Consider the following 56888-nt stretch of genomic DNA (forward strand, 5'->3'; position numbering starts at 1 on the left):
TCGTTAGGGCCGCTTTCGACGTGGCCTGAACACATGCCGGAGGTTAGCATGGCAAGAAATCCCAAGATCACTTTCATCGGCGCCGGCTCCACGGTGTTCATGAAGAACATTGTCGGCGACGTGCTGCAGCGCCCGTCGCTTTCTGGCGCGACCATCGCACTGATGGACGTCAATCCGCAGCGGCTGGAAGAAAGCGCCATCGTCGTCAACAAGCTGATCGCGACGCTCGGCGTCAAGGCGAAGACCGAGACCCATTCGGACCAGCGCAAGGCGCTGGCCGACGCCGATTTCGTCGTCGTCGCCTTCCAGATCGGCGGCTACGAGCCCTGCACGGTCACCGACTTCGAAGTGCCGAAGAAATACGGCCTGCGCCAGACGATCGCCGACACGCTCGGCGTCGGCGGCATCATGCGGGGCCTGAGGACCGTGCCGCATCTGTGGAAGGTCTGCGAGGACATGCTCGCCGTCTGCCCGCAGGCGATCATGCTGCAATATGTCAACCCGATGGCGATCAACACCTGGGCGATATCAGAGAAATATCCTGAGATCCGGCAGGTCGGCCTCTGCCATTCGGTGCAGGGCACGGCAATGGAGCTGGCCCACGACCTCGACCTCCCCTACGAGGAGATCCGGTATCGCTCGGCCGGCATCAACCATATGGCCTTCTATCTCAGCTTCGAGCATCGCCAGCCGGACGGCTCCTACCGCGACCTCTATCCCGATCTCGTGCGCGCCTATCGCGAAGGCCGCGCGCCCAAGCCCGGCTGGAACCCGCGCTGCCCCAACAAGGTGCGCTACGAGATGCTGACGCGGCTCGGCTATTTCGTCACCGAAAGCTCGGAGCATTTCGCCGAATACACGCCCTATTTCATCAAGGACGGCCGCCCGGACCTGATCGAGAAGTACGGCATCCCGCTGGACGAATATCCCAAGCGCTGCATCGAACAGATCGAGCGCTGGAAGGGGCAGGCTGAGGCCTATCGTTCGGCCGATCGCATCGAAGTCGAGCAGTCGAAGGAATATGCCTCCTCTATCATGAATTCGGTCTGGACCGGCGAGCCGTCGGTGATCTACGGCAATGTCCGCAACGACGGCTGCATCACCTCGCTGCCCCGGGATTGCGCCGCCGAGGTGCCGTGCCTGGTCGATGCCTCCGGCATCCAGCCGACCTATATCGGTGACCTGCCGCCGCAATTGACCGCGCTGATCCGCACCAACATCAACGTGCAGGAACTGACGGTGCGGGCGCTGATGAGCGAGAACCGCGAGCACATCTACCATGCGGCGATGATGGACCCGCACACCGCCGCCGAGCTCGATCTCGACCAGATCTGGTCACTGGTGGATGATCTTCTCGCTGCTCATGGTGACTGGTTGCCGGACTGGGCGCGCTTGAAGCGCAAGAACGAGGCCGCCGCCTGATCGGCGCCCAGCCTTAATTCGGAGCGTCGGCGTCCGTCTCTTCCTCGTCGTCGCGGGCCGAGATGACATAGGCGCCCTTCAGCCAGCGGTTGAGGTCGATGTCCTTGCAGCGCGTCGAGCAGAACGGAAAGGTGTCGCGCGCCGAAGGCTTGCCGCATTCGGGGCAGGGGCGCTTTGGGCGCAAGGGCGTGACTTTGGAATCCGAATTCACAGCCGGGTTCCCGCCAGCCAGCCGCCATGCACCTTGAAGCCTTCGCCGCTCAACAGCGCGACGGTCTCATAGAGCGGCAGCCCGACGATGTTGGTGTAGGAGCCGACCAACTTGACGACGAAAGCGCCGGCGAGACCCTGGACGGCGTAGCCGCCGGCCTTGCCGCGCCATTCACCCGAGGCGACATAGGCGTCGATCTCTTCGCGCGGCAGCCGCTTGAAGCGCACCCGCGTCTCGACCAGCCGCTGGCGCAGCTTGCCGCCCGGGGTGATCAGGCAGATGCCGGAATAGACCCGGTGCGAACGGCCCGACAACAGCCCGAGGCAGTTGGCGGCGTCGTCGAGGGTTTCTGCCTTGGGCAGGATGCGCCGCCCGACGGCGACCACAGTGTCCGCGGCCAGTACGAAGCCCGGCGCATAGTCGGCTTCGGTCTTCAGTGACGCGAACGCCTTCTCGGCCTTTTCCTTCGACAGGCGCTTGGCCAGCGAGCGCGGATGCTCTGCACGCAGCGGCGTTTCGTCGACATCGGCCGGCAGTACGCGGTCCGGCTCGATGCCTGCCTGCTGCAACAACTCGATCCGGCGCGGCGAACCCGAGGCAAGCACCAGCTTCTGCAAAATGCTCATCGCGGACCAGTCGGGCTTTGCTTACTTGAAACGATAGGTGATGCGGCCCTTGGTCAGGTCGTATGGCGTCATCTCGACCAGAACCTTGTCGCCGGTCAGCACGCGGATGCGGTTCTTGCGCATGCGGCCGGCCGTATGGGCGATGATTTCGTGTTCGTTTTCGAGCTTTACCCGGAACATCGCGTTGGGCAACAATTCCGTCACGACACCCGGAAACTCGAGGACTTCTTCCTTCGGCATTCGATACCTTTGCTTGGATGGCAGTTCCGGCGCTTAGAGCATGATGCCGAAAAGTGTAAAGCGGTTTTCGGACGACATCATGCTCTACTTCTTGGTTTAGAGGCGGATTCAGATTTCAGGTCGAACAGACCTGAAATCATCCGACTCTAGCCGGAATTTCGGCGGAACCTATATGATAATCGTCCGCTTGTGAACACGCTTAATCCGTCGCGTTTTTTGCCTCTGGAAGCAAGAAACGTCGGCCTATGCGCAACTTCAGGCGCTCGCGCACGTCGCGATAACTAGCCATGATCTGTTCGCGCGTGCCGCCGGCATCGGTCGGGTCCGGCGTCGGCCAGTATTCGACCTCGACGGCGAGCGAGCGGGTGAGTTCGAGTGCCGCGTGGTGCGCCTCCGGCGCTAGCGTGACGATGAGGTCGAAATAGTCGTCCTCGAGATCGTCCATCGTCCTTGGGTGACGTTCGCCCAGCGTGAGGCCCTCTTCGGCCAGCACCGCATCGACGAACGGATCGCGTTCGCCGGCGCGAACGCCGGCCGAAGCGACAAAGATGGTGGCAGGCAGCATCCGCCGCGCCAGTTGCTCTGCCATTGGCGAGCGCACGGCATTCATGCCGCAGAGGAACAGGATCGAACGGGGCAGGGCGCCGGGTGCCAGGGCTAGCCCCGCCAGTGCAGCACGCAGACCAGCGTGAACAGCCGGCGCGCCGTATCGAAATCGATGTCGATCTTGCCGGAGAGCCGGTCCATCAGCGTTTGCGAACCCTCATTGTGCAGGCCGCGGCGGCCCATGTCGATCGCCTCGATGTGGCTCGGCGTCGAGGAGCGGATGGCGTCGTAATAGCTTTCGCAGATCATGTAGTAGTCCTTGACGATGCGCCTCAGCGGCGTCAGCGACAGGATATGGGTGACGACGGCGGCGCCATCCTCGCGCGCCACGGCAAACACCAGGCGCTGCTCGGCCAGCGACAGTTTCAGCCGATAGGGCCCAGGGCCGCTGTCATTGACCGGTTGAAAACTGTTTTCCTCGATCAGGTCGAAGATCGCCACCGCGCGCTCATGCTCGACGTCGGGTGTCGAACGGCCGATCGATTCATCGAGTTCGACATCGATCAGCCTGGCGCGGGTTTGATCGGAGTCCGACATAACGGCCTACATGTTCAGCCGTATGGCGACGGAGCGACCGTGCGCATCAAGGCCTTCCGCCTTGGCGAGCGCAATCGCCGCCGGCGCCAAGATACGCAGCTGCTCCGGTCCAAGCTTGAGGATCGACGTGCGCTTGACGAAATCGAGCACCGACAGGCCGGACGAGAAGCGCGCCGAGCGTGCCGTCGGCAGCACATGGTTGGAGCCGCCGACATAGTCGCCGATGGCTTCCGGCGTGTGGCGGCCGAGAAACACGGCACCCGCATTGCGCATCCGCGACAGGAAACCCTCGGCATCGTCGATGGCGAGTTCGACATGTTCGGCAGCGATGCGGTCGACCAGCGGCAGCGAGGATTCAATGGTTGGAACCAGGATCACGGCACCAAAATCGCGCCAGCTCGCCGCAGCCGTCTCGGCGCGCGGCAGGCTCAGCAGCTGGCGTTCGACCGCCTGTTCGACAGCGATGCCGAAGGCCGGATCGTCGGTGACCAGGATCGACTGCGCCGATGTGTCGTGCTCGGCCTGGGCCAGCAGATCGGCGGCGATCCAGTCCGGATCGTTGCTGCCGTCGGCCACGACGAGCACTTCCGACGGCCCGGCGATCATGTCGATGCCAACGGTGCCGAACACCTGGCGCTTGGCCGCCGCGACATAAGCATTGCCCGGGCCGACGATCTTGGCGACTGGCCTGATCGTCTCGGTTCCGTAGGCAAGAGCTGCGATCGCCTGCGCGCCGCCGACGCGGTAGATTTCCGACACGCCTGATATATCGGCGGCCACCAGCACCAGTGGATTGATGATGCCGCCCGGCGCCGGCACGACCATGACGATGCGCTCGACGCCGGCCACCCTGGCCGGGACAGCGTTCATCAGCACCGAGCTTGGATAGCTCGCCGTGCCGCCCGGCACATAGAGCCCGACCGCCTCGACCGCCGTCCAGCGCCAGCCGAGTTCGACGCCAGCGGCATCCGTATAGCGGTCGTCCTTCGGCCGCTGCCGCTCGTGATGGGAGCGGATGCGGTCGCGCGCGAATTCCAGCGCCTCGATCGTCTTTGGGTCGGCGGCCTTGTAAGCCTGCGCGATGTCGTCCTTCGAGACGGCGATGCCTAGCCCAGCCAGATCGGCGCGATCGAACTTCTGCGAATAGTCGATCAGCGCCGCGTCTCCTTCGGCGCGCACGCGCGCGATAATATCGCGGACCGCGGCATCGACATCGGCCGACACTTCCCGCTTGGTCAGCAGGAAGGCGGCGAAACGCTGCTCGAAATCGGCGTCGGACTGACGAAGCGTGATGGCCATCGGACGCTCAGGCCTTGTGGATCGGGCGCGAGGTGGCTTCCCACGCCCCGCCGATATCGGCAAGGCGGGCCTCGATGCATTCGACATCGAGCATGATCGTGCCGCCGCCCGCAAAGATCAGCTCGACGATACCGGCGGGCTTGCTGATCTCGATGAAGCTGATCGCCAGCAGTGATAGGACCTCATTCGGCTTGTCGCGGTCAATGCCACTGGTCTTGGCGCCGAGCACCCGGTCGAAATGCAGCACGGCCTGCCGCCGCTCATTGTGCTGGCGAAACAGGCCGGATTTCGCCTCCCAGACGAAACGGTTCATAGTCAGCAGGAAACGCTTGGCCGCAGGCAGGAATTCGAGGTCGCTGACTTTCAGTACGGCGTCCTGGACATGGGCCGAAACAATGCTCAGGTCCTGGTCGTCGAGTGCGATAAGCTTAAGGGCGGTCATACGGATTTCGCACCTGAAGGTTGATTGTTCAGCCTTCTGTTAGGCGGTCTTGGCGATCCGTGCAACCGCGCCAACAGCTGCAGGTCTGTGCTGCCCCTCATCGCCTTACCGGGCACTTCTCCCCGTATAGTGACGGGGAGAAGGACGCTGCCGTAAAGGATTTCGCCAATCTCCTGCCGTTGCTGGAGAGGAGCCGAGGTCGCGAGCTACGCCGAAATCCGCTCGATCACCGCGCCGCAGTTGGACAGCTTTTCTTCCAGCCGCTCGAAGCCGCGGTCGAGATGGTAGACCCGGTTGACCGTGGTTTCGCCTTCCGCCGCCAGGCCGGCAATGACCAGCGACACGGAGGCACGAAGATCGGTCGCCATGACCGGCGCGCCCTTCAGCTTCGGCACGCCGTCGACGATCGCCGTCTGGCCCGAAAGCGTGATGTGGGCGCCGAGCCGCGCCAGCTCCTGCACATGCATGAAGCGGTTTTCGAAAATCGTCTCGGTGATGCGCGACTTGCCCTTGGCCATCGTCATCAGGCCCATGAACTGCGCCTGTAAATCGGTCGGGAAGGCCGGGAAGGGTGCGGTCGTCACGTCGACCGGCGAAATACCGGCGCCGTTGCGCTTTACGCGAATGCCGGAATTGGTTGGCGTGATTTCGGCGCCGGTCTGGGCGATCACGTCCAGTGCTGTCTGCAGCAGCTCCGGCCGCGCGCCTTCGAGCACGACATCGCCGCCGGTCATGGCAACGGCCATGGCATAGGTGCCGGTCTCGATGCGGTCGGGAATGACGCGCACGCGCGCACCCGACAGCGATTCGACGCCGTCGATGGTGATGGTTGGCGTGCCGGCGCCATAAATCTTCGCGCCCATGGCATTGAGGCATTCGGCGAGATTGACGATTTCCGGCTCGCAGGCGGCATTTTCCAGCACCGTTTCGCCCTTGGCCAGCGCCGCCGCCATCATCAGCACATGGGTGGCGCCGACCGAGACTTTCGGGAAGATGTAGCGGTTGCCGACAAGGCGGCCATTCCTGGTCTTGGCAATGACATAACCGGTGTCGACGTCGATATCGGCGCCCAGCGCCTGCAGGCCTTCGAGGAACAGATCAACCGGGCGCGTGCCGATGGCGCAACCACCCGGCAGCGATACCTTGGCCTCGCCCATGCGAGCCAGCAGCGGGCCGATCACCCAGAACGACGCGCGCATCTTCGACACCAGCTCGTAAGGCGCGGTCGTGTCGACGATGTTGCGGGCGGAGAAGTTGATGGTGCGCGAATAGCCCTCATTCTGCTTCTCGCGGCGGCCATTGACCGAATAATCGACGCCGTGATTGCCCAGAATGCGGATCAGCTGCTCGACATCGGCCAGATGCGGGACGTTTTCCAGCGTCAGCGTGTCGTCGGTCAAAAGCGAGGCGATCATCAGGGGCAGCGCCGCGTTTTTCGCGCCCGAGATCGGAATACTTCCGGAGAGCTTGTTGCCCCCGACAATTCTGATGCGATCCATGGAAGAACGTCCCTCTCGGCCAAAAAAGGCCGGTTCAATCGTTTGAGTAGCGGCCCGTCTAGACCATTGGCCGGCTTGGTTCAAGAAATAGGATTTCCTGCTATCCGAACCAAGAGTGGCCGATTTGAGTTAATCTTTCCGCATTTCCTTCGAAGCAGCGAGCCCGTCCGGTCGCTGGTCGGCTTCTCCGGTGCGGCGCGAGCGCGACTGCGCCTTGCGCTTCTGCAGATTGGCGCGCAATTGCTCGGCCAGCCGATCCTTGCGGTTGGTACCGCCCTTTTTCGCTGGACCATCCTTTTTCAGTGGAATTACCTTGTCGTTCATCGTCCCGCCCTGGCTGGCGACCAGCCAGCTCGCCATTCAGGGATAGCCAACATTGTGGCGCCGCCATGTCATTAAAAGCTATCCGGCAAAGCCTTTCACAGAAGCGTTGCACTTGGCCTTGCGCTTGCCGGTTCGATATGGCAGAAGCCCCGCCATCAGCGGCTGCGGTAGCTCAGTGGTAGAGCACTCCCTTGGTAAGGGAGAGGTCGAGAGTTCAATCCTCTCTCGCAGCACCAGTTTCCAACCATCATCCTTGTTAGCCCCCTTCGTCCTCTGCATCTCTGCCGGCAGACCTGATCAGCAGTGCATTGCTCCAGAAAAGAGTTGCCAGGGCAACCTCCAGCCGAAGCGCATTCTCGGCACCCGACACGATTCATTAACCAAGATGCTGTTCATCGACATGACGTGTTTTCGGCATGGATGCGCGCCTGCGCCGGTCAAGGCCATGCTCTGTCGGTTAGAGGCCGAAAGCCTCTTCATCTGGGCGGCGACCTCAAATCGCCCGAAACTAGAAGAACGTGCAAGGCATGAACGTGATGGAAAACGAGCAAAACGCGCCCGGCGCTTCCCATCGTTGGACATTGCTGCCGGCCATTGTGGCGGCGTTCCTTTGCCTGTGCGTCAGCAGCGCGTTCGCGGAGACGCGCGCTTTGAGGATTCAACATCTTCATACGGGCGAGAAGGCTGAAATCGTCTTCAAGCGCAATGGGCGTTACGATCCGGCGGGATTGAAGAAGATCAATCTCATGCTGCGCGACTGGCGTCGCAACGAACCGACGAAGATGGATCCGCGCCTGCTCGATCTTGTGTGGCAGGCCTATCGCGCCAGCGGCTCGACGGCCTATATCCATGTGGTCAGCGCCTATCGTTCGCCGGCGACGAACGCAATGCTGCGCAGCCGCTCGAAGGGCGTGGCTCGGGAGAGCCAGCACATGGTTGGCCGCGCGATGGATTTCTTCCTGCCGGATGTGCCGCTGAAGAAGCTGCGCGACATCGGCCTCAAGATGCAGGGCGGCGGCGTGGGCTATTACCCGACCTCCGGTTCGCCTTTCATACATATGGATGTCGGCAATGTGCGGCATTGGCCGGGCATCAGCCGCCAGGAACTCGCCAGGGTATTTCCCAACGGCAACACACTGCATGTGCCGAGCGACGGCAAACCGCTGCCCGGCTACGAGCAGGCGTTTGCCGCCTACAAATCGCGCAAGGGCGCCGGCACGCCCAACATCGAACTGGCAAGCGTCGACGGCGGCCAACGCAGGCCGCGCGGCCTGCTGGCGGCGCTTCTGGGTGGCGGAGACGAGTCGGATGATGTCGCGGAGGCGGTGCCGGCACCGCGCAAGCCGGCCAGATCGGTTGAACCCAGGCCTGCCGGCATCGCTATCGTGCCGCCGCAGGATGCCCAGCGGGCGGGCATCCAGATGGCTGCCGGCGATCCAGGCGAGGAACCGCCAGTTGGACAGAAGGGGAAGACGCCTGAAGCGATCGTCATGGCCATGGCGCCGGGCTCGGTGCCGCTGCCCGCCTTCGCACCGCGCACCGAGCTTGCGGCACCCGTTCCGACCCCGGAAACCGCACCGTTGACAATCGCCGATGCGTCCACTGCGCGGGCCGAACTGGCCGCTGCCAAGCCGGCAGCCGCCAATGCCGAAATTCCCGCGGGCAAGGCGGATGCCGCTGCCGCGGGCGTCGCGCCGGACATGGTGGCGCTCAACATCCCGTTGCCGACATGGCGACCGGAAAGCCAGACGAGCGCGGCGCGCCAGCCGGAAGCAGTCAAATCTCGCGACGCAATCGGTGCCTTGCTGGCCCTGAACCACGCCGATGACGGCCTTGACAGGCTGGCCGGCCAGCGGGTTGCAGTTGCCCCATCGAAGCTCGAAGATCGCGTCAGGACCAGCCCGAAGGCCGACCGCGTCCAGCCACGTCTCGATCCCGAAGCCACCGCCGTCATTATGCCAGCCGCGGTGTCCGGCCGGCCGATTGGGACAGGTCGCGGCATCACCGGTGGAGCCAGGCCTGCGCCCGTCATTGCCGCCAATCTCATCCGCACGGCGCCGGAGCACATCTATCTCGACGGATTCCAGCCGCGAGGACAGACGTCCGATCACCGCCGCTTCACCGGCTCCGCGGTCAAGTTCCTGCCCATCGCCAGCTTCAAATAGGCTGGCCGCGGCCGGGATTTGACATATCCGATAAAGAGCGGCCGCAGGCGTGTCGTGGACGGCGAATGCACCCGTTCGACCTGACATGAAATGTGGTGCACGATACGGATCGCAGGGTCGCAGAGGGATTGCGCAACCCATCCTGAAATCGTCCCAGATAGCCCTGTAAGATAATTTCCAAATTTGACAATCATACATGAAATTGTAAGATAATCATCTTCCGTCAGCGATAGGCGATGACCATGTCCATCCGTGAAGAACTGGCCAACATGACCGTGGCGTTCACCTCCGCGGAAGAGAAGATCGTCCAGGTCCTGCTCGCCGATTACCCCATGTCGGGGCTGGGTACCGCGACCAGGCTTGCGCGGCGGGCCGGCGTCAGCGACCCGAGTGTGACGCGCCTGATGACCAAGCTTGGCTATGTCGGCTTTGCCGACTTCCAGGCACGCCTGCTCACCGAAGTCGAATCTAGGCTGCATTCGCCGCTTTTGATGATGGAGGCCAAGCGTCCGGGCGGCTCCAGCGAAGGCACCGCACTCGCCTATTTCCATTCGGTTTCCGACAGCCTGGAGCGCACCCGCACCGCGGTGCCGGTGCAGGCCTATACACGCGCCGTCAACATGCTGCTCGAAAGCAAGGGCCAGGTGGTGCTGCTGGGCGGACGGTTCAGCCGGCATATCGCGTCCATGCTTGCCGGCTACCTCCTGCAGTTCCGCTCCGGCGTGCGCGACATCGGTTCGTTGAGCCCTGCCGATTTCGACCTGTTGATCGACCTTGGCAAACGCGACCTGCTCGTCGTCTTCGACTACCGGCGCTATCAGTCGGATGTGGTGAGATTTGCGCAGCAGGCAAAGGAACGCGGCGTCTCCGTCCTGCTGTTCACCGATGTGTGGCTGTCGCCGATAGCTGATATCGCCGATCTGACCATGGTTGCGGCGATCGACGCCAATTCGCCTTTCGACACGCTGGCCACGGCTGTCGCCCAGATGGAAACCGTCTTTGCCCATGCGCTGGAGGGCCATGGCGCCGGGGTCCGCAAGCGCATCGAGGACATCGAGAGGATCCGCAGCGCCAATGCCGTCACCCTCGATGCCGCACTGTCGCCATCGGCCGACGACGTCAAACCAAAAACCACCAGGAAATAGCGTCGATGCGCCCGGCGCCGTCGCGATGCAAGGAACCAAGAAATGCCTGACAACCAGACCATCATCGACGCCGTGCAGGCTGAGATCGAGACCGATCGCGACTGGTTGATCGGGCTGACCCGCGACATGGTCCGTATCCCTTCGGTCAACCCCAAATTCGAGCCCAATCCGGCGATCAACCGCGAGGCGGATGTCCAGGCGCTACTCGAGCCGATCCTCAAGCAGGACGGGTTCAAGACCGAGCAATGGGATGCCTTGCCCGGCCGGCCTAATCTGGTCGGCGAATGGGCGGGAGACGAGGACCGCAGCCTGATCCTGTGCGGCCATATCGACGTCGTGCCGGTCGGTGCGATGAAGGATTGGTCGGTCGATCCGTTCGGGGGCGAGATCACCAATGGCCGTCTCTATGGCCGCGGCGCCGTCGACATGAAGGGCGGCGTCGCCGCTTGCATCGCTGCAGCACATGCGATCCGCAAGGCGGGCATCACACTGCAGGGCCGGCTGGCCATCCACTCCGTCGTCGACGAGGAAGCCGGCGGCTTCGGCGCCATGGATGCCGTGAAGAAGGGCAAGCTCGCCAAGGCGGTGCTGGTCGCCGAACCGACCTGGGGCGATGTCCTGCCGGTCGAAGGCGGGCTCGAATGGGCGCGGGTGACGATCCGTGGCCGCAACGCCCATTCGGCACTGCGCTACAACGAGATCTATCCGCAGCGCCACGACAAGGACCGGCTGGAGCCAGGCGTCAACGCCATCGAGATCGCCGCCCGCTTCATCGCCGCCGTGCGCCAGTATGAGCTGGACTGCACGCGGGCGAAATCGCATCCGCTGCTGCCGCTCGGCATGAACACCATCAACATCGGCGTCATGCATGGCGGCACCGGCCTTGGCGAACACGGCCTGCCGACGGTGATGACGAACCCGGCCATCATTCCCGATGTCGCCGTGCTCGACCTCGACATGAAATTCCTGCCGGACGAGAACTCGGCCGACTATCGCCGCGACTTCGAGACTTTCGTCCATCATTTCGCGCAGACGGATGCCTGGCTGCGCGACAATCCGCCTGTCATCCAGTGGGAACTCGGCGGCCTGTATTTCCCGCCGATGAACACGCCGGTCGATCATCCTCTGGTGACGTCGCTGATGAAGCGCAAGGCCATGGTCGGCAAGGCGCCACAGGCGCGGGGCTTCGTCGCCGTGTGCGATGCGGCGCACTATGCCGGCGCTGGTGTCGACGGCGTCATCTTCGGTCCGTCGGGCGACGGTTTTCATGGTTCCGACGAGTATGTCGAAGTCGAATCGGTGGTCGAGACCGCCAAGGTGATTGCAGCTTCGGTCATCGACTGGTGCGGTATCCGCTGACGCGGGACCGCCGTTTCGAAACGGTCAGGCCGGGCGCTTCAGGCGTCCGGCGAGGGCGCCCCATGAAGCCTTGATCATGCCGACCAGCCCGCTCGGGTAGGCCAGCATCACGCCAATGATCAGCACCGCCGTGATCATCGGCCGCCACGCGCCGAAATCGGCCATCCATTCGGCGAAGATCGTCAGCACGAAAGAGGCGATGATGGCGCCGTAGATGGTGCTGGTGCCGCCAAGCAGCACCATCGACAGGATGATGGTCGCGAGACTCATGCCGAACACATCGATCGAGGCGTTGCGCTGGTAGGCGGCATAGAAGGCGCCGGCGATGCCGGTGAAGAAGGCGCTTGCGGCAAGCGTCAGCATGCGCTGGCGCACGATCGAGACGCCCCGGCTGATGGCGTATTCCTCATTGTCACGCAAGGCGACGATGCTGGCCCCGGCGCGTGAGCGCACGAACACGCGCAGGAACAGCGTGCTCGCCACCAGCAGCGCCAGCGCGATGTAGAAATAGGCTGATTTGCCGTCACGGACCATGTTGTGGTCGAACACGTAGAGTCCGGGAATGCGGACCAGCCCTTGCGTACCGCCGGTGATGGCGGACTGGCTGATGATCACCTGCATCACCAGTTGCGCAAAGCCGAAGGTGACCAGGATGATGTAGATGCCCTTCAGCCGCAGGATCGGGATGGTCACCAGGATCGCCGCCAGCGTGGCGATGACACCGCTGGCAAACAGCGCGACCCACGGGTCGAATGCGGCCAGCTTGGTCAGCAGGCTGTAGGCATAGACGCCGATGCCGAACAGCGCCAGATGGCCGAAATTGAAGACACCGCCATAGCCGAGGCTGAGGTCCCAGTTCGAGGCGACGATCGCATAGATGAAGGCCATGATCAGGATGTGGCGGGCATAGGTGTCGCCGAAGATGAGCGGCAGCAGCGCCAGCAGCGCGAAGCCGAGCACGAACCCGATGGCCTCGTGCTTCCACGGCGTGCGGCCGGGAGCGATAGGGGTTGCCGCCTCCGCGTGGCTAAGGGTCATCGGGGATGTCGTGTCGGTCATGCTAGGCCTCGGGAGCGGCTGGCGAAAATGCCCTCGGGGCGCACCATCAGGGTCAGGATAAGCACGCCGAACAGCAGGGCCGGCGTCCAGTAGAGGCCGAAATAGTAGCTGCAGGCGGCTTCGAAGAAGCCGATCAGATAGGCGGCGAAGATCGGTCCTGAAATGCTCGATATGCCGCCGAAGACGACGACGATCAGCGCCTTGAGCAGCGGGTCGCTGCCCATCACCGGTGACATGAAGCGATAGCCGCCCATGAAGATGCCGGCGAGACCGGCCAGCGAAGCAGCGATGGCGAAGGCCAGCCCGTAGAGGGCCGTGACGTTCAGCCCGACAAGGTGGCTTGCGTCTTCGTTCTGCGCCACGGCGCGCAACGCTAGCCCAAGCCGTGTACGGTTGAGGAACATCCAAAGCGCTGCCAGGATCAGCGGCGTGATGACGATGATGGCGATCTGGTGCAGCGACACGCCGACGCCGCCGATGGTGGTGTTGCCGGCGATCAGGGCAGGGATCTGCTTCGAGCGCGGCCCCCAGATGGTCAAGGCTCCGTTCTCGATCAGCGAACCGGCCGCCAGCGTGGTGATGACGACGACCAGCACGATGTTGGGCCGGCCGATCAGCGGCCGCACGACGCTCGCCTGCAGGATCCAGCCGACGCCGGCCATGACGACGACGGCAATCGGAAAGGCGACCGCCGCCGGCAGGCCGAGTTCGACCAGCTGCCAGGCGATGTAGGCGCCCAGCATCATGAACACGCCATGGCTGAAATTGAACACGCCGATCGTCGTCCAGACGAGCGCGAGCCCGACTGCCATCATGGCGTAGAGGGAGCCCTGGAATAGGCCGCCGAACAGGATTTCCGCCAATGCGCTCATTCCCAAGTTCCTAATGGCCAAAATACATCGACATGATCTCGCCGTGGTCGAGGCTTTCGCCCGGCTTGATCTCGGTCGCCACCGCGCCATGATTGACGAGGTAGAGTTGCTGCGTCAGCTCCAGCAGGAATTCGATGTCCTGCTCGACGACGATGAGCGGCACGCCGCCGCGCGAAATGTCCATGACGGAGGCGCAGAGTTCGTCCTTGATCTTGGGCGCCAGCCCAAGCGTCGGTTCGTCGAGGATCAGCAGGCGCGGATGGCTCATCAATGCCGTGCCGATCGACACCATCTGGCGCTCGCCGCCCGACAGCGTGCGCACGCGCTGGCGCCAGCGTTCCGCCAGTTTGGGGAACAGCTTGATCACCTTCTCGCGGTTCTCCGCCTCATGCGGCCGCGCGCGCGGCGAATAAGCGCCGAGTGCCATGCAGTCGGCGATGGAGAGATCGGGAAACAGCCGGTTGCCTTGCGGCACATGGATCAGGCCGGCGCCGACGATGGCGCGCGCGCTGTGGCCGACAATATCCTGTCCGTCGAACAGGATACGGCCGCTCTTCGGCTGCAACAGCCCGGAGATGGCGCGCAGCAGCGTCGTCTTGCCATGGCCGTTGGGGCCGAACAGGCCGACATTGCCGAAGCGGCCGGCCTCCAGCGAGATATCTTGCAGCACGGTGACGCGGCCATAGCCGGCGGTGACGCCTTCGACGCTGAGAATGGGGTTCACGCCGCCGACCTCCTGGTGCCGAGATAGGCCTCGATGACGCGCGGGTCGGCAATCACGCCGGCCGGGTCGCCGGCGGCCAGAACGCGGCCATTGTTGAGCACCAACAAGTGCTGCGAAAGGCTCATCAGGAAGGTCAGCACGTGTTCGATCAAAAGGATGGTGATGCCGCGTTCGGCGGTGCGACGGATCAGGCCGATCGATGTCTCGATCTCGGGCTTGGTCAGGCTCGACGCCGGTTCGTCAAGCAAGAGCATGCGCGGCTGCATGGCGATCGCGGTGGCAAGCATCAGGCACTTGCGCTCGAAGACGGACAATTCGCCGGCAAGCCGCCCGAAGGAAGCGGACCCCAGGCCGACGAACTCCAGCGCCTCGGCGGCCGCATTGCGGGCCGTGGCCGCCGTTTTTTCCTGCTTGCCGTAGCTGGCGCCGATCAGCGCGTTCTCGAACACGGTCAACCCGTCGAAGCTGGTCTCGCGCTGAAACGTACGGGCAAGGCCGAGGCGCGCGATGACGTGTCCCGATTTGCCGTTTATGGCATTGCCGTCAAACCGGACGCTGCCCCGGTCAGGGCCAAACGGGATGCCGGTGATGATGTTGAACAGCGTGCTCTTGCCGCTGCCGTTCGGGCCGGCGATGCCGAAGATCTCGCCGGCCTCGACCTTGAACGACACGCCATCGACGGCCTTCAGCGAACCGAAGGCCTTCGACACGTCGTCCAGTTCAAGCAGGGCCATTCCTCACTTCATCCAGGGCTGGAGCTTGAAGGCGCCGGTGGCGTATTTCTCCGGCGAGATCAGCGTGCGCTGGCCGTCCCAGATCTGGAAGAAGGTGATCGGGATGTAGTCGTCGCCCTGTATGGCAAGGTGGGTGGCGGGATCGAATTTCAGCCGCCCTTCGGCGACCTGTTTGTCGGTCTCCGACAACGCCTTCATGATCGCCGCATGGTCGGATGCGCCGCCGACCTTCTTGACCGCGTCGAAATAGACATTGGTCATTTCGTAGAGGCCGACGCCATAGGTGCCGCTCTCGACGCCGTATTTTACCTTGAACTTGGCCGCCACCTCATCGGCGCGCGGGTTCTTCGGGGTGGTAAGCGCACCGCCGAGCAGATTGTAGATGACACCATCCGACTTCTTGCCGGTCAGTTCGACGAATTCCGGAACGCTCGGTGCATATTGCAGGAAGACGAGGCTCTTGGTCGGCTGCTCGAGGAACTGGTTGAGGAAGGACGCCGAATTGCCCGGCAGATAGTCGGTGTTGATGACGACGTCGGGAACGTTCTCGCGCACCTTGGCCAGGATCGAACGCCAGTCGGTCACTTCGCCGAAGGGCACGATCTCGTCGACGGTGATGGTCCAGCCCTTCTCCTTGAAGGTCTTCTTCATGCCTTCGGAGATGGTCTTCGAATAGGCATTGTCGGAGGAGATGATGGCGACCTTCTTGGTTGGCAAGGTGATCTTGCCGTCGGCCGCGAGCTTCTCGACGAACAGGGTGACGTCGGTGTTGTAGGCGTCGAAGGAAGGCGTCAGCGACCAGCAGCACATGTATTTGTCGGGGCTCGGTGCGATGATGTCCCTGGTCTGCTGCGAGGTGGCCGCCAGCATGTAAGGCATGTCAGCCTCGGCCATGTTGTCGATCTCGAAATTGGTCAGGCTGGCATAGCCCGTCAGCATGAAATGCACGCCCGGATCGCCAAGCAGGCGCTCGACCGCACTGGTGACGTTGCCGGCGGACTGATCCTTGACGTCGCCGACCACCAGTTCGAACGTATCCCCGGCAACGCCGCCGGCTGCGTTCGCCTCGTCGATGGCCATCTGCACGCCACGCTGGAACTCCTGGCCGTCCGCCGCGGCCGGCCCGGTTAGCGGCGCAAGCAGGCCGATCTTGACGACCTCGGCGAAAGCGGGCGCGCCTGATGCGGCAAACATGCCGATCAGCGTCGTGCTCATCAGGATATGGCGGATTCGACTTGCGGCGGATTTCGGCTTCATCGTGCTGTTCCCTGTTTTCCTCCCGTTCATCGGGAGTTGGATAATTGACAATCTACGCATAATTGTTCTTATTTGAAAAGGATTTTTCAGCGTAACCTGACCGAGAAATGTTTACCGGCGGGACATGGGAGACAGTGGTGCTTTGTTGCGCAGCTGCTTCAAAACAGGGCAATTCCAGACGGAGCCGACAATGACGATCTCGCAGAAGACCCTTGAAACCAGCCACGGCAAGATCGCGGTGCGCCAGACCGGCGGCCAGGGAACCACTGTCATGCTGATCCACGGCAATTCGTCTTCCAGCGCCGTTTTCCGCAACCAGTTGGAGAGCCCGCTAGGCGAGCGCTACCACATCATCGCTCCCGATCTGCCCGGCCACGGAGCGTCCGGCGATGCGATCGATCCGGAGCGTTCCTACAGCATGGAAGGCTATGCCGATGCCATGACCGAAGTGCTCGGGCTGCTCGGTGTCGACAAGGCCATAGTCTTCGGCTGGTCGCTCGGCGGCCATATCGGGCTTGAAATGATCGACCGCTTTCCCGGCCTGCTCGGGCTGATGATCACCGGCACGCCGCCGGTATCACCTGACGAGGTCGGCAACGGCTTCAAGCCGAGCCCGCATATGCACCTTGCCGGACAGGAAACCTTCAGTGCCGCCGATGTCGAGGCCTATGCGCGCAGCACCTGCGGCGAGCCGTTCGAACCGGTTCTCATTGACACGGTGGCGCGCACCGACGGACGCGCGCGGCGCCTGATGTTCGAAAAATTCGCGGCCGGCACCGGCAGGAACCAGCGCGAGATCGTCGCCGGCAAGACGCCGCCGATCGCCGTTCTGAACGGTGTCGACGAGCCATTCGTCGACACCGATTTCGTCGCGACGGTGAAGTTCTCCAACCTGTGGGAAGGCAGGGCCCATTTGCTCGACAAATCCGGCCATGCGCCATTCTGGGATTCGCCGGATCGCTTCAATCCGATCTTCGCCCGCTTCCTGGCAAGCGTCGACAGAGCGTAGGTCCGTCAGAAAACCGGCGCCCCGGACCCCGCCTTCGTGGCGGGTGGGTGACAATCATGAGCGTCTGTCGTATATTGACATAAAGATATCCTTATGTGACATGAAAAGCTTGTCGCCAAAGGGATAAAAAATGTCGCAGAATTCTGCATCGCTGGACGCATTGTTCGGCCCCGTCGCGGCAAAATCCGACGGGTCGGAAGTGCTTGCTGCGCTCACGGCGGCGGCGCGCGAACGCATCCTCATCCTTGACGGTGCCATGGGCACGCAGATCCAGGGCCTCGGCTTTGACGAGGACCAGTTTCGCGGCGAGGCCTTCGCCGGCTGCGCCTGCCACCAGCAAGGCAACAACGATCTTCTGATCCTGACCCAGCCTGGGGCGATCGAGGAAATCCACTATCAGTACGCCTTATCAGGCGCCGACATCTTGGAGACCAACACTTTCTCCTCGACCTCGATCGCCCAGGCCGATTACGGCATGGAGGATGCCGTCTACGCGCTAAATCGCGATGGCGCGCGACTGGTGCGGCGCGCCGCTATTCGTGCCGAGCAGCAGGACGGCAAGCGCCGTTTCGTCGCCGGCGCGCTCGGGCCGACCAACCGCACCGCCTCGATGTCGCCGGATGTGAACAATCCCGGCTATCGTGCCGTGACCTTCGACGATCTGCGCCTCGCCTATGGCGAGCAGTTGCGGGGGTTGATCGATGGTGGAGCCGACATCATCCTGATCGAGACCATCTTCGACACGCTGAACGCCAAGGCGGCGATCTTCGCGGCAGAAGAGATCTTCATCGAGAAGGGCGTGCGCCTGCCGGTGATGATCTCCGGCACCATCACGGATCTCTCCGGCCGCACGCTGTCGGGCCAGACGCCGACGGCCTTCTGGCATTCGGTGCGCCATGCCAGCCCCTTCACCATCGGCCTCAACTGCGCGCTCGGCGCCAACGCCATGCGTGACCATCTGGCCGAAATATCAGGCGTCGCCAACACCTTCACCTGCGCCTATCCGAATGCCGGCCTGCCCAATGAATTCGGCCGGTATGACGAGAGCCCGGAATTCATGGCCGCGCAGATCGAGGATTTCGCCCGTGAGGGACTGGTCAATGTCGTCGGCGGCTGCTGCGGCTCGACGCCGGATCACATCCGCGCCATCGCCGAAGCGGTGAAGAAATATCCGCCGCGCGCCATTCCGGAGATCGAGCCCAGGATGCGCCTGTCCGGACTGGAGCCGTTCACGCTCACCGACGAGATTCCCTTCGTCAATGTCGGCGAGCGCACCAATGTCACCGGCTCGGCCAAGTTCAGAAAACTGATCACGGCGGGCGACTATGTCGCCGCGCTCGACGTGGCGCGCGATCAGGTCGCCAATGGCGCCCAGATCATCGACATCAACATGGATGAGGGGCTGATCGATTCGAAGAAGGCGATGGTCGATTATCTCAACCTGATCGCCGCCGAGCCGGACATCGCCCGCGTTCCCGTCATGGTCGACAGTTCGAAATGGGAGATCATCGAGGCTGGCCTGAAATGCGTGCAGGGCAAGCCGCTGGTCAACTCCATCTCGATGAAGGAAGGCGAGGCTGCGTTCCTGCATCATGCAAGGCTCGTGCGCGCCTATGGCGCGGCGGTGGTCGTCATGGCCTTCGACGAAGACGGCCAGGCCGACACCAAAGCGCGCAAGGTCGAGATCTGCACCCGCGCCTACAAGCTCTTGACCGAGCAGGCCGGCTTCCCGCCCGAGGATATCGTCTTCGATCCGAACGTGTTCGCCATCGCCACCGGCATCGAGGAGCACGACAATTACGGCGTCAACTTCATCGAGGCGACGGGCGAGATCACCGGCACGCTGCCGCATGTCCACATTTCCGGCGGCGTGTCGAACCTGTCCTTCTCGTTCCGCGGCAATGAGCCGGTGCGCGAGGCCATGCATGCCGTGTTCCTCTACCATGCCATCCAGCACGGCATGGACATGGGCATTGTCAATGCCGGTCAACTCGCCGTCTACGACACGATCGAGCCGGCGCTGCGCGAGGCCTGCGAGGATGTCGTGCTCAACCGTGTGCCCAAGGCCGGCGGCACCGCCACCGAACGCATGCTGGAGATCGCCGAACGCTTCAAGGGCACGGTGGGCCAGGAAGCCAAGGAGCGCGATCTTGCCTGGCGCGAATGGACAGTCGAACAGCGGATCAGCCATGCGCTGGTCAATGGCATCACCGAATTCATCGACGCCGACACCGAGGAAGCCAGGCTGGCGGCCGAGCGCCCGCTGCATGTCATCGAAGGCCCGCTGATGGCTGGCATGAACGTCGTCGGCGATCTGTTCGGCGCGGGCAAGATGTTCCTGCCGCAAGTGGTGAAGTCGGCGCGGGTGATGAAGCAGGCGGTGGCCGGATTGCTGCCGCATATGGAGGCCGAGAAGCTAGCCAACGCCGCCAATGGCATCGACAATGGCGAACGCCAGACAGCGGGCAAGATCCTGATGGCGACGGTGAAGGGCGATGTCCACGACATCGGCAAGAACATCGTTGGCGTCGTGCTGGCCTGCAACAATTACGAGATCATCGATCTCGGCGTCATGGTGCCGGCGGCAAAAATCCTGCAGACGGCGCGCGAGAGACAAGTCGACATTATCGGCCTGTCCGGCTTGATCACGCCTTCGCTCGACGAGATGGCGCACATGGCCGCCGAGATGGAGCGCGAAGGCTTCGACATTCCGCTGCTGATCGGCGGCGCGACGACCAGCCGCGTGCACACGGCGGTGAAGATCCATCCGCGCTACACCAGGGGCCAGACCGTCTATGTCAACGACGCCAGCCGGGCAGTCGGCGTGGTGTCAGCCTTGCTGTCAAATGACAGCAAGGCTGACTATGTCGACGCCGTGCGGGCCGAATACAAGAAGGTCGCCGATGCGCATGCCCGCTCCGAAGCCGACAAGCAGCGGCTGCCGCTGACCAAGGCGAGGGCCAACGCGCATCGGATAGACTGGTCTGAATATGAGCCGCCTAAGCCGTCTTTTACCGGCGTGAAGGTGTTCGAGAACTGGGACCTCACCGAACTCGCGCGCTACATCGATTGGACACCGTTCTTCCAGACCTGGGAGCTGAAGGGCCGCTATCCCAAGATACTCGAAGACGAGGCGCAAGGCGCCGCCGCGCGCCAGCTGTTCGAAGATGCGCAGGCGATGCTGAAGAAGATCATTGCCGAAAAATGGTTCGCGCCGCGCGGTGTCATCGGCTTCTGGCCGGCCAATGCCGTTGGCGACGACATCAGGCTGTTCACGGACGAGGCACGCTCGCAGGAACTGGCGACGTTCTTCACCTTACGCCAGCAATTGACCAAGCGCGACGGCAAGGCCAATGTCGCGCTGTCGGATTTCGTCGCGCCAGCGGATAGCGGCAAGCCCGACTACATCGGCGGCTTCATCGTCACCGCCGGCATCGAGGAGGTGGCGATATCAGAGCGCTTCGAGCGCGCCAATGACGACTATTCCTCGATCATGGTCAAGGCGCTGGCCGACCGCTTCGCCGAAGCCTTTGCCGAGCGCATGCATGAGAAGGTGCGCAAGGAGTTCTGGGGCTACGTGCCAGACGAAGCGCTGGCGCCCGACGAGCTGATCGGCGAACCCTATCGCGGCATCCGCCCGGCGCCCGGCTATCCGGCGCAGCCCGACCATACTGAAAAGGCCACACTGTTCCGGCTGCTCGACGGCGAAGCCAATGCCGACGTGAGCCTGACCGAAAGCTACGCGATGTGGCCGGGCTCGTCCGTATCGGGGATCTATCTCTCGCATCCCGAAAGCTATTACTTCGGCGTCGCCAAGGTCGAACGCGACCAGGTCGAGGACTATGCTGTTCGTAAGGACATGCCGTTGGCCGAGGTCGAGCGCTGGCTCGGCCCCATCCTCAACTACCTGCCGGCGCACTATGCCGAGGCGGCTGAATAGCTGATGCCGGCGCGCGTCTGATGGAGAAGCGACAGGCGAATGCCAATCGCTTCTCCATTGTCATCCTGGCCCGCTTCGATTCCAGTGGGCTATTGCATGGCGGACGGGTTCATCCACAGCAGCTCCCAGACGTTGCCATCCGGATCTTCGATGTGGCGGTTGAACATGAAACCGAGATCCTGCACCGGGTTGGGATCGGCGCGACCGCCTGCCGCCACGCCCTTCTCGATTACGGCATTGACCTCGTCCTTGCTGTCGGTGGTGAGCGCGATCAGCATCTGGCTGTCACTCTTGGGGTCGCCGATCGGGCGCGCTGTGAACTGGCCGTAGTGTTGGTGCGTCAGCAACATGACCCCAATCGAGTCGGAGAACATGATCGAGCTGGCCTGGTCGCTCGAGAACTGCGGGTTCAGCGTGCCGCCGATCGCGAGATAGAACTTGGTCGCCGCCTGCAGATCGCGCACCGGCAGATTGAGGAAGATCATCTTGGTCATCGGTTCAAGCCTTGCTTTCGTTGACGGGTACTAGCCAGTCTAGTACTGTCGGCGTAGCTACCATGCGGGAACGGTACCGTCTAGTACTGGTTGAGAGGCGCTATGGAAAATAATGGTGAGACCAGGTCGGCTCGCAAGGATCGTGAAATCATCGAAGCGGCCACAGCCGCGTTTATCGCCAACGGTTATGATGGAACCAGCATGGAGGAGATCGCCACCAAGGCAGGAGCTTCCAAGCAGACCGTCTACAAGCATTTCAGGGACAAGGAGACACTTTTCTGCGAAGTCGTCGAGTCCACCGCCAGCCTGACTAATGACGTTGTCGAGTCCGTGACGATGCTGCTTTCCGAGGCGCAATTCATGGAGGGCGGTCTGCAGCAGCTTGCCCGGCGCATGACAACGACGCTGATGGACGACAACTTGTTGAAGCTGCGGCGTCTGATTATCGCCAACGCGGATCGAATGCCGCAGCTTGGCCGCAGCTGGTATGAAAAAGGTTTTGAGCGCATGCTTGCCTCGGTGGCATCATGCTTTCAAAAACTTACCAGTCGAGGCCTGTTGCAGACTAGCGATCCCCGTTTGGCGGCCAGTCATCTCTTCGGAATGCTTCTCTGGATCCCTATGAACGAAGCCATGTTCACCGGAAGCAACCCGCGCTCGAAGGCTGACCTTGAGCGGCACGCCGATGCTTCGGTCGAAGCGTTTCTTGCCGCCTATGGGGCGCGGTTGAAATAGTCGCGCTCCTCCGTCTACATCGGCTGGTATCTTGAGTAGATCTGCCGCGCCAGAAACAGCTTCAACTGCCAGCAGGCCGGTTTTGCACAGGCTGCTCGCTTACGATCCAAGGCTGCGATAAACCCAAGGCAGCCGTCTTTGCAGTTGGAGCGCCGAATGACCGTACTCACACGCCGCAGGCTTTTGAAAGCGGCTGCGGTTGCCGGCGCGGGCGGGATCGGGCTCTCGGCCCTGGGTCGGCTTGGCGGTTGGGCCGCTGCCACGCCTGAGCCGGTGGTTTTGCAGACGGCAAAGATCCAGACGAAGCTGATGGATGTCGGCCAGACCAGGGATGTGCTGACCTATGGCAACGCCGGAATGCCGCCGGTGCTCAGGATGAAAAAGGGCGAGCCCTTTGCCGCGCGTCTTGTCAACGCCATCGACGATCCGACGACGATCCACTGGCACGGCATTCGCGTTCCAAACAAGATGGACGGCGTGCCGTTCCTGGTCCAGCCCTACGTCTATACCGGCGACCATTTCGATTACGCCTTCACGCCACCCGACGCCGGCACCTTCTGGTACCACCCGCATTGCAACACGCTGGAGCAGATGGGCCACGGCCTGACGGGCGTGATCGTGGTCGAGAACCCCAGCGATCCGGAATTCGATGCCGAAATCGTCCTCAACCTGCGCGACTGGCGCCTCGGCGATGATGGCCAGTTCATCGATCAGTTCCGACCGCGCGATGCCGCAAAAACCGGCACTTACGGCACGGTGCGCACCGCCAACTGGCTCGATCAGCCGCAATATGATGCGCCGGCCGGAGGGCTGGTGCGGCTCAGGGTCGCCATCACCGACGTCACCCGGATCTATGCCTTTCGCGTCGATGGCGCCGAGGCGTCAGTCATCGCGCTGGATGGCAATCCGGTACCGCAGCGTTTTTCCCCCGATGCCTTGCTGCTTGGACCCGGTCAGCGCATGGAGCTGGCCATCCGCATGCCCGACGACGAGGGCGCTATCGTCAGCTTGCGGGACGTCAGGGGCACCAAGCCAAAAATCCTGGCGACCCTGCGCGCGACAGGAAACTCCCTCAAACGGGACATTCGTGATGTTGCTCTCTTGGAGGTCAATCCGGTGGCGGAGGTGGATCTCGCCAGCGCCCAACATATTTCCCTGGCGCTCAGCGCCACGGCGGAAAACGTCCCGAGCGATGGCATCTGCGGTTCACTTGGCTACAGTTTCTGGGCCATCAACAAGGTGCCTTGGCCCGGCGATACGCCGGATCCGACCGCCCCGCTGGCCGAATTGAAGCTCGGCAGGAGCTATGTCATCGACATGGAGAACCTGACGCCGCAATCCCATCCGATGCATCTGCACGGCATGAGCTTCAAGGTGCTGTCATCCTCGACGCGCCAGGTTCAGCCTGTCATTTCCGACACCTATCTCATCCAGCCCAACGAGAAGGTTCAGCTCGGTTTCGTCGCCGACAATCCCGGCGACTGGCTGCTGCATTGCCACATCATCGAGCATCAGAAATCGGGAATGACGAGCTACGTCAGGGTGGTCTGAAGCCTCGTCCTGTTACCGAGGCCGAGCCAGCCTCCGCGACGCTTCGAGACCATCACTTGCGCAATTGCGCCTCGATCTCGTCGAGGATCTTGTCCTTGCCGATGCCGGTGAGGAAGGCGAGGCCTTTGATGACCGGCTTGGTCACCGAAGCGGAGATCGGAGTGGTGGCGACGATGAAGTCGACATTGTCGGCCAGTCCCGGCACTTCGGTGGCCTTTGCCTGCTGGGCATTGAAGGTGAGGCCGCGTTTCTTCATTTCCTCGGTGACGGCGACGTTGACCGCGGTCGAGGTGGCGATGCCCGTGCCGCAGGCAAAGAGAATGGTTTTCTGTCTGGACATCTCTGCTTCTCCTTGTTTCAGCCGAGTACGGCTCGCACGTCGTCGAGGGTTCTGGCCGACCTCAAGCCGTCCAAGGTTTGCGGATTCTGGATGATGGCCATGACGGCCTGCAGCGCCTCAATCTGCTTGTCCTTGTCATTGATGGCAAGCAGGAAGACAAAGCCGACCGGCAGCATCTCGTCGGGGTCTTCCATGTTGGCGAAGGTTACCGGTTGCTTCAATGTGCCCATCGCGATGCCCGGTTTCAGCACATGCTCCGGATCGGTGTGCGGCACCGCGACATTGTCGGGGCGCTCCAGCGGCAGTCCTGTCGGGATGGTCAATTCGCGGCGCACGACCGCGTCGGCATAGGAGCTTTTGACATAACCAAGCATCTCGAGCCGGCCCGCCAGGATGCGGATGATCTCCTCATTGGTCGATGCATCGGATCCGAGCACGATCGCTTCGGGATCCAGAAGCTGCATGAGGCCGTCAGGCATTTCTTTGCTCCGTCGATGAAATCGTGCGCCCGTGAAGGGCGCACGATCGGTTCAAACGCAAGGCGCTATCAGGTTCAGACCGTCTCTTCGGCCGGCTCGTCCTCGGCGCCCGCGGCCCGTTCCCAGCCGAGCGGATTGCGGCGGTAGAGGACAAACAATGCCGCGATGACCACCGCGATCACGATGATGCCGACAAGCCCCATTCCCTGGATCGCCTCGATGATCACGTAAGGCACCCACAGGAAACCGTCGACCACCGAGGTGATCTGCAGCGCGTCCGCCGGCAGCTTGAAACCCGAAGCGACGGCAGCACTGGTGAACAGCGGCGCCAGCGCGTTGGCGACGTAGAAGCCGATGGCCAGCGTCACCGTGCCGATCACCACCATGCGGAACACATTGCCTTTGACCAGAGGCGCGGTCATGGCGACGATGAAGGGAATGACCGCCAGGTCGGCGAACAGGATGACGCGGTTGCCTGGCAGGATGATGGACAGGATGATCGCGATCGGCACCAGGATCAGCGACGACGAGATCGCGGCCGGATGGCCGATCAGGATCGCCGAATCGAGGCCAACAAGCAGCTCGCGGTCGCCGGTGCGCTTGCGTACGAACGCCTGGGCTGCGTCGGAAACCGGGAGCAGGCCCTCCATCAGTATCTTGACCATGCGCGGCAGCAGCAGCATGACCGCCGCCAACGTCATGCCGGTGCCCAGAATTTTTGCCAGCACCACGCTGAGATCACCCGCATTGTAGAAGGCGATCGCGCCGAGCACGAGGCCGATGATCAGGCCCATCACGACAGGTTCTCCGAACACGCCGAACCTGCGCTCGATCGTATCGGTGTTGATGTTGATGCGGTTGATGCCGGGAATGCGGTCCATGATCCAGTTGAGCACAATGGCGATCGGCAGGATCTGCGCGGAGGCGAGGTGCGGCACGGAAATGCCGGGCACGCCGTAGAATTGCTGCACCGCGCGTGCCGACCAGTCGGCGAAGAGCAGCGACAGCGCGGCGACAAGTGCTGCGACCGCGATGCCATAGGCCAGATTGTCTGTCGCGGCGACGACCAGTGAGCCGACAAAGGCGAAATGCCAGAAATTCCAGACGTCGACATTGAGCGTGCGCGTCATGCGTGTCAGCAGCAGCACGATGTTGACGAGGATGCCGACCGGAATGACCCACAGGCCGACCGATGAGCCGAAGGCGATCGCCGCGGCCGAAGGCCAGCCGACATCGATGATGTCGCGATGGATGCCGGTGTTGGTGACGATGGCCTTGGCAACGTCTCCGATCGACGTGAACATGAGGCCAAGCACGAGATTGATGCCGATGAAGGCGACGCCGATGGTGACGGCGGCGCGAAAAGCCTTGCTGACCTTGGCGCCCAGAACCACGGCAATGATAAAAATGACGATCGGTAGCAGGATCGTCGGGCCGAGCGTGTCGATGGCCCCTTTGAGGCCCGCGAGAACAGTATCCATTATTCCTCCCCTGGAGCCCCCGAGCCTTCGCTCGACGCCTCGCAATGATGCTCCATCCAGCCTTTGACGCCACCCTGGCGCAAAGACACTCCCCAGTCCGCCGCGAGGCGCATGCTCTCCGATCTGTCGATGAACATTTGCCTTTGTTGGCGAACGAATGTTTTATTGTGGCTGTTCACGACAATGTCAATTGGCAACCCTTTGTGCCAATCGCCCGGGACGAATGTCCCTTGTTCGGGCGATTTCGCTGGAAAATGCCGGTCGCCAACGGTTTCGTTGGCAAATGGAGCCGGTTCCCTGCTATCCGACCATAAATCACGAAGCTGTGGACATTCCTGCATGACCAATGTCGCCCTGACCGGCCTTGCCCGCGATCTCGCCAGGCGTGCCGCCGAGGGCCGCCCTGTGCGCATCGGCGTCATTGGCTCGGGCGAGATGGGCACCGATCTGGTCACGCAAGGCATGCTGATGCCGGGCATTTCGGTCTGCGCCGTCTCGACACGCCGCCCGCACACCGCGCGCGATGCCATCCGCATCGCCTATGGCGATGAAGCCATGGCGGTCGAAGCCGACACCACGTCGAAAGTCACCGGCGCCATAGAGAGTGGCAAGATCGCCATCACCTCCAACGAGATGCTGGTCACCAATCCGTTGATCGACGTCGTCATCGACGCCACTGGCAAGCCGGGTGTTGCCGCCGATTTCTGCCTGTCGGCGATGGAGCACGGCAAGCATCTGGTGATGATGAACGTCGAGGCCGACGTCACCATCGGCTGCTACCTCAAACAGCAGGCTGACCGGCTTGGCGTCGTTTATTCGGTGGGTGCTGGCGACGAGCCGTCGAGCTGCATGGAGCTGATCGAGTTCGCGTCGGCGCTCGGGCTAACCATCGTCTCAGCCGGCAAGGGCAAGAACAACCCGCTCAACCACGACGCCGTGCCCGATGACTATCGCGAGGAAGCGATCCGCCGCAACATGAACCCGCGCATGCTGGTCGAGTTCGTGGATGGCTCCAAGACCATGGTCGAGATGTGCGCCATCGCCAACGCCACCGGGCTCGTGCCCGATGTGCCCGGCATGCACGGCCCCAAGGCCGACCGCGACGATCTCGCCAAGGTGCTCATTCCGCGTGAGGATGGCGGTCTGTTGCTGAAGAAAGGCGTCGTCGACTACACGGTCGGCAAAGGCGTCGCGCCCGGCGTCTTCGTCATCGTCGAGGCGACGCATCCGCGCATCATCGAGCGCATGGACGATCTGCATATCGGCCACGGTCCTTACTACAGCCTGTTCCGGCCCTATCATCTGACGTCGCTGGAAGTGCCGCTGACGGCAGCCCGCATCGTGCTGTTCGGCAAGCCCGACATGGTACCGCTGCCAAGGCCGGTGGCCGAAGTCTGTGCCGTCGCCAAGCGCGACCTTGCCGCTGGCGAGACCTTCGATGCGATCGGCGAGACCTGCTACCGTTCCTGGACCATGACCGTCGGCGAAGCCCGTGCCCGGCGCGCCGTGCCGGTCGGCCTGCTCGAGGGCGGCAAGGTGCTGAAACCGGTCAGGAAAGGCGAATTGCTGACCGCCGACAATGCGTCACCCGATCAGACGACGAGGCTGTTCGCCTTGCGCCGACTCCAGGATGAGATGCTTTACGGGGCAAGCTGAGGATTTACTTCCCCAGCTCGACAGACCGCAACCGCGCCGCCTCCACCGCCTGCGTCAGCAGATTGGTCAGCCGGTCCTCGCCCATCAGCACATCCAGCGCCGCGGCCGTCGTCCCCTTGGGGCTGGTCACCTGCTGGCGCAGGACACCCGGTTCCTCGCCGCTTTCGGCGGCGAGCGAGGCAGCGCCATAAACGGTCTGCATGGCGAGCAGCTTGGCGGTTGCCGTCGGCAGCCCAGCCCTCTCGGCTGCCACGGTCAGCGCCTCGATGAAATGAAAGATATAGGCTGGCCCCGACCCCGACACGGCGGTCACCGCATCCATCAGGCCCTCGTCATCGATGGTGGTCACCTCGCCGCTCGCCGACAGCAGGTCGGCGACGAAACGCTTGGTGTCTTCGGAAACCAGCCTATTGGAGAACACCACCATCATGCCTTTGCCGATTGCTGCCGGCGTGTTGGGCATGCAGCGCACGATCGGTGTGCGGCTGCCCAGGATTTCCTCGAAGGTGGCGGCAGGCGTGCCGGCGGCGATGCTGACGAAGGTGGTGCGGCCATCTGCGAAGCGCTTGTAGGCGGCGGTGACGTCGCGGATCACCTGCGGCTTCACCGCGATGACGACGAGATCGGGCACGGCATCGGCTGGAATATCGCCGGCATCGGCTGATGTGCCGCAGCCCAGCGTTGCCGCGCGATTGCGCAGATCGGCATTGGGCTCGACCACGAAAACCGCCGCCGGCGCAAGCTTGCCGGATTTCAGCCAGCCCGAGAGCATGGCGTAACCCATATTGCCGCAGCCGGCGAGAACAAGCCTGATCGTCATCGAAGGCCCTCCGAAGGAAGGCCTTCACATAGACGCTGGCGCTTCCCTGGGGAAGCCCCCGTCAGGAGGAACGGGAAGATCGTGCACCGCGATCTCGGATCGCACACTGCGATCGGGATCGCGCACCGCGATCGGCCGCAGCGACACTTGCCTGAGGCCAAGCACGCCGAGCACGAAGAACAGCCAGACCGGGTCGCCGCGATGGAAGAAGAAGCTTTCGAGGAAGGCGTTCAGCGCCGTGAACAGCACCACCATCATGAAGAAGTCGCCGAGAAAGATGTTTTCCCTGCGCAGCGGAATGCGCATGTAGTCGCGCAACGGCGCGATGAGGAAGGTGTAGACCGCCACGCAAAGTGCCGGAATGCCCATCAGCACGGCGATGTCGAGATAGCCGTCATGGCCGTGCACGATGGTTCTGATGTCCCAGGGCCGGTCGAAGGGCTGGTCCTGATTGAGCAGCAGCGGCGTTCCCCAGAAGCTCTCATAGCCGTAGCCGGTCCATGGCTTCTTCGCCAGCATGCTGCCGGCAAACTCCCACAGCGTCGTGCGGCCGGTGTAGGTCATGTCGGGAAAATAGATTGCCGCCAGATGTTTCACCGGCGGCAGGAAGACGATGCCCAGCGTGCCGACCGCCGTGGCGATGATCGCCAGCGCAAACAGGATCGGCGTGCCGAGCCGCATGCCTATCAGGCTCGGGAACATCACGATCAGGATCGAGAACGGCACCAGGCCAGCTGTTGTCTTGGAGCCGGTGTGCAGCATGAAGATCATCGCCGCGAGGAAGATCCCGGCGCCCCAGTAGCGCTGCCCGCGCCGGTAGAGATAGAGGCCTGCGAAACTGAGGCAGGCCATGATCGGGCCGGCGATGTTTTTGTGGGTGAACACGCCGCGCCACAGGCCGGCATGTTCGGGCTCCTGTGAGTCGGCGGTGTGCATCGCCTCGTGCGGAAAGACGATGAGGCCGAGATAGGAAAGGCCCATGACCGCGACGGCGGTGAAGATGATGACTTTTGAGAAGGCCTCGGCGTCGCGCGGCAGCACCAGGATCGTCGCCATCGTCAGGATGCCGATCAGCGTGAAGGAGGCGGCACGCATGGCCGAGGGCGGGTCGGTTGCCAGCACCACCGACAGGAAAAAGAAGCCCAGCATCAGCATCCAGGACGGGCTGAGCAGCGAGCGCACTACGCGCGGATCGGCAAAGGCCATCAGCGAGAAGATCGACATGGCGCCGAGCGAACTGAAGCCAAGCTGGTTGACGATGTCGCCGCCTTGACCGGTGAGCTCGGCGCCGGCCGGCTGGAACGGCCGGAAGGACACCATGATGACGGTGAACAGCAGCGCGGCAATGGCAGTGGCCACGCCTTCGCGCGTGAACGCGGCGCTGAGCGGCGCGCGCTCAGTTTTTCTCAGGCTGGCGGTATTGCTCATTGGCATATCCGAATTCGGCCAGCACGCGGCCGAGCGCCACATGAACGGGGTAGATGGCGATCGCCGGCGATCCGGTTCGCGCCAGCCGCATCAGGCCGCGAAACGGCGAGGCGGCAAGCAGCACCAGGCTCTTCAGCAACACCTTCACGCCGGCCAGTGGCGTGCCGGCGCGTTTCTTCTTTTCGACCAGTGTCGAGATGACGCCGTTGCGCAGGCTGCGAGCACGGATCCAGTCGGCTTCGACACGCCGGGCCGGAACGGTTTCTTGCACTTGCGCTTCAGCGCACCAGCCAAGCACGAAACCGCGCTGCGCCGCCCGGCTCAGGAAATCGGAATCGCCGCCGCCCATGAAGTTGAATTTCAGATCGAGAAAGGGCGGACCCATGGCGATCAGCACATTGCGCCCGACCAGAAGATTGCCGGACGAATAGAGTGCCGGCACGCGCCCGGTCTCTCGATAGGGAGGCGCGAACACCGGATGCTCGGCCCATCGCGCATGTGCGGGATCGGCAAACACAGGCACCTGCGGGCCGCCGACAATATCGGCGCCGAGCGTCTCGGCTGCCGTGCACATCCGTTCCAGCCACCGCGGATCGGCGATCTCGTCGTCGTCGATGACCAGCAGATGCCTGAAGTTCGGGAATTGCAGGATCGCTGTCTGCCAGCCGGCATTGTAGGCGCTGCAATTGCCGCGCTCCTGCGCAATGATGACCAGACCTGACATCTCGCCGCGCTCGAACAGCGGCACTGCCGCCTTGGCGCCAGCCCGCGCTTCGGCTTCGTTTTCCATGACGACGACGGCAAAGCGCCTGCCGGTTTGCTGCGCACGTAACGACGCCAGCGTTTCCAGCACCTGCTCGGGCCGCTTGAAGGTCGGCAAGGTGACGACCGCTTCGACGGCCTCGAGGTCAAGCCGCGGCGAGCGTCCTGCGATCGATACCGAACCGTCCGATGGCAAAGGGATCATCCGTGTCCAGCCACATGGTGAGTTGGGCTCTGGTAGCACCACGGTGATAAGGTTTCGTTAATCACCTTGCACGGAGAAGCCCGCCAGGCAGGGGCTTTCGGTCGTCGAATGTGCTCGCTTAATCAAGGGTTCACCGCACTTTGCTACCGGCTACACCACTGGATAGGTGAGATGCATCTGCTGTTCGCCACATCGATCGTGCCCGACGGCGCTCTCGCCTCGGGCTACGAGATCGCCAACGCTGCGATCATCGCTGCCTTGCGGCGCGCTGGCGCGCGCGTCACCGTCATCGGCTTCACCTGGCCGGGGAGACCCGCGGCCGATCCCGAAAACACCGTGGTGCTGGGTGCGATCGACGTGCGCACGGACAATGCCTCTGCACGGCAAAAGCTGGCCTGGGTCGGCAAGGCGCTGCTTTCGGGCCTCACATTTGCGTCGGTCAAGTTGCGCGCGGTGTCCGACGGCGATGTACTTGCTGCAGTCGAGCGCACCGGCCCGTTTGACGGCTACGTGTTGAATTCCGTGCAGTTCGCCGGTGCCTTTGAAAAGCTGTTCGCTGACCGGCCTTCGATCTTCGTTGCCCACAATGTCGAGCATCTTTCGGCGCAGGAGAATGCCGCTGCGGCCGGAAGCCTCTTCCAGCGCCTGTTGTTCCGCCGCGAGGCGAGGTTGCTCAAGACCGTGGAAGAACGTCTCTGTCGACGGGCGCGCTTCGTCTTCACGCTGGCCGAGGAAGACCGCGCCGCACTCGGTGTCGCCTCGGACGACCGCTCGGCGGTGCTGCCTTTGGTGACCGGCGCCGCGGCGCCAACCCGGAAAGGCCCGCGCCGCATCGACTGCGACGCCGCCCTGATCGGCACCTGGACCTGGCAGCCGAACCGCATCGGTCTCGACTGGTTCCTGGGCAAGGTCGTACCGCATTTACGCTCCGATTTCCGCATCCGCGTCGCCGGCAGCATGCCTGCCGGCGTTACGTCGAAGCATCCCGGTGTCGAATTTGTCGGCCGCGTGCCCGACGCGCAGGCGTTCGTAAGCAGCGCTGCCGTCATCCCGTTGATCAGCACCGCCGGCAGCGGCGTCCAGTTGAAGACCATCGAAACCTTCGAGCTCGGCCTGCCGTCCGTCGCCACCAGCCGGTCGCTGCGCGGCATTGACCATCGCCCGGCCAATTGTGTCGTCACCGACGACCCCGCTGCCTTCGCCAAGGCTCTCGAAGCCGCGGCTGCCGACATCCGCGACGTCGACGGCAGCGCGTTCCGGCGTTCGCAGGTCAAGGCGCTCGACGCCGCCATCCGTCTCGGCCTCGAAAAGCTCGGGCCTGTCAGGCAGGAGGCGTTTGCATGAACATGCATTCCGCCCGCGCCGCCTTCGGGCTCGACAAGCTCAAGACGATCCTTGGCATCCCGGTGGTTGCGATCCGCTGGAACGATGCCATCGTCCTGCTGAACCGGCTGATCGCCGAGCGGCGCTTCACCAAGGTCAGTTTCCTCAACGCCCACAACGCCAACATCGCCTGTACCGATCCGGTCTTCGCCGAGGCGCTGGATGATTTCCTCATCCTGCCCGACGGCATCGGCGTCGATCTGGCGGCGAGACTTCTTTACGGCGCGCCGTTTCCGGACAATCTCAACGGCACTGATTTCGTCCCCGCCTTCCTGCAAGCCTCGACGACGCCGCTGACGGTTGGGCTGCTCGGCGCGACGCGCGTCAACGCCGAAGCGGCGTCGGTCAAGCTGGCAGCACTGGCCGTGCAGCACCGGTTCGTGGTGATCCACGACGGCTATTTCCCCGCTTCGCAGGAATCGGAAATCGTCGACCGGATCGCCGCGCTGCGGCCGGACGTGCTGCTCGTCGCCATGGGTGTGCCGCGCCAGGAATTGTGGATCGCACGCCATATCGACGCGCGCCACTGTACGCTGCCGATCGCCGTCGGCGCGCTGCTCGACTTCTTGAGCGGCTCGGTGCCGCGGGCACCCTTGTGGATGCGCCGGCTGCGGCTTGAATGGCTGTTTCGGTTGGCTGTCGAACCGGGCCGCCTGTGGCGCCGCTATGTGGTCGGCAATCCCCTGTTCCTGCTGCGCGTCGTCAGGCAGAGATTCTCGCGTACACCCGAAACAGCGAGGGACAGCCAGTGAACAGCAGGTTCGTTCCAGGCGCCGCTGTCGAACCGAGCCCGCTTCGGCAGACACCGACGGCGGCAATAGTGACGGCAAGCTACGCGCCCGATTTCGAACGCTGCCGCCTGTTGTGCGAAACGCTTGATCGCCACGTTTCCGGTGCGGCGCACCACTACATCCTGGTCGAACATCGCGATATCGAGCTTTTCCGACAGTTGGAGACCGGCCGCCGCACGGTCGTCGACGAGCGTGATCTGCTGCCACGCTGGCTGTATGCCTTCGACGACCCGCTCAGCCTGTTTCGACGGCGCGTCTGGCTCAGCCTGAAGACGCAGCCGCTGCGCGGCTGGCATGTGCAACAGCTGCGCCGCATCGCCATATCAGCACACGCATCCGAAGACGTGCTGATTTTCTGCGACTCCGACGTCGCTTTCCTGAAACCTTTCGATTGCAGCGCCTTCTGGCATGACGGCAAGGCGCGCCTGTTCCGCCGTGATGGCGTACTGGCGGACGAAGGTCACGAAGAGCATCGCGTCTGGTCGCGCAATGCGGGTGCAGCACTCGGCATCTATCCGTCGCGGACGTCGACCCACGACTACATTTCGACGCTGATCGCCTGGCGGCGCGACACCGTGCTGGCCATGTGCGGCGAGATCGAGAAGGTCCATGGCCGAAACTGGGTCGAGGTCGTCGGCTCAGCGCGCAAATTCTCCGAATGCATGATCTACGGCCGCTATGTCGACGATCTGCTGGACGGCGCCGGCCACTTCCACGGTTCGGAGGAGTTCTGCCGTGTCCACTGGACCGGCGAAGCGCTGTCGGACGACGAGTTCCGCCGCTTCGTTGCCGCCATGGCGCCGGAGCAGGTGGCGATCGGCATGCAGTCCTTCATCGGCACCGATATCGGCCGCATCCGCCGTTTGATCGGGCTTAATGAAGCATGATCCCGAAAAGTGGGAACCGGTTTTCTCAGACAAACGGTTTCCGTTTGTCCAGAGATCATGCTCAAACAAGGAAGTCTTAGACCGGCTTTGCCGGCTTACGCATCGCCGAATAGGTGAGCAGCGTCGAGGCGAGATACAAAAGCAGGAAGACGACATTGAGCGACAGCACCAGGTTAGGCGTGTCGAGGATGGTCGTCAGCACATAGGTCAAAAGCAGCGCCTTCAATCCGGCGAGTAGGCCCAGATTGAGCGCCCGCACCAGCGTCTGGCCGCGTGCGAACAAAAGCTCGGCCTGGTATTCGACCAGATTGCGCAGTCCCGGCACGCAGATAGCCAGCACAACCAGCGGAGCTGCCTCGGCGACATTCTTGCCGAGCGCGTTGGGGAAGAAATGCAGGACGATGCCAAGCGTCAGCAGCGCCAGCGTCGAGACCGCGAACACGCCGCCTTCGATGCCGCTCTTGACCGCCAGCCGTGACAACAGTTCCGGCGCGCGCATCATGCGCTGCACCAGCATCATCGAGAAGGTGCGGATCGGTATGGCCGTCAGGTCGACCAACCGCATGATGATGGCGTAGATGCCGGCCAGATGCGGGCCGCCGATCGCCAGGACCAGCAGCTTGTCGAACTCCATCTGCAGGTAGAACAGCACTTCGGCGCCAGCCACATAGATGGAATCGGCCAATCGCCTGAGATAGAGCTCGATGCGCAGCCGCAGCCGCTGGCGCGGGTAGAAGAAGCCGAAGGCAATCAGCAGCGAGGCGGCGTTGGCGCCGATATAGAACCACGACCATATCCAGACGCTGTGTTGCGCCCAGAACATGAACAGCACCGCGCCAAGCGCCCGCAGCGCCGTCGCCAGGATGGCCAGCAGCGCGGCGCGGCCGAACTTGCCCAGACCGTTGTTGACGATCAGCGCCACCTCCACCGGCCGCCACAACAGCGCTTCGGCAAAGACGATTGCCGCAAACACCGACAGCGGCACGGTGTCGGCGAAGAAAATCAGATAGACGCCGAACGAGGCCGCCGCCAGCAGCGGCAGCGACAGCACGCCGAGCAGCAGGAAGCCGGCGGTGAAGGTGCCGATCAGATTGGGTCGGATGGTGGCGGTGCGATAAAGCGCCGATATGAAACCGAAGGCGAGGATGCGCGACAGCATGACGCCGGCCGCCGATGCGGTGGCGAACATGCCGAACTCGGAAATGGACAGCGTGTTGGCCAGTGCGATGAAATAGGCGAGTGAAAACACCAGTCGCCCACCAGCGCCGCTGATCGCCGAGAAATAGTCGCGAAGCAGCCCCCGTCGTTCGGCCAAAAAAGTGCCGATCCGGGCGAGGGGCCGCCTTTGCGGTATATCACTGGCCTGCGTCATGTCTCACCGAGAGCCTAGGCCGGAAAACTTAACGTGCCGTTCTGGGGTCTACGGTTGTGTCGAAAATAGATGCAACCGAAGAGGGAAACCGCAGGCTCGGCGCGGGAAAATTAACCTTTTGTTTTCCATGCCTGTTTAGCGTGGCTTAACGAATGGCCAATCGCCGTTTGCAGGTCGCCAAGGGTAAAGTTCCAGACAATGGTCGACAGGGAAAACCGCGAAGACTGGAAGCGCGAGCGCTCGTTGCTGGCGCTTGGCCAGGCTGTGCGCGGCGACGAACCTGACGCGTCCCTGGTCTCGATCGGGGATCGGGCAGACCCGTCATGGCGCGAGGATGCCGCCACCCGCCATCGCCTCGCCCGTTCACGGCGCGAAACGCGGACGAACCCGAAGCTGTCGGATCCGGTCGCAACAGACGGGTATCAGGCCGGCTACGAGCCAGCCTCGTCGGTGAGCCATCCGCAAACCACGCCACGGACACAGTCTGAAACCGGCGCATCCGAACGCTACCGTTCAAGCGCCGCGCCGGCGTCCCACAATGACGGCGCCGACAGCCAGCAGTGGAAGCCGCTGATCGATCCAATGCAAGTCGTCCGCGGTGTCGGCAAGTCGAAGCTGCTGATCGTGACGACGACGATGCTGGGTGCCGCGCTCGGCATTGCGATCGCGCTGTCGACGCCGAAGAAATACGAGGCCACCACCGAGCTGATCGTCGATCCGCGCGACCTGAAGCTGACTGACCGCGATCTCACCCAGTCGGTCGTCGCTTCCGACGCCACGCTAGCCATCGTTGAGAACCAGGTCCGGGTGCTGACATCAGGCACCGTTCTCAACAAGGTCGTCGACAAGCTCAATCTGGTCAATGACCCGGAATTCAATGGGCAAGGTGGCGGCCTCAGCGTCATGTCGCTCATCCGCTCCGTCCTGTCTCGCAATGACGGACCGGGCGGTGTCGACGACACCCGCCGCCGTGCGCTGGCTGTCGGCAATCTGGCTGAGAGCCTTTCGGTCGAGCGCGGCGGCAAGACCTTCGTCATCACCGTCAGCGCGACAACGCAGAATGGTGAGAAATCGGCCCTCATCGCCAACACGATGACGGATGTCTTCCTGCAGACCTTCGGCCAGATTCAATCGGACACCGCCGGCCGCGCCACCGACGAACTCACGGCCAGGCTGGACGAGTTGCGCAAGGGCGTCGAGGCGGCCGAGCGCAAGGTCGAGGATTTCAGAGCCACGCACGACCTTGTCGACGCGCAGGGCCACCTCATCAGCGACGATGAGATGCTGAAGCTCAACGAGCAGCTGTCGGTTGCCCGCGCCCGCACGCTGGAACTCAATGCTCGGGCGGCCTCGGCGCGCTCGGTCGATGTCAACTCGGTTCTCACCGGCACCTTGCCGGAGGAGATCAACTCCAACACGATGAGCGATCTGCGTTCGCAATATGCGTCGCTCAAGCAGGAAGCCGACCGCGCCGCCATCCGGTTCGGTCCGCGCCACCCCGAACTCCAGGCGCTCAATGCCCAGATTGCCGGCGCACGCGACCGCATCGCCGCTGAGTTGCGCCGCATCGGCTCGTCGCTGCAGGTCGACCTCAAGCGCGCCGTGCAACTCGAACAGGATCTCGCTTCTCGTCTGGCTCAGCTCAAGGTCCGCAGCGGCGACGTCAACAGCGATCTGGTGTCGATGCGCGAACTGGAGCGCGAGGCCACCGCCAAGCGTTCCGTCTACGAACAGTACCTGCTCCGTGCCAAGGAGACCGGCGAGCAGAAGGACATCAACACCGCCAACATCAATGTGATCTCGAAGGCTTTCGCGCCACTCGAGCCGAACGGGCCGTCGCGGGTCGTCGTAGCGCTTGCCGGCCTGTTGCTGGGCTTTGCCTCGGGCATTGGCCTCGGCGCCATGCGTGGCGCCTATGAGAGCCTGCGTGACACAGCCAATTCGCGATCGCGCCGCGACCGCAGCGTGGATGAACGCCGGGCGCCCTATGAGGACAAGCCATATCGGGCAGCACCCCCGGCACCGCTACAACCACCAGTACTGCAGCCATCGACACCCCCGCCTACACCGCCACCACCTGCGCCACCGCCGGCAGCACCACCACCTGTCCAGCAAGCTGAGGTCGCCTCGGCCGAAGGTTCCGGCCGGATCGGTGCCTTGCTGTCGAGGCTGCACAAGTCCGTGTCCCGCAAGCCGTCCCCGGAAGAGCCTTTCGATACGGAGTGGGTCTCTGATGAAAACGTGAAGCCAACGCGAGATCCGGCGTACCCCGCCTATCTCCAGTCGGCACCGGCCTTTGCGTCCCAGCAGCAGGTTGCAGCAGCCTACCCGCCGTCGCCTTTCCAGCCGGGCGCCCAGGCCCCATATACGCAGCAGATGGCGCAGCCGCCATTACCGCCTCACATAGCGCCGCAGCGACCATATTCGGGCCCGCAGCTCTATCCCTACGCGCAGCCATTGGCCTACACGCAGCAGCCCGGCCATACCCATCCGCAGTCCATGCCCGCCCCCAATGCCGGGCAGCAGCCCTATCCGCCTCAGCCTGCTTCTGAGCCTTATCCGCAGCCGCCCATCCCGCCGCAGCAGGCGCCTCAGCGATCGGTGGAGGCGCCGCAGCCCAAGGCGGACGTCGAGCAGCAGGCGCCAATCGAGGAAATCCGCGCCAGCCTGCGCGAATTCCGCGAAGCGGTTCGCGAACTCACCGAGAGCCGCGCGCGTCGCCGGTACTTCTGAGCCACAAAATTCTTCGCTGTGCCGTACAAAAACATGCCGGTTTCGCGTAAACGGCATGGGAAGGCGCTTTGGCGGGATTGCGTGTTGGAATTTTCGTGAAAATGCCACGCGGTGAAAGATCAAAAAGCGCGTCGCTTCCGGAAGCGACGCGCTTGGGCATTTTGGTGTTGAGGATGGTCCATGGCCGAAGTGATTGATGGTAAGAGCGTTGCCGAAGATGTGGTGCGGACGGTCAAGGCCCTGACGGCCGAGCTGGTTGCCAAAGGCAACGCCAAGCCCGGTCTTGCCGTGGTCATCGTCGGCGAGGATCCGGCCAGCCAGGTCTATGTCGCCTCCAAATCGCGCACCGCCAAGGAATGCGGCTTTCATTCCGTCCAGCACACGCTGCCGGCCGAAACCTCCGAACAGGCATTGCTGAAGATCATCGGCGACCTCAACGCCGATCCGGCCATCAACGGCATCCTGGTACAGCTTCCGCTGCCGGCCCATATCGACGCCGGCAAGATCATCCAGACCATCGCGCCGGAAAAGGATGTCGACGGCTTCCATTTCATCAATGTCGGCAAGCTCGGCACCGGTGAACTCGAGACCGCCTTCGTGCCTTGCACGCCGGCGGGCTCGATGCTTTTGATCGAGCGTGTGCGCGGCAAGGACCTGTCCGGCCTCAATGCCGTCGTCGTCGGCCGCTCCAACATCGTCGGCAAGCCGATGGCCAACCTCCTGCTTGCCGCCAACTGCACCGTCACCGTCGCGCACAGCCGCACGAAGGATCTGCCGGCACTGGCCCGCACCGCAGACATTCTTGTCGCGGCCGTCGGCCGGCCGGAGATGATCAGGGGCGATTGGGTGAAGCCGGGCGCCACCGTCATCGATGTCGGCATCAACCGCATTCCGGCGCCGGAAAAGGGCGAGGGCAAGTCGCGCCTCGTTGGCGATGTTGCCTATGCCGAAGCGGCCAAGGCCGCCGGCGCCATCACGCCGGTGCCCGGCGGTGTCGGGCCGATGACCATTGCCATGCTGATGGCCAATACGTTAGCCTCTGCCTACCTTGCGGCCGGATTGAAACGGCCGTCCTTCTGACCCGCCAGAAAGCCGCAGCTTTGCCGAACCCCACTATTCCCTTGGAACGGCCGGCCATAACCGATCCCGTTCAAGGCGGCCGGCAGTTCGCTTTCCTGCTGGTCGACAAGTTCTCCATGTTCTCGCTGGCCGCGGCGATCGACACGTTCCGGTCGGCAAATCGGTTGCTCGGCCGCGACTTCTATGGCTGGACCACGGTGTCGGCCGACGGCGATCCGGTGATGGCCTCCAATGGCCTACCGCTCAAGATCGACTACGCCGTTGCCGACCTGCCGCCTGTCGACATCCTCTTCGTCTCGGTCGGGCTGACGACGGAATTTCCTGGCAAGAGCAAGGTGCTGGCGGCACTGCGCAGCTGGGGCCGGCGCGGCAATGCACTGGGTGCCTTGTCGGTCGGTTCCTACCTGCTGGCTGAGGCCGGCCAGCTCGAAGGCTATCGTTGCACTATCCATTGGGAAAATCGCGCAGGCTTCGTCGAACGGTTCCCCGACATCAACTGCACGGGCAACGTCTTCGAGATCGATCGCAAGCGTTATACCTGCGCCGGCGGCACCACCTCGATCGACCTGATGCTGGAGATCGTGCGCGGCGATTTCGGTTCGAATCTCGCCAATGGCGTCGCCAACCAGTTCCAGCATGAACGCATCCGCTCGGCCGGAGACCGCCAGCGTGTCGGGCCGGAACGCGACCTGACCGGCAAGTCGGAGAAGCTCAGGCGCATCGTCGAACTGATGGCCGACCACCTCGACGAGCCGCTGTCGGCCGTGCAACTGGCCAAATCCGCCGGCCTGTCGGTGCGCCAGGTCGAGCGCCTGTTCCTGCGCCATCTCAGCGTCACGCCCGGCCGTTATTACATGCGGTTGCGGCTGGAGCGGGCGCGCGAATTGCTGCGCCAGACCAACATGCCGATCCTCGATGTGGCGATCGCGACCGGCTTCACCTCGCATTCCTACTTCGCCCAGAGCTACCGGCTGCAATTCGGCAGGCCGCCCTCGGAAGAGCGCCGCACGACCTACTGAGCGGATTTTCGCTTTCGCCGAAAAGTTTGGCATTCGGCTCCCTCACAGCCGCGCCCGGACTTGTGTCCTGACGCCGCGTCAAATAGCTTTCCCGCCCGGATCAGGGGCGGATTTGAGGAGATATCGATGGCGGGACTTGCACGGAGCGTCGCTGCGGCGATCCTTCTTTTGTCGATGACGACACTCGGCTTTGCCGCAAACAAGGTCATCATCATTCTCGATGCTTCCGGCTCGATGTGGGCGCAGATCGACGGCAAGCCCAAGCTCGAGATCGCCCGTGAATCGCTGAGGTCCGTGCTTCAATCGGTCCCCGCCGAGGACGAGATCGGCTTCATGGCCTATGGCCATCGCGAAAAGGGCAGCTGCGACGACATTCAGTTGATCGTGCCGCCACAGGCAGGTTCTGCCAGCGCCATTTCGGCCGCCGCCGACAGCCTGAAATTCCTCGGCAAGACGCCGCTGACGGCGGCCGTCAAGCAGGCGGCCGAAGCGTTGAAATACACCGAGGACAAGGCGACCGTGGTGCTCATCACCGACGGGCTCGAAACATGCGGTGGCGACCCTTGCGCGCTTGGCAAGGAGCTTGAAGCATCCGGCGTCGACTTCACCGCCGATGTCGTCGGCTTCGGCCTCACCGCCGATGAGGGCAAGCAGATTGCCTGCCTCGCCGACAACACCGGCGGCAAATACATCCAGGCCTCCGACGAGAAGGCGCTGCAGGAGGCGTTGGTCGAAACGGTCGCGGCACCGGCGCCTGCACCCGAACCAGCGCCGGCACCTGCACCGGCGCCAGCGCCCGAGCCTGCCAAGCCGGAATTCAATCTTCTGCCGACCGCGGTGCTTGCCGAAGGCGGCGATCCTGTCACCGACGGAAATGCCTGGGAAATCTACAAGGCGAAATCCGATGGCACGCGCGGCGACAACGTCACCACCGAATACGGCGCCTACAAAGGCAATCTGGAGCCGGGCGACTACATCATCGTCGCGCGCGACGGTGAGGCTAAGACCGAACAAAAGCTCAAGATCGAGGCAGGCCAGGTCTACAAGCCGCTGTTCACCCTGAATGCCGGCACGCTCATTATTCATCCGCGACCAAGCGCGGGGGCGGATGTTGTCGACGGCGCGGCTGTCCTGATCGACTACCCGGGCGCCGATGCGCCCGCGACCTACTATGGGACCACCAAGATCGTGTTGCCGGCCGGCGACGAGAAAGTGACTGTTACGATCGGCCAGGGCGTGGCTACCGAAACGGTTCCGCTCGCTGCCGGGAAAACGGTCGAAAAGGACATCATCGTCGGCGTCGGGCATATCGTTGCCAACGCCTACTATACCGCTGGCGGCGACAAGGCGGACGGTTCGGGCATCGGCCTTAAGGTGTTCAAGGCGAAGAAGAAGATCGACGGGACCAGGGAAGAAGTGACCTATGCCTATGGTCCCGACAGCAAGTTCGATCTGCCGCCGGACGACTATGTTTTGATCGCGACGGTCGAGTTGGCAGAGGTCGAGCAGCCGTTCACGGTGAAGGCCGGTGAGTCTCAGGATGTGAAAGTGGCCATGAATGCCGGCGTGCTGGCAATCACCGCGCCCGGCGCCTCGAAGATCGAGATTTTCGAGACGAAGAAGGACATCAACGGCAACCGCAAGTCGATCGGCTATAACTACGACGCGAAGTTCCAGACCACGCTGCCGGCCGGCGACTACGCGATTGTCGCCGACACCTCCGACAACGGCTCAAAGGAAGGCACGGCTACGGTCAAGGCCGGCGAACGCGTCGAGGTCACCGTCAAGTAACTGCCTTAACCCCGTGAAAAAGGGCGGCCACGAGCCGCCCTTTTTCATGGGCAAGATGGTGATCCCATCAAGCCGTGCCGAAGGCGCTGGCGCCATGGTCGGCGCGGCCGACCAGTTGCCGGAACCCGGCGAAAAGCTCGCGGCCGAAACCGAACTCGTTGCCGATGAGGTCGGCATCCGCCGTCCGGCGAAGCGCGAAGTCGCCGGCCGGCACCAGCACTTCCAGCGTGCCTGCATCGGCGTCCAGCCGGATAATGTCGCCTTCGTGGATCCTCGCGATAGGACCCTCCTCGACCGCTTCCGGCGTCACGTGGATCGCTGCCGGCACCTTGCCGGAGGCGCCCGACATGCGCCCGTCGGTGACCAGCGCCACGCGCTGGCCGCGATCCTGCAGGATGCCGAGCACGGTGGTCAGCTTGTGCAGTTCCGGCATGCCGTTGGCCTTCGGTCCCTGGAAGCGGATGACGGCGATGAAATCCCCGGTCAGCATGCCGGCCTTGAACGCTTCATTCAGCCCTTGCTGGCTGTCAAAGACCTTGGCCGGCGCTTCGATGATGCGCCGCTCCGGCTTCACGGCGGAAGTCTTGATGACGGCGTGGCCGAGATTGCCCGAGAGCACTTTCAGGCCGCCTGTCGCCTGGAATGCCTTGTTGAAAGGCGCCAGCACCTTCTCGTCGCCGCTTGTCCGCGGCGAGGCTTCGCGCACGACGCTGCCGTCGGCGCCAAGCTTTGCTTCGACAGCATAGGGCCGCAGGCCTTCGCCCCAGACCGTCTGCACATCTTCGTGCAGGATGCCTTCGTCGAGCAGTTCGCGGATCAGGAAGCCGAGCCCGCCGGCGGCGTGAAAATGGTTCACGTCGGCGAGACCGTTCGGATAGACCCGCGCCAGCAGCGGCACCGCTTCCGAAAGATCGGAAATATCCTGCCAGGTGATGGCGATTCCGGCCGCCGCCGCCATTGCGATCAGGTGGATGGTGTGATTGGTCGAGCCGCCGGTGGCGTGCAGGCCGACGACGCCGTTGACGATCGAGCGCTCGTCGATCATCCGGCCGACAGGCGTATAGGCGTTGCCGAGCGCGGTGATCGCCAGCGCCCGCTTGGTCGCCTCGCGCGTCAAGGCCTCGCGCAGCGGCGTGCCTGGGTTGACGAAGGACGCGCCCGGCGTGTGCAGGCCCATGATCTCCATCAGCATCTGGTTGGAATTCGCCGTGCCGTAGAAGGTGCAGGTGCCCGGTCCATGGTAGGATTTGGACTCGGCCTCCAGCAGTTCGGCGCGTCCTGCCTTGCCCTCGGCATAGAGCTGGCGGACCTTGGCTTTTTCGTCATTGGGCAGGCCGGTCGTCATCGGCCCGGCCGGAATGAACACCGCCGGCAGATGGCCGAAGGTGAGGGCTGCGATCACCAGCCCCGGCACGATCTTGTCGCAGACGCCGAGATAGACGGCGGCGTCGAACATGTTGTGCGACAGGCCGATCGCCGCGGCCATGGCGATGACATCGCGCGAAAACAGCGACAGCTCCATGCCGGGCTGGCCTTGCGTGACGCCATCGCACATTGCCGGCACGCCACCGGCCACCTGCGCGATGCCGCCGGCTTCGCGTGCCGCGTCCTTGATCAGCGCCGGAAAGGTCTCGAACGGCTGATGCGCCGACAGCATGTCGTTGTAGGAGGTGATGATGCCGAGGTTCGGCACCTTGTCCGCACCCAGCGCCAGCTTTTCCGAGGGGCTGCACACCGCAAAGCCGTGAGCAAGATTGCCGCACGACAGCACGGCCCGGTTGGCGGTGCGGTTCGATGCCTCGGCGATGCGGCTGAGATAGCGCTCGCGGCCTGGCTTTGAACGCTGGCGGATGCGCTCGGTGATGGCTTCGATGTCGCGTCTGGCGGTCATGGTGTCGGTCCTTTCAGGCGAGGTCCCGGAACACAATCCGGCTGTCCGCCGGGACCCTCAGCAAGTTCAAATCAGGGGGCCCAGAAAACCTCTACGGGCTTGTGTGCGGCGTCGAGCACGGCGCGGATTGGCTTTCGCGGTCCAGGTGCCACCGCGCTGTCGAAGGCGGTGCGCTTGTCCTCGCCTTCGATGTGCAGCGCGATGAAGCCGGCATTGACGATGCGCGCCAGCGACAGGGTCAGCCGCGGCTCGCCCGCACTTGCCGCATGAACCGGCAGCACGATCCTGTCGGAAGACGGGTCGAGCAGCGTTGCCAGGTCGTCGGCATCGGGAAAGAACGAGGCGGTGTGGCCATCCGGCCCCATGCCGAGCACGACGACATCGAGCGGCCAGGGCAGGGACTGGAGCGCTGCATTGTCGGATGAAGCCGCATCCTCGATGCTGGTGGCTTCGTGATAGAGCGGCACGAAGCGCGCCGCCCTGGCCGCGTTCTGCAGCAGATTGGCGGCCACCAGCCCGGCGTTGGAACGCGGCGAGGAGGCTGGCACGAAACGCTCGTCGACCAGCGTCACGATCACCTTGTCCCAGGCGATGGGTATCGCCGAAAGGGCGGCGAAGAATTTTGCCGGCGTAGTGCCGCCGGAGACGGCGAGCAGCCCTGTGCCGCGCTCGGCTATTGCCTTGGTCAGGCGGCCGGCAACATGACCGGCAAGGGCGGCCGCCAGCTCCTGGCGCTCGGCGAAGCCGTTCCAGCTATAGGCGGCGCTGTTCAATTGCTCTCGTGCCATGTCCGCCCGTCACGTTCGATCAGCGCTATCGAGGCCGAGGGACCCCAGGTGCCTGCCGTATAGCCCTGCGCTTCCTGTCTGGCGCTTTCCCAGGCGTTCTGGATCGGGTCGATCCATTTCCACGCCGCCTCGACTTCGTCGCGGCGCATGAACAGGGTCTGGTTGCCACGGATGACATCCATGATCAGCCGCTCATAGGCATCCGGCGCGCGGCCATCGAAGGATTGCGCGAAGCTCATGTCGAGCGAGATCTGGCGCAGCCGCATGCCGCCCGGACCCGGGTCCTTGATCATGATGAACTGCTTGACGCCTTCGTCGGGCTGCAGCCGGATAACCAACTGGTTGGCGAAGATCGGCCCGGCGCTGTCGCCGAAGATCGAATGCGGGATCGGCTTGAATTCGATGACGATTTCCGAAACCCTGGTCGCCAGCCGCTTGCCGGTCCTGAGGTAGAACGGAACGCCCGCCCAGCGCCAGGTGCCGATCTCGGCCTTGATGGCGACGAAGGTCTCGGTGTTGCTGTCGTGGGCAAGCTCCTCGACATAGCCCTTTACAGCTCCGCTGGCCGAGGCGCCTGCGCGGTACTGGCCACGCACGGTGTGCTTCGGCGCCTCGTTGCCGTTGATGCGCTTCAACGCCCGCAGCACCTTTAGCTTCTCGTCGCGCACCGCGTCTGCATCCATCGACGACGGCGCTTCCATGGCGACGAGGCACAAGAGCTGCAGCATATGGTTCTGCACCATGTCGCGCAGCGCGCCGGCCTTGTCGTAATAGGTGACGCGGTCTTCCAGCCCAACGGTCTCGGCCACGGTGATCTGCACGTGGTCGATATGGGCGGAGTTCCACAGCGGCTCGTACAGCGCGTTGGCAAAGCGCAGCGCCATCAGATTCTGCACCGTCTCCTTGCCGAGATAGTGGTCGATGCGGAAGATCTGGCTTTCGTGGAAATCGTCGCCGACCAGGTCATTGAGCGCTTGCGCCGAGGCAAGGTCGCGGCCGATCGGCTTCTCCAGCACGATGCGGGAGTTCGGCGTGATCAGATTGTGCTCTTTCAGCTTATGCGAGATATCGCCGAACAGCGTTGGCGCCACCGCCAGGTAGAAGGCGCGGATGCGGTCGCTGTCGCCGATCGCCTTCTTCAATTTGTCGAATCCGGCCCCGCTTGTCGCATCGGCCGAGACATAAGAGAGGCGTGCCAGGAAGGTCTTCAGTTCCTTGGCGTCGATATCGGCCGGTTTGACGTGCTCGGAGATCGCCTGCTTGGCGAAGGCCTGGAATTCCTCATCGCTCATCTTCGAGCGTGACGTGCCGATGATGCGCGTCGGCTCGGAGAATTGATGGTCGCGCTGGCGATAGTAGAGCGACGGCAGAAGCTTGCGCTCCGACAGATCGCCGGTGCCGCCGAAAATGATGAAGTCGAAAGGGTCGACGGGGATGATCTGGCTGGTCATGGTCTGTCCGCTTTGACGCCGGTCGCTGTGACGCGGCTGATATAATCTAATCGATTTAAATTTTCCAGTGCCATGGTGTCACATCTGGGTGTATGCGCCTGCCCCTTGACAGTCCGATGACCTGGGGGCTTGTCGACAGGCGCGGCTCCGGAAGCCTTCGCAGTTGCAGCATAGAGCGGGATCGAGGCGAAAGCCAAAGGAGAAATCGGCAATGACCGCACATCTTTCGACCAATCCGGTCAGAAGCCGTGGCTTTGCGCAGATGAGCGCCGGTGGCGCACTGGTAGACCGTCACCAGTCATGAGCGGGAAAAACATGCGTCTGGAAAACAAGGTTGCCGTCATCACTGGTGCCGCGTCGGGCTTTGGCGAGGGCATCGCCAGGCGCTTTGCCGAGGAGGGCGCCAGGGTCGTTGTCGCCGATCTCAATGCCAAGGGTGCGGAGCGCGTCGCCAGCGATATTGGTGAAGCGGCGATCTGGACCCAGACGGATGTTTCGCTGCGCTCCGAATTCGACGAGATGGTCTATGCCGCCAAAAGCGCCTTCGGCCGCATCGACATCATGGTCAACAATGCCGGCTACACCCATCGCAACGGCGACATGCTCAATGTCGACGAGGAAACCTTCGACCTGATCACCGCGGTCAACATGAAGGCGATCTATCACGCGGCGCTGGCCGTGGTGCCGATCATGGAGCGGCAAGGCGGCGGCGTCATCCTGACCACCGCCTCCACCGCAGGTCTGCGGCCGCGACCGGGTCTCACCTGGTACAATGCGTCGAAAGGCTGGGCGATCACCGCCACCAAATCGATGGCGGTGGAACTCGCGCCGAAGAACATCCGCGTAAACTGCCTCTGTCCGGTTGCCGGCGAGACCGGCATGCTGGAGAAGTTCATGGGTGCCGATACGCCCGAAATCCGCGAGAAGTTTCGGGCATCGATCCCGCTCGGCCGGCTTTCGACGCCACTCGACATTGCTAACGCAGCGCTCTGGCTTGCCTCGGACGAGGCGGCCTTCATCACCGGTGTGGCGCTCGAGGTCGACGGCGGCCGCTGTATCTGAAAGCCTGGTGTATGTCGCCCAAAAGTGCGAAGCGATTTTGGGGCAACGACATGCACCAAAACAAGAGGTACGCCAACGCAGCCAGCGTTTCGGCGACAGGTTGCGGTGGCTGTCAGGCGCCGGTCTTGATGTAGCTCTTGTAGACCCAGCCGGTCTTGCCGTTGTAGGTGATCTGGCACCATTGCTTGCAGCTCATCACCTGCACCGAGGTTCTCGCCGGCACCGTGCCGATGGCGGCGGCATTTTTCTTCGGGCCGCTTCGCATGGTCACGGTCCTCAGGATACGCCCCGTTCCGGCGGCTGCGAGCTTCCTGGGCTTCGCCTTGGCCTGGCTGCCGTCGCTTTCCGCCGCCGCGGGCTGCTGCTCCGGCACTTGCGGCTGCACCGTGGGGATGGCTGCGGTTTGTGCGCCATCGGGATGGCTGCCCGCCGCTGCGGTCGGCGCGGCAACCTTGGCGAGTTCGGTGCTGGCATCAGTATCGGCTGCCGGCTGCACGAATGCCGCCGTCGGCTTGTCCGGCGCCTGTTCGGCCTGGTTCGCCACCTGGCTGGGAGCAGGCGCGTCCGAAGCGGATGCAGCCTTCGGTTGCGAACCGGTCCAACGAGGATCGTTGGCCGCGAGCGCTTGTACGTTGGTTTGCGCGGCCGCCACACTTGGTGAAACCGCGTCGGACTTGCGCGCCTGCGGCACGGCCGCCGCAGCGACTGCGGCCCCCACCGGGGCGATTTTCGTCGTTTTCACCGGAATGGTCGGAATGGTCTGCTCGGGGCTCGCGGCCGCCTGCCTGTCATTGGCCGGCAAAGCCAGCCACAGTGCCACCGCGGCGACGCCAAGCAGTGCGGCGGTGCCGATCGCGGCGATCACCAGATGCGAATTCGAACGGACTTCCTGCCAGAAGGACGGCCGCATGTCATATCCGAACTGCATGGCAAAGCGCCGACGTTCCGGCGTACCGAAACTGAAGGGCTCTCTCACTCTTGCCACCTCCATAAGCGGGCCGATGTTCTTTCGATCGAATGCCAAGAACCTGGCGCCAGATCTGCATCGGTCCCAAGAAACCAAAGCGGGCAAGCCCGCAGAATTCCCCGTCAGTCGCCCACAACCGGCATCTTTTGCCGGCGATTGTGGCATCACTACGCCTTCCCTGCGATTCTGCACCTTTGCCGGGGATTCTGCAATGTGCCGCTACGGCAACAAATATTACAGCAATATTACAGGAATTCAGAACGATCCTGTCCAGCCTGAGGCAGGACCCCGAAAATGGCTTCAGGCCCTCGCCAAAAATCATGCCAACCAGCAGATGGAACCGATCCTGTTTCCGTCGGGACGGAACAGGCTCTATATCCTGTCCCGTAGCGCAAACCAGTTGAGCGCCAGGAACAGCAGTGGCGTGCGGAAGCGCCGGCCGCCGGGGAACTGCGGGATTTTCAGATCCTCGATCAGCTTCAGCCGGTCGCGGTTGCCGGCAACGGTTTCGGCATAGAGCTTGCCGAAGAAGTTGGACAGCATGACGCCGTGGCCGGAATAGCCGCCGGCCGAGATCACATTGGGCATCACTTCGCGCACGAACGGCTTTCTCGGCACCGTGATGCCGACATAGCCGCCCCAGCCATGCGTGATCTCGACATCCCTGAGCGCCGGATAGAGTTCCGCGATCTGGCGGCGGATGTGGATGTGGATGTCCTTCGGATCGTTGACGCCATAAACCTCGCGTCCGCCGAACAGCAATCGCCCGTCCTTCGATCTGCGGAAATAGCGCACGACGAAGCGGGAATCGTCGACCGCCTCGCCGCCCGGCAGCACGTCTGAGTCCGCGCCCAGAGGAACGGTCGCGCCGATGAAGGAACCGATCGGCATGATGTGCGCCGCACTCACCGGCTCGAGCGTGCCGCCATAGGCATTGACTGCGATCAGGCATTTCTGCGCGGTCACCGTGCCTCTCGGTGTCGAAACCTTGACCTTGCCGCCATTGGAAAAGATGCCGGTCGATGGGGTTCCCTCGAACAGCTGCGCGCCCGCTTGCGCTGCCACCCGCGCCGTGCCGATCACCAGCTTCATCGGGTGGATGTGGCCAGTGCCGGTGTCGCGCGTGCCGCCGAAATAGGCGGTCGAGCCCAGCCGCTCCGCCGTCTCCCTGGCATCCATGAACGAAATATGCGGGTAGGAAAAACGGCTCGCCATGGTCTCGGCATGCGCCTTGTAGTCGTCGAGGTAGCGCGGCTTGTGCGCCACCGAGAGCTGGCCCGGCATATAGTCGATATCGATCTGGTTGGCGGCAGTGAATTCGAGGAGATGCGTCTTCGCCTCTTCGGCGAGATCGAACAGCGCCTTGGCGCGGGAGAAACCATACTCGGCTTCCAGCTCCTCTGCCCAGGCGCGTTGGCCGGTGCCGAGCTGACCACCATTGCGCCCCGAGGCGCCATCACCGAAGCGATACGCCTCGATCAGCACGACATTGGTGCCCGCCTTGGCCAGATGGGTTGCCGCCGACAGACCGGTAAAGCCGCCCCCGATGATGACGACATCGCATGTCCGGTCGCCATCCAGCGCCGGGTATTCAGGTCTCGGGCCGGCTGTGTCCTCGTACCAGGAGCGGCCGGGGGAGATCGGGGATTGGTAAGGCATGAGAAGTCCTAGGGCAGTAGGGCAGTAGGGCAGTAGGGCAGTAGGGCAGTAGGGCAGTAGGGCAGTAGGGCAGTAGGGCAGTAGGGCAGTAGGTGGGGCTATTCCGGTGACAGTTTTCGGATCAGAAGCCGCAAGAGCGTTCCTACGCTCTCACTGCGGGTCATCAATGGTTCGACCGTCCCGTGCGAGGCGATTCCGACGCGTTGCGCGATCAGCAGGATGGGTCTCCAGTTCCTTGAGGGATCCCTGGCGATCCTGAGAAATTGCTGATAGGAAGCTCGGCTTTCGCGCCCGTAACCTTCGGCAATGTTGGCGGGAACGGAGGTGGCTGCACGGCGTACCTGAGTCGTCAGTCCGTAGAGCTCATCCCTTGGCCAAGCTCTGGTTGTTTCGTAGATCGATACCGCCAGATCCATAGCTTGCTGCCAGACAATTAAATCCCTGTACGATTCAATCTTGGCTGCCATCCTTGCCCTACTGCCCTACTGCCCTACTGCCCTACTGCCCTACTGCCCTATTCCCCTACACGTTGAGAAGCAGATACTCCCGCTCCCACGGACTGATCACTTCCATGAAAGTCTCGAATTCCGCGCGCTTGATCGCCGCATAGGTCGCGGCGAACGACTTGCCCAGATGCGCGCAGAGTTCCTCGTCGCCCTCGAACAGGTCGACGGCTTCGAGCAGGCCACGCGGCAGGTCGATCTCGTCCGCATTGGCGGTGGTCAGCACCGGAGGCTCGGCCTTGATCTTGTTGGTGATGCCGATCAGCCCGCAGGCAAGCGATGCCGCCAGCGCCAGATAGGGGTTGGCATCGGAGGACGGGATGCGGTTTTCGACGCGCCGTGCCGCCGGATCCGAGCGTGGCACGCGAAACGCCGTGGTGCGGTTGTCATAGCCCCATTTGTTGTTGACCGGCGCCGACGCCGCCTGTGTCAGCCGGCGGTAGGAATTGACATAGGGCGCGAACATCACCAGCGCGTTCGGCACATGCTTCTGCATGCCGCCGATGAAATGGAAGAAGGCTTCGGTTTCCGAGCCGTCCTCGGCCGAAAAGATGTTCTGTCCAGTCTTCTTGTCGATGATCGACTGATGGATGTGCATGGCGGAGCCGGGCTGCCCCTGGATGGGCTTGGCCATGAAGGTGGCATAGATCTCGTGCTTGAGTGCTGCCTCGCGAATGGTGCGCTTGAACATGAACACCTGGTCGGCCAGTTCGATCGGGTCGCCATGGCGCAGATTGATCTCCAGCTGGCCGGCGCCTTCCTCGTGGATCAGCGTATCGATCTCCAGGCCCTGGCTTTCGGAGAAATGGTAGATGTCGTCGATCAATTCGTCGAATTCGTTGACGCCAGCGATCGAATAGCCGGCGCCGCCGCCGATCGCGCGTCCCGAACGGCCGACCGGCGGGGTCAGCGGATAGTCCGGATCGGGATTCTTGCGCACCAGGTAGAACTCGATCTCGGGCGCCACCACCGGCTTCAGGCCGAGCTTGTCATAGGCAGCCACCACACGCTTCAACACATTGCGCGGCGTGAATTCGACCGAGCGTCCGTCCTGGTGGACGAGATCGCAGATGACCGCGGCCGTAGGGTCTTCTTCCCAAGGCACCACTGTCAGCGTCGACAGGTCCGGCATCAGTTTGAGGTCGCCGTCGTCTTCCGGGTAATGGAAGCCGTTGCCATCCTCGGGGTAGCCGCCGGAAATTGTCGTCATGAAGACTGCCGACGGCAGTGCCAGCGAGGTGTTGGAGGTGAATTTCTTCGATGGCATCATCTTGCCACGCGCGACGCCTGCCTGATCGGGCGTGATGCACTCGATGTCCTCGATGCCGCGCCATTCCAGCCAGGCGCTGACTTCCTTCCAGTTCTTGACGCCCCGTTGGTTTTTCACGAAGGCAGGCGTGCGGGCACGTCCTCCGCGGCTCGACGGACGGACTTCCTTTTTTGCAGGCGGCATCATTCACCAGATTGGGTTGCGGATTGTGGAGTATAGCCGTGCGCCCCTATGGAAGGGAAGGGGAGCCGCGTCGGGCATTGGCTGACGCGGTTGAAAATCGCTCCAATCGGCTTAGTTTCGGCCGTCCCAATTCCAATCGAGGCCCCCAATCTTAATCGAGAAATTGAATGCGGCGCGACAACAAACTGACGACGATCGGCTTCGACGCCGACGACACCCTCTGGCAGAACGAGCAGTTCTTCCGCCTGACGGAAAAGCGCTTTGCCGCCATGCTTGCCGATCATGGCGAAGCGGAGCACATCTCGGCACGATTGCTGGAGGCCGAAAGGCGCAACCTCGCCGTCTATGGCTTCGGCATCAAGGGGTTTACCCTGTCGATGATCGAAACGGCGGTCGAGGTCACGCAAGGCCGCGTGCCGGCATCGGTCATATCGGAAATTCTCAATGCCGGCCGCGAGATGCTGAGCCATCCGATCGAGGCCCTGCCGCACGCGCGCGAGACTGTCGAGAAGCTTGCCGGCGCATTCCGCCTTGTGCTGATCACCAAGGGCGACCTCTTCGACCAGGAGCGCAAGCTGACTGGCTCTGGCCTGGGCGATCTGTTCGATGCGGTCGAGATCGTCAGCGACAAGAGTGCTGCCACCTATAGCAGGCTCTTCAGCCGCCACGGCGATGGTCCGGCGAAAAGCATGATGGTCGGCAACTCGCTGAAGTCGGACGTGGTGCCGGCCATCGAGGCCGGCGGTTGGGGTGTCCATGTGCCGCATGAACTGACCTGGGTGCTGGAGCATGTTGAGGCGCCGGCTGCCGAACCGCGGTTCCGCCAGATATCCGATCTCGGACAACTGCCCGGACTGGTTGAAAGCATCGTGAGTGCAGGCTGATCGCCGGATCCAGCTATTTGTTTTCGCATTTCCGGACGGAAAACCGCCGACACACTTTTCCTGCAATTGCTCTAGCGGCCGATCAGGCGATCGATCACCGGTTGCAACCGTTCGGGCGTGATCGGCTTGGCGACCACTACGTCGATGATATCTGACAGGCCCAGGCTTTCCGTCGTGCCATTCTTGGTTGAAAGCAGGATCACCGGTGGCTGTGATTTGCCCGAGGCCCGCCGCAACGCGGCGATGCTGGACATCAGATTGTCGCAGTCCTTGTTGTCGGCGCCGCCGTCAAGGACAACCGCGCCGGGAATGAGGGACCGCAAGATCCTTGCCGCCGTGTCGGGAGATTCCGAAATCGGCTTGAGCCCGGATCGCTCGACGATCTTTGAAATCACCACGCGATTGACTGGCGATCTGCCGACGACAAGCACCTGCGACGGATCACGGATCGTCTCGGTGCTTGAATCGCGGGTCACCAGATTCGGATGTCTTGGAGTCTCGCCTTCGCGATTCACCGGGCACACAAGTCGGCCAAGAAGCTCGCCCCTATTTCAATGCAGAGTTGAATCTCAGGCGCAATTGGCGTGAGATCGCGACCCATGTCAAGTTGAAATAAAAGGACCCGAAATCATCCCCGGGAGCAGTGTATTTCAAGCAACGCTACTGTACTGAACTGTCCACACGTGAGTTTCATAAAAAGAAAATTCACCTGCGCAGAGGCTGCGCAGGTGATGGGTCGGTTGCAATGATTTCGATCAGCCGTGGCTCTGCTGTGTGACAATCACCGGGATCAGCAGATCGCCCCAGTTGCCGTCACCGCCGTGATGCCGTGCCGAGCGCACGAGCTCCACCGAGACGCCCGCCTCGACCGCCTTCATCACCGACTGGTTGAGGCGGTGCAGGTCGTTGGCCAGCATGCGGATCGTCGCTTGCTGGTCGACGCTCATCGTCGTGGACTGTTCCTCGGCGCGTTCCTTGACACGGCTTATCGATGCCATTGGTCTTCTCCTTGTGTTCCAAGCCCTGTTGGGCGTTTCCTCTGTATTTCTGTGATCCGCTATTCCGCGGCCGGTTTGAACTGTGCGTGCTCGGTCGATTCATGCATGGCGGTGGTCGACGACTGGCCGCCGGTGATCGCCATCGACACGGCGTCGAAATAGCCGGTGCCGACCTCGCGCTGGTGCTTGGTCGCGGTGTAGCCATTGGCCTCGGCCGCGAACTCCGCCTCCTGCAACTCGGAATAGGCCGCCATCTGCCGCGCCTTGTAGCCGCGCGCCAGTTCGAACATGCCATAGTTGAGCTGGTGGAAGCCGGCGAGCGTGATGAACTGGAACTTGTAGCCCATGGCGCCGAGCTCCTTCTGGAACCTGGCGATCGTCGCGTCGTCGAGGTTCTTCTTCCAGTTGAACGATGGCGAACAATTGTAGGCGAGCAGCTTGTCGGGGTGATGCTTGCGCACGCCCTCGGCAAATTTCTTGGCCTGCACCAGGTCGGGCTTCGAGGTCTCGCACCAGATCAGATCCGCGTAAGGCGCATAGGCGATGGCGCGGGCGATGCAGGGCTCGATGCCGTTCCTGACATGATAGAAACCTTCTACCGTGCGCCCGGCGCCGTAGTCGACGAAAGGCTGGTCGCGTTCGTCTATGTCGGAGGTGAGCAGCTTTGCGGCTTCCGCATCGGTGCGCGCGACAACCAGGGTAGGCGTGCCCATCACGTCCGCCGCCAGGCGCGCGGCGTTGAGGTTGCGGATGTGCGCCGCGGTCGGGATCAGCACCTTGCCGCCGAGATGGCCGCATTTCTTTTCCGACGCCAGCTGGTCCTCATAGTGGACGCCGGCGGCGCCCGCCTCGATGAAGGCCTTCATGATTTCGAAGGCGTTGAGCGGTCCGCCGAAGCCGGCTTCCGCGTCGGCAACGATCGGCGCGAACCAGGTCTCGACCGAAAGCCCGTTGCCTTCGGACGTTTCGATCTGGTCGGCGCGCTGCAGCGTGCGGTTGATGCGCTTGACCAGTTCCGGCGCCGCATTGGCCGGGTAGAGCGACTGGTCCGGATACATCGCGCCAGCCGTGTTGGCGTCAGCGGCAACCTGCCACCCCGACAGATAGATCGCCTTCAGCCCGGCGCGCACCTGCTGCATTGCCTGATTGCCGGACATGGCGCCGAGCGCGTTGACGAAATCCTCCTCGTGGATGAGCTTCCACAGCCGGTTGGCGCCCATTTCGGCGAGGCTCTGGCGGATCTGCACCGAACCGCGCAGCCGCTTCACATCCGCCGCGGAATAGGGCCGTTCGATACCGTCGAAGCGACCTTCCGGCGCCGATGGGACGAGGTTGTAAAAATCAGTCATTGGTCACTCCGAACGGTTTCTGCACCTGGGTCCGGGCATCAATCATCTGTGCGCCGGAATATGACTGAATTTACATTGCGGCGCGAAATGAGCCAGAAGAATCATGAAAATCGCCAAAATATAAAGGAAAACCTGTGTTGCGTTTGACAGGCCTGCGCTGTAAATTTGTCACGATTGTAAAGCATGGCGCGGCGAGATCGCCGCGAAATATGTGTAAATTCTGTCAAGGACAGTCGATGGCTGACCAGAAAATATTCGCCGGGCCGCGCATCCGCCGCATCCGCAACGCCAAGGGCCTGACTCAGACGGCGATGGCCGAGGGCCTTGGCATTTCGCCATCCTATCTCAACCTGATCGAGCGCAACCAGCGGCCGCTGACGGTGCAGCTGATCCTCAAGCTGGCATCCGTCTACAAGGTCGACCCACACGAGTTGCAGGGCGAGGCAAGGGGGTCTGTCGCGGCCTTGAAGGAGGTGTTCACCGATCCTCTGCTGGTCGGCGAGCTGCCGGGAGATCAGGAGCTGATCGAGCTTGCCGAGGCAGCGCCCAACGCGTCCGCGGCGGTGATAAAGCTGTTCCGCGCCTATCGCGAGCAGGCCGAGCGCCTGTCCGACCTCAACGAGCTTTTGGCGCGCGAGGGTCGGGCGACGGCGCTCTCCGGCGCCCGCCTGCCGATCGACGAGGTGCACGAGATCTTCGAGCGCCGGCCGAACCATTTTGTAGCCCTCGAGGAGGAGGCCGCGGCATTCACATCGGTGCTCGATCCCGGCGACGACCTGTTCGGTGCGCTGAAGGCCTGGCTGAAGCGCGAATACGGCATCGTCGTCAAGGTGCTGCCGGTCGCCACCATGCCGAACTGGCGCCGCCGTTACGACCGTCATTCGCAGCGCCTGTTCCTGTCCGAACGCCTGTCGCCGTTCGACCAGTTGCGCGAAGTGGCGATGGAGGCATGCCTGATCCGCATGACGGTCGCGATCGCCGGCGAGATCCAGGCGCTCAAACTCACCACCGACGAAGCCCGCCGGCTGGCCCGCTTCGAACTTGGCCGCTATGCGGCGCATGCGCTGATGATGCCTTACCAGGCCTTTCACGCGGCTGCCGTGCGCGCCCGCTATGACATCGACGTCCTGCGTTCGCGCTTCGGTGTCTCCTTCGAACAGGCGGCCAACCGGCTGACCATGCTGCAGCGGCAGGGTGCCTCAGGCGTGCCGTTCTTCATGCTGGAGGTCGACAATGCCGGCAACCGCTTCCGCAAGGCCGGCAGCCAGGGCTTTCCGCAAAGCCGCTTTGGCGGCGGTTGTCCCAAACTGCCCGTGCATGTTGCCTTCACCCAGCCCGGCCAGATCTTCGTCGAGGCAGTGGAAATGCCCGACGGCGCCGAGTTCCTGTGCATCGCCCGCACGCTG

General features: G+C 63.0%; 53 protein-coding genes and 2 tRNA genes (2 of these 55 cut by a window edge). 23 read left to right on the top strand and 32 right to left on the bottom strand.

Annotated elements, in window-relative coordinates; translation table 11 throughout:
• Both EJ076_RS09190 and EJ076_RS09195 read left to right on the top strand, forming a co-directional pair.
• Positions 1-29: the 3' portion of an ABC transporter ATP-binding protein gene (locus EJ076_RS09190; protein WP_126067676.1), read on the top strand. The gene continues 1639 nt to the left of window position 1, outside the view; 29 of the gene's 1668 nt are visible here — the last part of the coding sequence; the start codon falls outside the window, past its left edge; it ends in the stop codon at positions 27-29.
• Between the two features lie 19 nt (positions 30-48).
• On the top strand, positions 49-1422 hold the full coding sequence (locus tag EJ076_RS09195; RefSeq protein ID WP_126067677.1) for an alpha-glucosidase/alpha-galactosidase: 1374 nt from the start codon (positions 49-51) through the stop codon (positions 1420-1422).
• Between the two features lie 13 nt (positions 1423-1435).
• Here EJ076_RS09195 and yacG read toward each other — a convergent pair whose 3' ends face one another.
• The 9 genes from yacG to EJ076_RS09240 form a co-directional block, all read right to left on the bottom strand.
• Positions 1436-1633, bottom strand: a complete 198-nt coding sequence (gene yacG, locus EJ076_RS09200; protein WP_126067678.1) for a DNA gyrase inhibitor YacG — start codon at positions 1631-1633, stop codon at positions 1436-1438.
• A complete protein-coding gene (locus EJ076_RS09205; RefSeq protein WP_023809261.1) occupies positions 1630-2259 on the bottom strand; it encodes a Maf-like protein in 630 nt (209 codons plus the stop codon). Before EJ076_RS09205 ends, yacG begins: the two co-directional genes overlap by 4 nt.
• A 21-nt stretch (positions 2260-2280) precedes the next feature.
• A complete protein-coding gene (infA, locus tag EJ076_RS09210) occupies positions 2281-2499 on the bottom strand; it encodes a translation initiation factor IF-1 (protein WP_006200926.1) in 219 nt (72 codons plus the stop codon).
• Positions 2500-2698: 199 nt separating this feature from the next.
• Entirely contained in the window at positions 2699-3169 is a 471-nt protein-coding gene (locus tag EJ076_RS09215; RefSeq protein WP_109670560.1) for a low molecular weight phosphatase family protein, read from the bottom strand.
• Positions 3157-3642, bottom strand: coding sequence for a UPF0262 family protein (locus EJ076_RS09220; RefSeq protein ID WP_109670558.1), 486 nt, complete (start codon positions 3640-3642; stop codon positions 3157-3159). Before EJ076_RS09220 ends, EJ076_RS09215 begins: the two co-directional genes overlap by 13 nt.
• A 6-nt stretch (positions 3643-3648) precedes the next feature.
• A complete protein-coding gene (gene hisD, locus EJ076_RS09225; RefSeq protein ID WP_109670556.1) occupies positions 3649-4941 on the bottom strand; it encodes a histidinol dehydrogenase in 1293 nt (430 codons plus the stop codon).
• Between the two features lie 7 nt (positions 4942-4948).
• Positions 4949-5383, bottom strand: coding sequence for a DUF2948 family protein (locus EJ076_RS09230; protein WP_109670553.1), 435 nt, complete (start codon positions 5381-5383; stop codon positions 4949-4951).
• A gap of 206 nt (positions 5384-5589) precedes the next feature.
• Positions 5590-6882 (bottom strand): UDP-N-acetylglucosamine 1-carboxyvinyltransferase, encoded by a 1293-nt coding sequence (gene murA / locus EJ076_RS09235; RefSeq protein ID WP_109670551.1) that lies wholly within the window; start codon positions 6880-6882, stop codon positions 5590-5592.
• A gap of 129 nt (positions 6883-7011) precedes the next feature.
• Positions 7012-7206: a hypothetical protein gene (locus tag EJ076_RS09240; RefSeq protein WP_109670614.1), complete on the bottom strand. Its 195-nt coding sequence runs from the start codon at positions 7204-7206 to the stop codon at positions 7012-7014.
• A gap of 161 nt (positions 7207-7367) precedes the next feature.
• On the opposite strand from EJ076_RS09240, the gene EJ076_RS09245 reads away from it, so the two are divergent.
• The 4 genes from EJ076_RS09245 (at position 7368) to EJ076_RS09260 (ending at position 11875) form a co-directional block, all read left to right on the top strand.
• Positions 7368-7442, top strand: a tRNA-Thr gene (locus tag EJ076_RS09245).
• 414 nt (positions 7443-7856) lie between these two features.
• Positions 7857-9371: a DUF882 domain-containing protein gene (locus tag EJ076_RS09250; RefSeq protein ID WP_245462980.1), complete on the top strand. Its 1515-nt coding sequence runs from the start codon at positions 7857-7859 to the stop codon at positions 9369-9371.
• A gap of 242 nt (positions 9372-9613) precedes the next feature.
• The gene (locus EJ076_RS09255; protein WP_126067680.1) at positions 9614-10516 is read left to right on the top strand and encodes a MurR/RpiR family transcriptional regulator; all 903 of its coding nucleotides are present in this window, start codon (positions 9614-9616) and stop codon (positions 10514-10516) included.
• A gap of 42 nt (positions 10517-10558) precedes the next feature.
• Complete coding sequence (locus EJ076_RS09260) at positions 10559-11875, top strand: ArgE/DapE family deacylase (protein WP_126067681.1); 1317 nt, start codon at positions 10559-10561, stop codon at positions 11873-11875.
• 24 nt (positions 11876-11899) lie between these two features.
• On the opposite strand, the gene EJ076_RS09265 is transcribed toward EJ076_RS09260, so the two are convergent.
• Genes EJ076_RS09265 through EJ076_RS09285 form a run of 5 tightly spaced genes read right to left on the bottom strand, consistent with a single transcriptional unit; the run spans position 11900 to position 16521 of the window.
• Positions 11900-12934 (bottom strand): branched-chain amino acid ABC transporter permease, encoded by a 1035-nt coding sequence (locus tag EJ076_RS09265; protein WP_109670315.1) that lies wholly within the window; start codon positions 12932-12934, stop codon positions 11900-11902.
• Positions 12931-13806: a branched-chain amino acid ABC transporter permease gene (locus tag EJ076_RS09270; RefSeq protein ID WP_126067682.1), complete on the bottom strand. Its 876-nt coding sequence runs from the start codon at positions 13804-13806 to the stop codon at positions 12931-12933. Before EJ076_RS09270 ends, EJ076_RS09265 begins: the two co-directional genes overlap by 4 nt.
• A gap of 10 nt (positions 13807-13816) precedes the next feature.
• Positions 13817-14530: an ABC transporter ATP-binding protein gene (locus tag EJ076_RS09275; RefSeq protein WP_126067683.1), complete on the bottom strand. Its 714-nt coding sequence runs from the start codon at positions 14528-14530 to the stop codon at positions 13817-13819.
• Positions 14527-15264 (bottom strand): ABC transporter ATP-binding protein, encoded by a 738-nt coding sequence (locus tag EJ076_RS09280; RefSeq protein WP_126067684.1) that lies wholly within the window; start codon positions 15262-15264, stop codon positions 14527-14529. Before EJ076_RS09280 ends, EJ076_RS09275 begins: the two co-directional genes overlap by 4 nt.
• A gap of 3 nt (positions 15265-15267) precedes the next feature.
• Positions 15268-16521, bottom strand: a complete 1254-nt coding sequence (locus EJ076_RS09285) for an ABC transporter substrate-binding protein (RefSeq protein ID WP_126067685.1) — start codon at positions 16519-16521, stop codon at positions 15268-15270.
• 190 nt (positions 16522-16711) lie between these two features.
• On the opposite strand from EJ076_RS09285, the gene EJ076_RS09290 reads away from it, so the two are divergent.
• Positions 16712-17530, top strand: a complete 819-nt coding sequence (locus tag EJ076_RS09290; protein ID WP_126067686.1) for an alpha/beta hydrolase — start codon at positions 16712-16714, stop codon at positions 17528-17530.
• Between the two features lie 130 nt (positions 17531-17660).
• Positions 17661-21470: a methionine synthase gene (gene metH / locus EJ076_RS09295; protein WP_126067687.1), complete on the top strand. Its 3810-nt coding sequence runs from the start codon at positions 17661-17663 to the stop codon at positions 21468-21470.
• Positions 21471-21559: 89 nt separating this feature from the next.
• Here metH and EJ076_RS09300 read toward each other — a convergent pair whose 3' ends face one another.
• On the bottom strand, positions 21560-21964 hold the full coding sequence (locus tag EJ076_RS09300; protein ID WP_126067688.1) for a VOC family protein: 405 nt from the start codon (positions 21962-21964) through the stop codon (positions 21560-21562).
• A 102-nt stretch (positions 21965-22066) separates the two neighbouring features.
• Here EJ076_RS09300 and EJ076_RS09305 point away from each other — a divergent pair, with 102 nt between their 5' ends.
• Positions 22067-22699 (top strand): TetR/AcrR family transcriptional regulator, encoded by a 633-nt coding sequence (locus EJ076_RS09305; RefSeq protein ID WP_126067689.1) that lies wholly within the window; start codon positions 22067-22069, stop codon positions 22697-22699.
• Between the two features lie 156 nt (positions 22700-22855).
• Positions 22856-24250, top strand: coding sequence for a multicopper oxidase family protein (locus tag EJ076_RS09310; RefSeq protein ID WP_126067690.1), 1395 nt, complete (start codon positions 22856-22858; stop codon positions 24248-24250).
• Between the two features lie 52 nt (positions 24251-24302).
• Here EJ076_RS09310 and EJ076_RS09315 read toward each other — a convergent pair whose 3' ends face one another.
• The 3 genes from EJ076_RS09315 to EJ076_RS09325 all read right to left on the bottom strand — a co-directional run bounded on the left by EJ076_RS09315 (position 24303) and on the right by EJ076_RS09325 (position 26550).
• Positions 24303-24590 (bottom strand): PTS sugar transporter subunit IIB, encoded by a 288-nt coding sequence (locus EJ076_RS09315; RefSeq protein ID WP_056583361.1) that lies wholly within the window; start codon positions 24588-24590, stop codon positions 24303-24305.
• Between the two features lie 17 nt (positions 24591-24607).
• Positions 24608-25069, bottom strand: coding sequence for a PTS sugar transporter subunit IIA (locus EJ076_RS09320; RefSeq protein ID WP_126067691.1), 462 nt, complete (start codon positions 25067-25069; stop codon positions 24608-24610).
• A gap of 74 nt (positions 25070-25143) precedes the next feature.
• Complete coding sequence (locus EJ076_RS09325) at positions 25144-26550, bottom strand: PTS transporter subunit IIC (RefSeq protein WP_126067692.1); 1407 nt, start codon at positions 26548-26550, stop codon at positions 25144-25146.
• A gap of 339 nt (positions 26551-26889) precedes the next feature.
• Between EJ076_RS09325 and EJ076_RS09330 the strand changes: the two genes are divergently transcribed.
• A complete protein-coding gene (locus EJ076_RS09330; protein ID WP_126067693.1) occupies positions 26890-28206 on the top strand; it encodes an NAD(P)H-dependent oxidoreductase in 1317 nt (438 codons plus the stop codon).
• A gap of 4 nt (positions 28207-28210) precedes the next feature.
• On the opposite strand, the gene proC is transcribed toward EJ076_RS09330, so the two are convergent.
• Genes proC through EJ076_RS09345 form a run of 3 tightly spaced genes read right to left on the bottom strand, consistent with a single transcriptional unit; the run spans position 28211 to position 31421 of the window.
• Complete coding sequence (proC, locus tag EJ076_RS09335; protein WP_126067694.1) at positions 28211-29026, bottom strand: pyrroline-5-carboxylate reductase; 816 nt, start codon at positions 29024-29026, stop codon at positions 28211-28213.
• Positions 29027-29050: 24 nt separating this feature from the next.
• A complete protein-coding gene (locus EJ076_RS09340) occupies positions 29051-30454 on the bottom strand; it encodes an O-antigen ligase (RefSeq protein ID WP_245462981.1) in 1404 nt (467 codons plus the stop codon).
• Positions 30423-31421 (bottom strand): glycosyltransferase, encoded by a 999-nt coding sequence (locus EJ076_RS09345; protein WP_126067695.1) that lies wholly within the window; start codon positions 31419-31421, stop codon positions 30423-30425. The genes EJ076_RS09340 and EJ076_RS09345 overlap by 32 nt, the downstream gene beginning before the upstream one ends.
• A 171-nt stretch (positions 31422-31592) precedes the next feature.
• Here EJ076_RS09345 and EJ076_RS09350 point away from each other — a divergent pair, with 171 nt between their 5' ends.
• The 3 genes from EJ076_RS09350 to EJ076_RS09360 are packed head-to-tail and all read left to right on the top strand — an operon-like array spanning position 31593 to position 34482.
• Positions 31593-32765 (top strand): glycosyltransferase family 4 protein, encoded by a 1173-nt coding sequence (locus tag EJ076_RS09350; protein ID WP_126067696.1) that lies wholly within the window; start codon positions 31593-31595, stop codon positions 32763-32765.
• Positions 32762-33556, top strand: coding sequence for a WecB/TagA/CpsF family glycosyltransferase (locus EJ076_RS09355; protein WP_126067697.1), 795 nt, complete (start codon positions 32762-32764; stop codon positions 33554-33556). The genes EJ076_RS09350 and EJ076_RS09355 overlap by 4 nt, the downstream gene beginning before the upstream one ends.
• Positions 33553-34482 carry a DUF6492 family protein gene (locus EJ076_RS09360; protein ID WP_126067698.1) on the top strand — a complete coding sequence of 310 codons (930 nt, stop codon included), beginning with the start codon at positions 33553-33555 and terminating at the stop codon, positions 34480-34482. The genes EJ076_RS09355 and EJ076_RS09360 overlap by 4 nt, the downstream gene beginning before the upstream one ends.
• A gap of 76 nt (positions 34483-34558) precedes the next feature.
• Here EJ076_RS09360 and EJ076_RS09365 read toward each other — a convergent pair whose 3' ends face one another.
• Positions 34559-35854 carry a lipopolysaccharide biosynthesis protein gene (locus EJ076_RS09365; RefSeq protein WP_126067699.1) on the bottom strand — a complete coding sequence of 432 codons (1296 nt, stop codon included), beginning with the start codon at positions 35852-35854 and terminating at the stop codon, positions 34559-34561.
• Positions 35855-36052: 198 nt separating this feature from the next.
• Here EJ076_RS09365 and EJ076_RS09370 point away from each other — a divergent pair, with 198 nt between their 5' ends.
• The 4 genes from EJ076_RS09370 (at position 36053) to EJ076_RS09385 (ending at position 42477) form a co-directional block, all read left to right on the top strand.
• Positions 36053-38587 (top strand): Wzz/FepE/Etk N-terminal domain-containing protein, encoded by a 2535-nt coding sequence (locus EJ076_RS09370; protein ID WP_126067700.1) that lies wholly within the window; start codon positions 36053-36055, stop codon positions 38585-38587.
• Between the two features lie 180 nt (positions 38588-38767).
• The gene (folD, locus tag EJ076_RS09375; RefSeq protein WP_109670266.1) at positions 38768-39667 is read left to right on the top strand and encodes a bifunctional methylenetetrahydrofolate dehydrogenase/methenyltetrahydrofolate cyclohydrolase FolD; all 900 of its coding nucleotides are present in this window, start codon (positions 38768-38770) and stop codon (positions 39665-39667) included.
• A gap of 20 nt (positions 39668-39687) precedes the next feature.
• On the top strand, positions 39688-40686 hold the full coding sequence (locus EJ076_RS09380; protein WP_164548583.1) for a GlxA family transcriptional regulator: 999 nt from the start codon (positions 39688-39690) through the stop codon (positions 40684-40686).
• 126 nt (positions 40687-40812) lie between these two features.
• Complete coding sequence (locus EJ076_RS09385) at positions 40813-42477, top strand: VWA domain-containing protein (protein ID WP_126067701.1); 1665 nt, start codon at positions 40813-40815, stop codon at positions 42475-42477.
• A 67-nt stretch (positions 42478-42544) separates the two neighbouring features.
• Here the strand turns inward: EJ076_RS09385 and EJ076_RS35110 are convergent, their stop codons facing one another.
• Complete coding sequence (locus EJ076_RS35110; protein WP_164548584.1) at positions 42545-43333, bottom strand: dihydroxy-acid dehydratase; 789 nt, start codon at positions 43331-43333, stop codon at positions 42545-42547.
• Here EJ076_RS35110 and EJ076_RS35115 point away from each other — a divergent pair.
• Together EJ076_RS35115 and EJ076_RS35120 are read left to right on the top strand one after the other, a co-directional pair.
• Positions 43313-43434 (top strand) — tRNA-OTHER (locus tag EJ076_RS35115). The genes EJ076_RS35110 and EJ076_RS35115 overlap by 21 nt on opposite strands.
• A gap of 19 nt (positions 43435-43453) precedes the next feature.
• Positions 43454-44317, top strand: a complete 864-nt coding sequence (locus tag EJ076_RS35120) for a hypothetical protein (protein ID WP_164548585.1) — start codon at positions 43454-43456, stop codon at positions 44315-44317.
• 122 nt (positions 44318-44439) lie between these two features.
• On the opposite strand, the gene pgl is transcribed toward EJ076_RS35120, so the two are convergent.
• Both pgl and zwf read right to left on the bottom strand, forming a co-directional pair.
• Positions 44440-45156 (bottom strand): 6-phosphogluconolactonase, encoded by a 717-nt coding sequence (gene pgl / locus EJ076_RS09395; protein ID WP_126067703.1) that lies wholly within the window; start codon positions 45154-45156, stop codon positions 44440-44442.
• Positions 45138-46607 carry a glucose-6-phosphate dehydrogenase gene (gene zwf, locus EJ076_RS09400; RefSeq protein WP_126067704.1) on the bottom strand — a complete coding sequence of 490 codons (1470 nt, stop codon included), beginning with the start codon at positions 46605-46607 and terminating at the stop codon, positions 45138-45140. The genes pgl and zwf overlap by 19 nt, the downstream gene beginning before the upstream one ends.
• 315 nt (positions 46608-46922) lie before the next feature.
• Here zwf and EJ076_RS09405 point away from each other — a divergent pair, with 315 nt between their 5' ends.
• Positions 46923-47669: an SDR family oxidoreductase gene (locus EJ076_RS09405; RefSeq protein WP_126067705.1), complete on the top strand. Its 747-nt coding sequence runs from the start codon at positions 46923-46925 to the stop codon at positions 47667-47669.
• Positions 47670-47781: 112 nt separating this feature from the next.
• Here EJ076_RS09405 and EJ076_RS09410 read toward each other — a convergent pair whose 3' ends face one another.
• The 4 genes from EJ076_RS09410 to EJ076_RS09425 all read right to left on the bottom strand — a co-directional run bounded on the left by EJ076_RS09410 (position 47782) and on the right by EJ076_RS09425 (position 52254).
• A complete protein-coding gene (locus EJ076_RS09410) occupies positions 47782-48645 on the bottom strand; it encodes an SH3 domain-containing protein (RefSeq protein ID WP_164548586.1) in 864 nt (287 codons plus the stop codon).
• Between the two features lie 363 nt (positions 48646-49008).
• Positions 49009-50295: an FAD-binding oxidoreductase gene (locus EJ076_RS09415; protein ID WP_126067706.1), complete on the bottom strand. Its 1287-nt coding sequence runs from the start codon at positions 50293-50295 to the stop codon at positions 49009-49011.
• 98 nt (positions 50296-50393) lie between these two features.
• A complete protein-coding gene (locus EJ076_RS09420) occupies positions 50394-50762 on the bottom strand; it encodes a four helix bundle protein (RefSeq protein WP_126067707.1) in 369 nt (122 codons plus the stop codon).
• 55 nt (positions 50763-50817) lie between these two features.
• A complete protein-coding gene (locus tag EJ076_RS09425) occupies positions 50818-52254 on the bottom strand; it encodes a glutamine synthetase family protein (protein ID WP_164548587.1) in 1437 nt (478 codons plus the stop codon).
• Positions 52255-52418: 164 nt separating this feature from the next.
• Between EJ076_RS09425 and EJ076_RS09430 the strand changes: the two genes are divergently transcribed.
• On the top strand, positions 52419-53135 hold the full coding sequence (locus EJ076_RS09430) for an HAD family hydrolase (RefSeq protein ID WP_126067708.1): 717 nt from the start codon (positions 52419-52421) through the stop codon (positions 53133-53135).
• A 71-nt stretch (positions 53136-53206) separates the two neighbouring features.
• Here EJ076_RS09430 and EJ076_RS09435 read toward each other — a convergent pair whose 3' ends face one another.
• The 3 genes from EJ076_RS09435 to aceA form a co-directional block, all read right to left on the bottom strand.
• Positions 53207-53614, bottom strand: a complete 408-nt coding sequence (locus EJ076_RS09435) for a response regulator (RefSeq protein ID WP_245463073.1) — start codon at positions 53612-53614, stop codon at positions 53207-53209.
• A gap of 276 nt (positions 53615-53890) precedes the next feature.
• A complete protein-coding gene (locus tag EJ076_RS09440) occupies positions 53891-54133 on the bottom strand; it encodes a hypothetical protein (protein ID WP_006202762.1) in 243 nt (80 codons plus the stop codon).
• A gap of 59 nt (positions 54134-54192) precedes the next feature.
• Positions 54193-55482, bottom strand: coding sequence for an isocitrate lyase (gene aceA, locus EJ076_RS09445; protein ID WP_126067710.1), 1290 nt, complete (start codon positions 55480-55482; stop codon positions 54193-54195).
• Positions 55483-55718: 236 nt separating this feature from the next.
• On the opposite strand from aceA, the gene EJ076_RS09450 reads away from it, so the two are divergent.
• Positions 55719-56888 carry the 5' portion of an XRE family transcriptional regulator gene (locus EJ076_RS09450; protein ID WP_126067711.1) on the top strand. It continues 279 nt past the right edge of the window, so only the first 1170 of its 1449 coding nucleotides appear in the window; it begins with the start codon at positions 55719-55721; the stop codon falls past the right edge of the window.

This window comes from Mesorhizobium sp. M7D.F.Ca.US.005.01.1.1 (genome assembly GCF_003952545.1).
GTDB classification, from domain to species: domain Bacteria; phylum Pseudomonadota; class Alphaproteobacteria; order Rhizobiales; family Rhizobiaceae; genus Mesorhizobium; species Mesorhizobium loti.

What these genes read in the sequence shown, in the direction of transcription:
- EJ076_RS09415 (WP_126067706.1), bottom strand. Translation starts at nt 50,295, where the DNA reads ATGCCTTACCAATCCCCGATCTCCCCCGGCCGCTCCTGGTACGAGGAC.
- EJ076_RS09425 (WP_164548587.1), bottom strand. Translation starts at nt 52,254, where the DNA reads ATGATGCCGCCTGCAAAAAAGGAAGTCCGTCCGTCGAGCCGCGGAGGA.
- EJ076_RS09315 (WP_056583361.1), bottom strand. Translation starts at nt 24,590, where the DNA reads ATGTCCAGACAGAAAACCATTCTCTTTGCCTGCGGCACGGGCATCGCC.
- EJ076_RS09205 (WP_023809261.1), bottom strand. Translation starts at nt 2,259, where the DNA reads ATGAGCATTTTGCAGAAGCTGGTGCTTGCCTCGGGTTCGCCGCGCCGG.
- EJ076_RS09220 (WP_109670558.1), bottom strand. Translation starts at nt 3,642, where the DNA reads ATGTCGGACTCCGATCAAACCCGCGCCAGGCTGATCGATGTCGAACTC.
- EJ076_RS09240 (WP_109670614.1), bottom strand. Translation starts at nt 7,206, where the DNA reads ATGAACGACAAGGTAATTCCACTGAAAAAGGATGGTCCAGCGAAAAAG.
- murA (WP_109670551.1), bottom strand. Translation starts at nt 6,882, where the DNA reads ATGGATCGCATCAGAATTGTCGGGGGCAACAAGCTCTCCGGAAGTATT.
- EJ076_RS09270 (WP_126067682.1), bottom strand. Translation starts at nt 13,806, where the DNA reads ATGAGCGCATTGGCGGAAATCCTGTTCGGCGGCCTATTCCAGGGCTCC.
- EJ076_RS09330 (WP_126067693.1), top strand. Translation starts at nt 26,890, where the DNA reads ATGACCAATGTCGCCCTGACCGGCCTTGCCCGCGATCTCGCCAGGCGT.
- EJ076_RS09320 (WP_126067691.1), bottom strand. Translation starts at nt 25,069, where the DNA reads ATGCCTGACGGCCTCATGCAGCTTCTGGATCCCGAAGCGATCGTGCTC.
- EJ076_RS09325 (WP_126067692.1), bottom strand. Translation starts at nt 26,550, where the DNA reads ATGGATACTGTTCTCGCGGGCCTCAAAGGGGCCATCGACACGCTCGGC.
- EJ076_RS09345 (WP_126067695.1), bottom strand. Translation starts at nt 31,421, where the DNA reads ATGATCCCTTTGCCATCGGACGGTTCGGTATCGATCGCAGGACGCTCG.
- EJ076_RS09280 (WP_126067684.1), bottom strand. Translation starts at nt 15,264, where the DNA reads ATGGCCCTGCTTGAACTGGACGACGTGTCGAAGGCCTTCGGTTCGCTG.
- EJ076_RS09370 (WP_126067700.1), top strand. Translation starts at nt 36,053, where the DNA reads ATGGTCGACAGGGAAAACCGCGAAGACTGGAAGCGCGAGCGCTCGTTG.
- EJ076_RS09230 (WP_109670553.1), bottom strand. Translation starts at nt 5,383, where the DNA reads ATGACCGCCCTTAAGCTTATCGCACTCGACGACCAGGACCTGAGCATT.
- folD (WP_109670266.1), top strand. Translation starts at nt 38,768, where the DNA reads ATGGCCGAAGTGATTGATGGTAAGAGCGTTGCCGAAGATGTGGTGCGG.
- EJ076_RS09255 (WP_126067680.1), top strand. Translation starts at nt 9,614, where the DNA reads ATGTCCATCCGTGAAGAACTGGCCAACATGACCGTGGCGTTCACCTCC.
- aceA (WP_126067710.1), bottom strand. Translation starts at nt 55,482, where the DNA reads ATGACTGATTTTTACAACCTCGTCCCATCGGCGCCGGAAGGTCGCTTC.
- EJ076_RS09340 (WP_245462981.1), bottom strand. Translation starts at nt 30,454, where the DNA reads ATGAGCAATACCGCCAGCCTGAGAAAAACTGAGCGCGCGCCGCTCAGC.
- EJ076_RS09300 (WP_126067688.1), bottom strand. Translation starts at nt 21,964, where the DNA reads ATGACCAAGATGATCTTCCTCAATCTGCCGGTGCGCGATCTGCAGGCG.
- EJ076_RS09420 (WP_126067707.1), bottom strand. Translation starts at nt 50,762, where the DNA reads ATGGCAGCCAAGATTGAATCGTACAGGGATTTAATTGTCTGGCAGCAA.
- EJ076_RS09305 (WP_126067689.1), top strand. Translation starts at nt 22,067, where the DNA reads ATGGAAAATAATGGTGAGACCAGGTCGGCTCGCAAGGATCGTGAAATC.
- hisD (WP_109670556.1), bottom strand. Translation starts at nt 4,941, where the DNA reads ATGGCCATCACGCTTCGTCAGTCCGACGCCGATTTCGAGCAGCGTTTC.
- EJ076_RS09285 (WP_126067685.1), bottom strand. Translation starts at nt 16,521, where the DNA reads ATGAAGCCGAAATCCGCCGCAAGTCGAATCCGCCATATCCTGATGAGC.
- pgl (WP_126067703.1), bottom strand. Translation starts at nt 45,156, where the DNA reads ATGGCACGAGAGCAATTGAACAGCGCCGCCTATAGCTGGAACGGCTTC.
- EJ076_RS09430 (WP_126067708.1), top strand. Translation starts at nt 52,419, where the DNA reads ATGCGGCGCGACAACAAACTGACGACGATCGGCTTCGACGCCGACGAC.
- EJ076_RS09440 (WP_006202762.1), bottom strand. Translation starts at nt 54,133, where the DNA reads ATGGCATCGATAAGCCGTGTCAAGGAACGCGCCGAGGAACAGTCCACG.
- EJ076_RS09290 (WP_126067686.1), top strand. Translation starts at nt 16,712, where the DNA reads ATGACGATCTCGCAGAAGACCCTTGAAACCAGCCACGGCAAGATCGCG.
- infA (WP_006200926.1), bottom strand. Translation starts at nt 2,499, where the DNA reads ATGCCGAAGGAAGAAGTCCTCGAGTTTCCGGGTGTCGTGACGGAATTG.
- EJ076_RS09195 (WP_126067677.1), top strand. Translation starts at nt 49, where the DNA reads ATGGCAAGAAATCCCAAGATCACTTTCATCGGCGCCGGCTCCACGGTG.
- EJ076_RS09350 (WP_126067696.1), top strand. Translation starts at nt 31,593, where the DNA reads ATGCATCTGCTGTTCGCCACATCGATCGTGCCCGACGGCGCTCTCGCC.
- zwf (WP_126067704.1), bottom strand. Translation starts at nt 46,607, where the DNA reads ATGACCAGCCAGATCATCCCCGTCGACCCTTTCGACTTCATCATTTTC.
- EJ076_RS09265 (WP_109670315.1), bottom strand. Translation starts at nt 12,934, where the DNA reads ATGACCGACACGACATCCCCGATGACCCTTAGCCACGCGGAGGCGGCA.
- EJ076_RS09355 (WP_126067697.1), top strand. Translation starts at nt 32,762, where the DNA reads ATGAACATGCATTCCGCCCGCGCCGCCTTCGGGCTCGACAAGCTCAAG.
- EJ076_RS09260 (WP_126067681.1), top strand. Translation starts at nt 10,559, where the DNA reads ATGCCTGACAACCAGACCATCATCGACGCCGTGCAGGCTGAGATCGAG.
- EJ076_RS09365 (WP_126067699.1), bottom strand. Translation starts at nt 35,854, where the DNA reads ATGACGCAGGCCAGTGATATACCGCAAAGGCGGCCCCTCGCCCGGATC.
- EJ076_RS09385 (WP_126067701.1), top strand. Translation starts at nt 40,813, where the DNA reads ATGGCGGGACTTGCACGGAGCGTCGCTGCGGCGATCCTTCTTTTGTCG.
- proC (WP_126067694.1), bottom strand. Translation starts at nt 29,026, where the DNA reads ATGACGATCAGGCTTGTTCTCGCCGGCTGCGGCAATATGGGTTACGCC.
- metH (WP_126067687.1), top strand. Translation starts at nt 17,661, where the DNA reads ATGTCGCAGAATTCTGCATCGCTGGACGCATTGTTCGGCCCCGTCGCG.
- EJ076_RS09310 (WP_126067690.1), top strand. Translation starts at nt 22,856, where the DNA reads ATGACCGTACTCACACGCCGCAGGCTTTTGAAAGCGGCTGCGGTTGCC.
- EJ076_RS09405 (WP_126067705.1), top strand. Translation starts at nt 46,923, where the DNA reads ATGCGTCTGGAAAACAAGGTTGCCGTCATCACTGGTGCCGCGTCGGGC.